59 protein-coding genes and 1 other RNA gene (1 of these 60 running past the window's edge) are annotated in these 56948 nt (G+C 36.2%); 37 read left to right on the top strand and 23 right to left on the bottom strand.

Annotation, left to right across the window (positions count from 1 at the left end; genetic code table 11):
* Positions 1-128: 128 nt before the first annotated feature.
* The gene (trhA, locus tag ACY2RT_RS00005) at positions 129-752 is read left to right on the top strand and encodes a PAQR family membrane homeostasis protein TrhA (protein WP_490153815.1); all 624 of its coding nucleotides are present in this window, start codon (positions 129-131) and stop codon (positions 750-752) included.
* A 19-nt stretch (positions 753-771) separates the two neighbouring features.
* Here trhA and ACY2RT_RS00010 read toward each other — a convergent pair whose 3' ends face one another.
* On the bottom strand, positions 772-1437 hold the full coding sequence (locus ACY2RT_RS00010) for a ZIP family metal transporter (RefSeq protein WP_490153816.1): 666 nt from the start codon (positions 1435-1437) through the stop codon (positions 772-774).
* The gene (locus ACY2RT_RS00015) at positions 1437-2168 is read right to left on the bottom strand and encodes a class I SAM-dependent methyltransferase (RefSeq protein ID WP_490153817.1); all 732 of its coding nucleotides are present in this window, start codon (positions 2166-2168) and stop codon (positions 1437-1439) included. Before ACY2RT_RS00015 ends, ACY2RT_RS00010 begins: the two co-directional genes overlap by 1 nt.
* 58 nt (positions 2169-2226) lie before the next feature.
* Between ACY2RT_RS00015 and ACY2RT_RS00020 the strand changes: the two genes are divergently transcribed.
* Positions 2227-3384: a THUMP domain-containing class I SAM-dependent RNA methyltransferase gene (locus ACY2RT_RS00020; protein WP_490153818.1), complete on the top strand. Its 1158-nt coding sequence runs from the start codon at positions 2227-2229 to the stop codon at positions 3382-3384.
* On the opposite strand, the gene ACY2RT_RS00025 is transcribed toward ACY2RT_RS00020, so the two are convergent.
* From ACY2RT_RS00025 to rlmD, 3 genes are read right to left on the bottom strand one after another with little or no spacing between them, the layout of a single operon-like run.
* Positions 3385-4089: a DUF6048 family protein gene (locus tag ACY2RT_RS00025; RefSeq protein ID WP_490153819.1), complete on the bottom strand. Its 705-nt coding sequence runs from the start codon at positions 4087-4089 to the stop codon at positions 3385-3387. It lies immediately after the preceding gene.
* Positions 4055-4543 carry a DUF6452 family protein gene (locus tag ACY2RT_RS00030; protein ID WP_490153820.1) on the bottom strand — a complete coding sequence of 163 codons (489 nt, stop codon included), beginning with the start codon at positions 4541-4543 and terminating at the stop codon, positions 4055-4057. The genes ACY2RT_RS00025 and ACY2RT_RS00030 overlap by 35 nt, the downstream gene beginning before the upstream one ends.
* Positions 4544-4573: 30 nt before the next feature.
* Positions 4574-5986, bottom strand: coding sequence for a 23S rRNA (uracil(1939)-C(5))-methyltransferase RlmD (gene rlmD, locus ACY2RT_RS00035; RefSeq protein WP_490153821.1), 1413 nt, complete (start codon positions 5984-5986; stop codon positions 4574-4576).
* A gap of 109 nt (positions 5987-6095) precedes the next feature.
* Here rlmD and ACY2RT_RS00040 point away from each other — a divergent pair, with 109 nt between their 5' ends.
* The 4 genes from ACY2RT_RS00040 (at position 6096) to rocD (ending at position 8941) form a co-directional block, all read left to right on the top strand.
* Complete coding sequence (locus tag ACY2RT_RS00040) at positions 6096-6590, top strand: hypothetical protein (RefSeq protein ID WP_490153822.1); 495 nt, start codon at positions 6096-6098, stop codon at positions 6588-6590.
* On the top strand, positions 6587-7120 hold the full coding sequence (locus ACY2RT_RS00045) for an RNA polymerase sigma factor (protein WP_490153823.1): 534 nt from the start codon (positions 6587-6589) through the stop codon (positions 7118-7120). The genes ACY2RT_RS00040 and ACY2RT_RS00045 overlap by 4 nt, the downstream gene beginning before the upstream one ends.
* A gap of 53 nt (positions 7121-7173) precedes the next feature.
* Positions 7174-7554, top strand: a complete 381-nt coding sequence (locus ACY2RT_RS00050; protein WP_490153824.1) for a DUF6768 family protein — start codon at positions 7174-7176, stop codon at positions 7552-7554.
* A gap of 145 nt (positions 7555-7699) precedes the next feature.
* Positions 7700-8941, top strand: coding sequence for an ornithine--oxo-acid transaminase (gene rocD, locus ACY2RT_RS00055; RefSeq protein ID WP_490153825.1), 1242 nt, complete (start codon positions 7700-7702; stop codon positions 8939-8941).
* 75 nt (positions 8942-9016) lie between these two features.
* On the opposite strand, the gene ACY2RT_RS00060 is transcribed toward rocD, so the two are convergent.
* The 3 genes from ACY2RT_RS00060 to ACY2RT_RS00070 all read right to left on the bottom strand — a co-directional run bounded on the left by ACY2RT_RS00060 (position 9017) and on the right by ACY2RT_RS00070 (position 11605).
* On the bottom strand, positions 9017-9340 hold the full coding sequence (locus ACY2RT_RS00060) for a CCC motif membrane protein (protein ID WP_490153826.1): 324 nt from the start codon (positions 9338-9340) through the stop codon (positions 9017-9019).
* Positions 9341-9427: 87 nt separating this feature from the next.
* The gene (locus ACY2RT_RS00065; RefSeq protein WP_490153827.1) at positions 9428-9724 is read right to left on the bottom strand and encodes a DUF2752 domain-containing protein; all 297 of its coding nucleotides are present in this window, start codon (positions 9722-9724) and stop codon (positions 9428-9430) included.
* A 6-nt stretch (positions 9725-9730) separates the two neighbouring features.
* On the bottom strand, positions 9731-11605 hold the full coding sequence (locus ACY2RT_RS00070) for a T9SS type A sorting domain-containing protein (RefSeq protein WP_490153828.1): 1875 nt from the start codon (positions 11603-11605) through the stop codon (positions 9731-9733).
* 189 nt (positions 11606-11794) lie between these two features.
* Between ACY2RT_RS00070 and ACY2RT_RS00075 the strand changes: the two genes are divergently transcribed.
* On the top strand, positions 11795-12349 hold the full coding sequence (locus ACY2RT_RS00075; RefSeq protein ID WP_490153829.1) for a DUF8465 domain-containing protein: 555 nt from the start codon (positions 11795-11797) through the stop codon (positions 12347-12349).
* Here the strand turns inward: ACY2RT_RS00075 and ACY2RT_RS00080 are convergent.
* Entirely contained in the window at positions 12346-13206 is an 861-nt protein-coding gene (locus ACY2RT_RS00080; protein WP_490153830.1) for a hypothetical protein, read from the bottom strand. The genes ACY2RT_RS00075 and ACY2RT_RS00080 overlap by 4 nt on opposite strands.
* Before the next feature lie 94 nt (positions 13207-13300).
* Between ACY2RT_RS00080 and ACY2RT_RS00085 the strand changes: the two genes are divergently transcribed.
* A complete protein-coding gene (locus tag ACY2RT_RS00085; protein WP_490153831.1) occupies positions 13301-14449 on the top strand; it encodes a cysteine desulfurase family protein in 1149 nt (382 codons plus the stop codon).
* On the opposite strand, the gene ACY2RT_RS00090 is transcribed toward ACY2RT_RS00085, so the two are convergent.
* Complete coding sequence (locus tag ACY2RT_RS00090; RefSeq protein ID WP_490153832.1) at positions 14450-16918, bottom strand: TonB-dependent receptor; 2469 nt, start codon at positions 16916-16918, stop codon at positions 14450-14452.
* 15 nt (positions 16919-16933) lie between these two features.
* Complete coding sequence (locus ACY2RT_RS00095) at positions 16934-18625, bottom strand: M23 family metallopeptidase (RefSeq protein ID WP_490153833.1); 1692 nt, start codon at positions 18623-18625, stop codon at positions 16934-16936.
* A 144-nt stretch (positions 18626-18769) separates the two neighbouring features.
* Here ACY2RT_RS00095 and ACY2RT_RS00100 point away from each other — a divergent pair, with 144 nt between their 5' ends.
* From ACY2RT_RS00100 to rny, 4 genes are all read left to right on the top strand, one after another.
* Positions 18770-19060 carry a hypothetical protein gene (locus ACY2RT_RS00100; RefSeq protein WP_490153834.1) on the top strand — a complete coding sequence of 97 codons (291 nt, stop codon included), beginning with the start codon at positions 18770-18772 and terminating at the stop codon, positions 19058-19060.
* Positions 19061-19069: 9 nt separating this feature from the next.
* A complete protein-coding gene (locus tag ACY2RT_RS00105) occupies positions 19070-19360 on the top strand; it encodes a cell division protein ZapA (RefSeq protein ID WP_490153835.1) in 291 nt (96 codons plus the stop codon).
* Positions 19361-19411: 51 nt separating this feature from the next.
* Positions 19412-19518: non-coding RNA, 6S RNA (gene ssrS / locus ACY2RT_RS00110), on the top strand.
* 56 nt (positions 19519-19574) lie between these two features.
* A complete protein-coding gene (rny, locus tag ACY2RT_RS00115) occupies positions 19575-21140 on the top strand; it encodes a ribonuclease Y (protein ID WP_490153836.1) in 1566 nt (521 codons plus the stop codon).
* A 40-nt stretch (positions 21141-21180) separates the two neighbouring features.
* Here rny and xerD read toward each other — a convergent pair whose 3' ends face one another.
* The gene (xerD, locus tag ACY2RT_RS00120) at positions 21181-22083 is read right to left on the bottom strand and encodes a site-specific tyrosine recombinase XerD (protein ID WP_490153837.1); all 903 of its coding nucleotides are present in this window, start codon (positions 22081-22083) and stop codon (positions 21181-21183) included.
* 106 nt (positions 22084-22189) lie between these two features.
* Here xerD and ACY2RT_RS00125 point away from each other — a divergent pair, with 106 nt between their 5' ends.
* From ACY2RT_RS00125 to ACY2RT_RS00155, 7 genes are all read left to right on the top strand, one after another.
* Positions 22190-22774: a porin family protein gene (locus ACY2RT_RS00125; RefSeq protein ID WP_490153838.1), complete on the top strand. Its 585-nt coding sequence runs from the start codon at positions 22190-22192 to the stop codon at positions 22772-22774.
* Between the two features lie 149 nt (positions 22775-22923).
* Entirely contained in the window at positions 22924-23499 is a 576-nt protein-coding gene (locus ACY2RT_RS00130) for a porin family protein (protein WP_490153839.1), read from the top strand.
* Positions 23500-23721: 222 nt separating this feature from the next.
* Positions 23722-24111, top strand: coding sequence for a BlaI/MecI/CopY family transcriptional regulator (locus ACY2RT_RS00135; RefSeq protein WP_490153840.1), 390 nt, complete (start codon positions 23722-23724; stop codon positions 24109-24111).
* Positions 24112-24146: 35 nt separating this feature from the next.
* Positions 24147-25877 (top strand): M56 family metallopeptidase, encoded by a 1731-nt coding sequence (locus ACY2RT_RS00140; protein ID WP_490154913.1) that lies wholly within the window; start codon positions 24147-24149, stop codon positions 25875-25877.
* 79 nt (positions 25878-25956) lie between these two features.
* The gene (locus tag ACY2RT_RS00145; protein WP_490153841.1) at positions 25957-28122 is read left to right on the top strand and encodes a prolyl oligopeptidase family serine peptidase; all 2166 of its coding nucleotides are present in this window, start codon (positions 25957-25959) and stop codon (positions 28120-28122) included.
* A 76-nt stretch (positions 28123-28198) separates the two neighbouring features.
* Positions 28199-28618, top strand: coding sequence for a type II 3-dehydroquinate dehydratase (gene aroQ / locus ACY2RT_RS00150; RefSeq protein ID WP_490153842.1), 420 nt, complete (start codon positions 28199-28201; stop codon positions 28616-28618).
* Position 28619: 1 nt separating this feature from the next.
* The gene (locus ACY2RT_RS00155) at positions 28620-29345 is read left to right on the top strand and encodes a Dph6-related ATP pyrophosphatase (protein ID WP_490153843.1); all 726 of its coding nucleotides are present in this window, start codon (positions 28620-28622) and stop codon (positions 29343-29345) included.
* 54 nt (positions 29346-29399) lie between these two features.
* On the opposite strand, the gene lpdA is transcribed toward ACY2RT_RS00155, so the two are convergent.
* The 5 genes from lpdA to ACY2RT_RS00180 all read right to left on the bottom strand — a co-directional run bounded on the left by lpdA (position 29400) and on the right by ACY2RT_RS00180 (position 32554).
* Positions 29400-30776, bottom strand: coding sequence for a dihydrolipoyl dehydrogenase (gene lpdA, locus ACY2RT_RS00160; RefSeq protein WP_490153844.1), 1377 nt, complete (start codon positions 30774-30776; stop codon positions 29400-29402).
* A 91-nt stretch (positions 30777-30867) separates the two neighbouring features.
* A complete protein-coding gene (locus tag ACY2RT_RS00165) occupies positions 30868-31089 on the bottom strand; it encodes a DUF6515 family protein (protein ID WP_490153845.1) in 222 nt (73 codons plus the stop codon).
* 54 nt (positions 31090-31143) lie between these two features.
* The gene (msrB, locus tag ACY2RT_RS00170) at positions 31144-31545 is read right to left on the bottom strand and encodes a peptide-methionine (R)-S-oxide reductase MsrB (RefSeq protein WP_490153846.1); all 402 of its coding nucleotides are present in this window, start codon (positions 31543-31545) and stop codon (positions 31144-31146) included.
* A complete protein-coding gene (gene msrB / locus ACY2RT_RS00175; RefSeq protein WP_490153847.1) occupies positions 31535-32020 on the bottom strand; it encodes a peptide-methionine (R)-S-oxide reductase MsrB in 486 nt (161 codons plus the stop codon). The genes msrB (ACY2RT_RS00170) and msrB (ACY2RT_RS00175) overlap by 11 nt, the downstream gene beginning before the upstream one ends.
* A 3-nt stretch (positions 32021-32023) precedes the next feature.
* Positions 32024-32554 (bottom strand): collagen-like protein, encoded by a 531-nt coding sequence (locus ACY2RT_RS00180; protein WP_490153848.1) that lies wholly within the window; start codon positions 32552-32554, stop codon positions 32024-32026.
* A 228-nt stretch (positions 32555-32782) separates the two neighbouring features.
* On the opposite strand from ACY2RT_RS00180, the gene ACY2RT_RS00185 reads away from it, so the two are divergent.
* The 4 genes from ACY2RT_RS00185 to ACY2RT_RS00200 all read left to right on the top strand — a co-directional run bounded on the left by ACY2RT_RS00185 (position 32783) and on the right by ACY2RT_RS00200 (position 38191).
* On the top strand, positions 32783-34357 hold the full coding sequence (locus ACY2RT_RS00185; RefSeq protein WP_490153849.1) for a T9SS type A sorting domain-containing protein: 1575 nt from the start codon (positions 32783-32785) through the stop codon (positions 34355-34357).
* A gap of 173 nt (positions 34358-34530) precedes the next feature.
* The gene (locus ACY2RT_RS00190) at positions 34531-35352 is read left to right on the top strand and encodes a M48 family metallopeptidase (protein ID WP_490153850.1); all 822 of its coding nucleotides are present in this window, start codon (positions 34531-34533) and stop codon (positions 35350-35352) included.
* A gap of 74 nt (positions 35353-35426) precedes the next feature.
* On the top strand, positions 35427-36746 hold the full coding sequence (locus ACY2RT_RS00195; RefSeq protein WP_490153851.1) for an MFS transporter: 1320 nt from the start codon (positions 35427-35429) through the stop codon (positions 36744-36746).
* Between the two features lie 50 nt (positions 36747-36796).
* Positions 36797-38191: a DUF6252 domain-containing protein gene (locus ACY2RT_RS00200; protein WP_490153852.1), complete on the top strand. Its 1395-nt coding sequence runs from the start codon at positions 36797-36799 to the stop codon at positions 38189-38191.
* Between the two features lie 70 nt (positions 38192-38261).
* Here ACY2RT_RS00200 and ACY2RT_RS00205 read toward each other — a convergent pair whose 3' ends face one another.
* The 4 genes from ACY2RT_RS00205 to ACY2RT_RS00220 are packed head-to-tail and all read right to left on the bottom strand — an operon-like array spanning position 38262 to position 41190.
* Entirely contained in the window at positions 38262-38996 is a 735-nt protein-coding gene (locus ACY2RT_RS00205; protein WP_490153853.1) for a head GIN domain-containing protein, read from the bottom strand.
* A gap of 20 nt (positions 38997-39016) precedes the next feature.
* Positions 39017-40105 carry a hypothetical protein gene (locus tag ACY2RT_RS00210; protein ID WP_490153854.1) on the bottom strand — a complete coding sequence of 363 codons (1089 nt, stop codon included), beginning with the start codon at positions 40103-40105 and terminating at the stop codon, positions 39017-39019.
* A complete protein-coding gene (locus ACY2RT_RS00215) occupies positions 40089-40637 on the bottom strand; it encodes a hypothetical protein (protein ID WP_490153855.1) in 549 nt (182 codons plus the stop codon). The genes ACY2RT_RS00210 and ACY2RT_RS00215 overlap by 17 nt, the downstream gene beginning before the upstream one ends.
* The gene (locus ACY2RT_RS00220) at positions 40630-41190 is read right to left on the bottom strand and encodes an RNA polymerase sigma factor (RefSeq protein ID WP_490153856.1); all 561 of its coding nucleotides are present in this window, start codon (positions 41188-41190) and stop codon (positions 40630-40632) included. Before ACY2RT_RS00220 ends, ACY2RT_RS00215 begins: the two co-directional genes overlap by 8 nt.
* Positions 41191-41406: 216 nt before the next feature.
* On the opposite strand from ACY2RT_RS00220, the gene lon reads away from it, so the two are divergent.
* The 3 genes from lon (at position 41407) to cmk (ending at position 45650) form a co-directional block, all read left to right on the top strand.
* Positions 41407-43857 carry an endopeptidase La gene (gene lon, locus ACY2RT_RS00225; RefSeq protein WP_490153857.1) on the top strand — a complete coding sequence of 817 codons (2451 nt, stop codon included), beginning with the start codon at positions 41407-41409 and terminating at the stop codon, positions 43855-43857.
* 81 nt (positions 43858-43938) lie between these two features.
* A complete protein-coding gene (gene porQ, locus ACY2RT_RS00230) occupies positions 43939-44958 on the top strand; it encodes a type IX secretion system protein PorQ (protein ID WP_490154914.1) in 1020 nt (339 codons plus the stop codon).
* Positions 44958-45650 (top strand): (d)CMP kinase, encoded by a 693-nt coding sequence (cmk, locus tag ACY2RT_RS00235; protein ID WP_490153858.1) that lies wholly within the window; start codon positions 44958-44960, stop codon positions 45648-45650. Before porQ ends, cmk begins: the two co-directional genes overlap by 1 nt.
* Here the strand turns inward: cmk and ACY2RT_RS00240 are convergent.
* Positions 45647-46015 carry a winged helix-turn-helix transcriptional regulator gene (locus ACY2RT_RS00240; protein WP_490153859.1) on the bottom strand — a complete coding sequence of 123 codons (369 nt, stop codon included), beginning with the start codon at positions 46013-46015 and terminating at the stop codon, positions 45647-45649. The genes cmk and ACY2RT_RS00240 overlap by 4 nt on opposite strands.
* A 118-nt stretch (positions 46016-46133) precedes the next feature.
* Here ACY2RT_RS00240 and ACY2RT_RS00245 point away from each other — a divergent pair, with 118 nt between their 5' ends.
* The 11 genes from ACY2RT_RS00245 to ACY2RT_RS00295 all read left to right on the top strand — a co-directional run bounded on the left by ACY2RT_RS00245 (position 46134) and on the right by ACY2RT_RS00295 (position 56844).
* Positions 46134-46844, top strand: coding sequence for a type 1 glutamine amidotransferase domain-containing protein (locus ACY2RT_RS00245; protein ID WP_490153860.1), 711 nt, complete (start codon positions 46134-46136; stop codon positions 46842-46844).
* A 1-nt stretch (position 46845) separates the two neighbouring features.
* Complete coding sequence (locus tag ACY2RT_RS00250; protein ID WP_490153861.1) at positions 46846-47463, top strand: NADPH-dependent F420 reductase; 618 nt, start codon at positions 46846-46848, stop codon at positions 47461-47463.
* Positions 47464-47653: 190 nt separating this feature from the next.
* Entirely contained in the window at positions 47654-49585 is a 1932-nt protein-coding gene (rpsA, locus tag ACY2RT_RS00255) for a 30S ribosomal protein S1 (protein WP_490153862.1), read from the top strand.
* Positions 49586-49814: 229 nt separating this feature from the next.
* Positions 49815-50354: a bifunctional pyr operon transcriptional regulator/uracil phosphoribosyltransferase PyrR gene (gene pyrR, locus ACY2RT_RS00260; protein ID WP_490153863.1), complete on the top strand. Its 540-nt coding sequence runs from the start codon at positions 49815-49817 to the stop codon at positions 50352-50354.
* A gap of 91 nt (positions 50355-50445) precedes the next feature.
* Positions 50446-51384, top strand: coding sequence for an aspartate carbamoyltransferase catalytic subunit (locus ACY2RT_RS00265; protein WP_490153864.1), 939 nt, complete (start codon positions 50446-50448; stop codon positions 51382-51384).
* Entirely contained in the window at positions 51374-51709 is a 336-nt protein-coding gene (locus ACY2RT_RS00270; protein ID WP_490153865.1) for a ribonuclease Z, read from the top strand. Before ACY2RT_RS00265 ends, ACY2RT_RS00270 begins: the two co-directional genes overlap by 11 nt.
* Positions 51710-51720: 11 nt before the next feature.
* Entirely contained in the window at positions 51721-52626 is a 906-nt protein-coding gene (locus tag ACY2RT_RS00275; RefSeq protein ID WP_490153866.1) for a ribonuclease Z, read from the top strand.
* A gap of 74 nt (positions 52627-52700) precedes the next feature.
* Positions 52701-53345 (top strand): pyridoxamine 5'-phosphate oxidase, encoded by a 645-nt coding sequence (pdxH, locus tag ACY2RT_RS00280; RefSeq protein ID WP_490153867.1) that lies wholly within the window; start codon positions 52701-52703, stop codon positions 53343-53345.
* 3 nt (positions 53346-53348) lie between these two features.
* Positions 53349-53834 carry a SixA phosphatase family protein gene (locus ACY2RT_RS00285; RefSeq protein WP_490153868.1) on the top strand — a complete coding sequence of 162 codons (486 nt, stop codon included), beginning with the start codon at positions 53349-53351 and terminating at the stop codon, positions 53832-53834.
* A complete protein-coding gene (gene ppk1, locus ACY2RT_RS00290) occupies positions 53834-55927 on the top strand; it encodes a polyphosphate kinase 1 (protein WP_490153869.1) in 2094 nt (697 codons plus the stop codon). The genes ACY2RT_RS00285 and ppk1 overlap by 1 nt, the downstream gene beginning before the upstream one ends.
* Before the next feature lie 2 nt (positions 55928-55929).
* Positions 55930-56844: a Ppx/GppA phosphatase family protein gene (locus ACY2RT_RS00295; protein WP_490153870.1), complete on the top strand. Its 915-nt coding sequence runs from the start codon at positions 55930-55932 to the stop codon at positions 56842-56844.
* Between the two features lie 19 nt (positions 56845-56863).
* Here the strand turns inward: ACY2RT_RS00295 and ACY2RT_RS00300 are convergent, their stop codons facing one another.
* Positions 56864-56948, bottom strand: partial view of a MiaE family protein gene (locus ACY2RT_RS00300; protein ID WP_490153871.1) — the 3' portion only. Its footprint extends 497 nt past the window's final position; only the last 85 of its 582 coding nucleotides appear in the window; its start codon lies off the right edge, out of view; its stop codon occupies positions 56864-56866.

Raw genomic sequence — 56948 nt, forward strand, 5'->3', positions numbered from 1 at the left:
CTACACTTGTGGAAGAGTAGGTCGCCGCCTTCTTTTTAAAACCTTCATCTTGTAAGATGAAGGTTTTTTTGGTTATAGACAATTAATACCAATAATTACAGTTTTTTAATTTAGTATAGAATATATTAATGGATCAAAGTAGAATAGAAGAAATTTGGAACGTAGCCTCACACGGGATTGGTATTCTACTGGGCATTGCCGGACTCATATTGTTATTATTATTTGATTCGGCTAAAACAGCCTATAGCACAATGAGTATCTTGTTATATTCCATCTCTGTCATTGTACTTTATTCAGCATCTACCATATATCATGCGATTAATCATGTAAACTGGAAGAATATATTCAGGCGTATAGATCATATTAGTATATATTTTCTGATTGCAGGAACCTATACTCCGGTTGCATTAATTACTTTAGAAGAAACTTCAGGGTGGCTCATTTTTTGGATCGTATGGGGAATAGCTGTTTTTGGAACGATTTTAAAGGTGTTTTTTACGGGAAGATTTGAAGCCCTTTCTTTATTGTTATACCTGGGAATGGGATGGTTAATTGTTATTGATTTCAGCAATTTAGTCTCTTTGCAATCATCTACAGGAATCAATTTGCTATTGCTGGGAGGTGCTTTTTACACACTTGGAATTGTGTTTTATGCTGTAAAAAAGATTCCATATAATCATGTAATTTGGCATTTCTTTGTTTTAGCCGGAAGTATTTCTCACTTCTTCTTTATTTTTCTTGATGTTATTTAGAAATGTGTTTCTTCAGAAATTAAATTATATAGGCGATCACAAACCCCAATATAATAGTAACTAATTTTGCCAAATTGAATTTGTGATCTTTACTGCTCTCATATAATATGGTAGTAGATACATGGAGGAAGATACCAATAACAATGGCTGTAATTTCGGTGTAATATGTTTGCAAAATCTGGAAACCGGATAACCAATTTCCCAAAGGGGTCATAAGAGCAAATAGCAGCATGAAAGTTATGGTTATTGTTTTGCTGTAATTGGCTTTAATAAAAAAGAAAGATAAGATCAATGCCACAGGGATTTTATGTATTATTACTCCAACCAGAATATTATTATTGTCAGAAATAGGGAATCCTTCCAGTAATGCATGGATAGAGAGACTAATAAACAATAACCATGGGAAATTCCTTTTTTCGGAGTGAATGTGAATATGGCCGTGTTCTGCTCCTTTGGAAAAGAACTCGAGACATATTTGAAGTAAAATACCTCCCATAATAAAAATTCCAATACGTTCTGTCGGCATTTCAAAAACCTCCGGAAGCAATTCAAGAATCGTCATGGACAATAAAAAAGCTCCGCTAAATGCAAGATAAATTGACATTTGCTTGACCTCTTTGATCTTAAAACTGGAAGCAATGAAGTATCCAACAGCAACTGCTAGAAAGAGTAGTAGGTATATCATTAGTTAAAGATAAGAATTAATCTTTCTGAAGTTTTTTCATCGAAAGGATTTAAGTGATAATCTCCAAAACAATGCAACAAGTTTGCATTGGCTTTTTCAAAATAAACTTTGAAATCATTTAAAGTAATAGCTTTGACTCGTTCGGTAAAAAAATGATCTTTAGTATTGTGAGTAAATTTAATATCTTTAAAAATATATCCATCTTCAATGTATTTTTCAATATTGAATGTTATCCCATCTATATTCTTAGTTTCAGAAGCAATAATATTCTCTTTTACATAGGCAACGTTCAAAAAATCAATAACACCAAAGCCATTTGCTTTTAATCCTGCCTTTATTGCTTTTATGGTCCGTAAATTATCTTCTTCTTTTTCAAAATAACCGAAGCTGGTAAATAAATTAAATATGGCATCAAATTTTTCAGAAAAAGGAATGGACATATCGTGAACTCTAAAATGAAGCCGCTCATTTTCAAATTGCTTTGCATGAGAAATACTTGAAGGCGAAAGGTCTACTCCAATTACTTTATAACCTAGTTTGTTAAGATAACTTGAATGACGCCCTTTTCCACAGGCAAGATCAAGGATTTCCGAGTCTTTAGATAGCTTCAGGAATGCGGTGAGTTGATTCATAAAAAAACCGGCCTCTTCATAATCCCTATCCTTATAAAGTATGTGATAGTATGGAGTATCAAACCAAGACTTGTACCAATTATCGGTTTCTTTTTGCATGAATAGATTTTTGCAGTGCTAAAATACTGTATTTTTGCAGGACTTTACGAAAGACACTATGGGAAAAAATTTTAATATGGTAGCCAAGACCTTATACGGCTTGGAAGATTTGTTGGTACAGGAGTTGCGGCAATTAGGTGCTTCTAATATTGAAGCAGGGACCAGGAATGTTTCTTTTGAAGGTGATACAGGTTTTATGTATAAAGCAAACTTGTGTTGTCGTACTGCCATTAAAATTTTAAAACCCATTACCGCTTTCAATGTTTTTACGGAAGAAGATCTCTACAAAAAAGTATATGCAATTCCCTGGGAAAATTATATGGATGCAAACGGAAGCATTGCTATAGATTCAACGGTTTTTTCGAAACAATTTACACACTCTCAATATGTTTCTTTTAAAACAAAAGATGCCATTGTAGATAGGTTTCGTGATAAAGAAGGAGAACGTCCGAATGTAGATCTGGATCATCCTACATTACGTGTTAATATACATATTGACAGAAACATTTGTACGGTTTCTTTAGATAGCTCCGGACAATCTTTACACAAACGGGGATATAAGACCGAAAATACTATAGCGCCTATCAATGAGGTATTAGCTGCCGGAATGATTATGCTTTCCGGCTGGAGCGGCCAATGTGACTTAATGGACCCTATGTGTGGTAGCGGGACCTTTTTAGCCGAAGCAGCAATGATAGCATGTAATATCCCTCCAAACCTAAACAGGGATGAATTTGGTTTTGAGACCTGGCCCGATTTCGATGTAGATCTATATGAATTGATCGAAGGTTCTGCTTTAAAGAAAATTAGGGATTTTCATTTTAATATCTATGGTTTTGACACTGATGCTTTTGCAGTTAAAAAAGCGAAGCAGAATATTAAAAATGCTAATCTTCAAGAATTTATTGAAATTAAAGTTCAGGACTTTTTTAATAGTAAAAAAGAAACCGGACGTCAATTGTTTATGATCTTTAATCCTCCCTACGATGAACGAATTTCTGTAAATGATATTGAAAAGTTCTACGGAAATATTGGATCTACATTAAAACATGGATATCCGGGGACACAGGCATGGATGATCACCAGCAATATGGAAGCTTTAAAGCATGTGGGATTGCGCCCTTCCCGAAGAATAAAACTCTACAATGGAAAATTAGAGAGTAAATTTGTGCATTATGAAATGTACGAAGGAAGTAAGAAAGCTAAAAAACAATAATCATTTTTTAAAAATAGGGATCAAATAGGAAATGGAATATCCATAACCTACACCAAACTCACTAAAATCATAAGTTCTGTTAAAGCCCGGAATGTATAAATTGTCAAAGTTTTCAGGTTTGTCTTCGGAAATATTTCGCTTCAATTGAAGATTAATAGATAGATACAGGTTATTAAAGACCTCAGTTTTTACTCCTACAATAAACTCTGCCCAATGGGCTGTTAGCCCTGTAAATTCTTGAGGGTCTGTTCTAAAAGAAGCAGGGAAGGTCTGATTGGTTGTATAAATACCATATGCCAATAGATCCTGTGTAAAAGTAGAAAACCCATAGCGAAGTCCTCCATGTATAGCATTGTTCATGCCCAACCAATTGTTATACGCATTGAAATCGAAACCTATCTTTGCATAACTTCCAGAGGTTTTTGAATTTAAATTAGCTTCAAAGCGGTCTTTTTTCTCGTTCCCTATTTCAGCAGCAACGTAAAATCTTTCAGAAACGCGAAAATCACCGATGATCTCAAAACCGGAATATCCATCTTCCAATAGTGTTCGTAATGGTTTTGAGATATCTGCACCCAATCGCAATCCGTATTTTTCATTTTTTTTGGAAATAGAATCGTTTGTTTCGGTTTCCTGTTGTGCCATCCCTGAAAATGACACGAACATCATACTAATGCAAAATAGTAATATGTGCTTGCGTTTCATTTTCTATGGTTTGGTTTAATATTTCAATGGATACGATCCAGTTAGCAGTCCCCTCATCTTCCAGATTTGCTAAAAGATCACTGTATACTGTTTTAAAAGCACAGGCTCTATTTACATAGATATCTTCATGGTTATAAGTAAAGCCCAGAATATCTGTATTCGGATTAGTCCCCTCATCGTCACTTTTAAAACGGTAGGCGGTTAAATTTGCACCTGGATTTAATGGAATTGCAATAGAATCTGTTGAAGTTTGTGTTATAACTTGTGTGCTGTTACCATCAGCTGTTTCGATAGTAAGGTTAGGTACTTCTTTGGCTTCAAGTGGATTTGCACTATTTTTAAAAGTAATGATAAGTAGGGGAGTTGTTGCTGTTCCTTCTGAACATATATCGTCCCGGGTACAGCCATTTAGGACTGTAAGAAGAGTAATTACTAAAATAATTTTTTTAAGCATAAGCATTTTCTGAAACAACTTCAGAAGAATTTATCGTTTTTCCAAAAGTACAACATTTTCCACGTGGTGTGTTTGCGGAAACATATCTACCGGCTGTATCTTAGTTACTTTATAATGGTAATCCAACAAGGCTAGATCTCTAGCTTGTGTAGCGCTGTTACAACTTACATACACAATTTTAGGAGCTGAAATAGCCACTAGTTGTTGTACGACAGCAGCATGCATTCCATCTCTTGGTGGATCTGTGATCACAACATCTGGCATTCCATGTTGTTGAATAAAATCTTCGTTAAAAACTTTTTTCATGTCACCCACGTAGAATTCAACGTTTGTAACATTATTTAATTGCGCATTTTCCTTGGCAGCTTCAATAGCTTCAGGGACAGCTTCCACACCGATTACTTTTTTTGCTTTTTTTGCAATAAATTGTGCAATGGTACCGGTACCGGTATAGAGGTCAAATACTAGTTCGTTTCCGGTTAACCCCGCAAATTCCCGTGTGATTTTATATAATTCGAAAGCCTGTTCACTGTTGGTTTGATAGAATGACTTTGCATTTATCTTAAATTTCAGACCTTCCATCTCTTCAAAAATGTGGTCTTTCCCGGCATAACAGATGACTTCCTGGTCGTAAATAGTATCGTTTCCTTTTGTATTTACTACATAAAGTAATGAAGTGATCTCCGGAAACTTCATAACAATGGCATCCAGAAGCATTTTTCTATTTGTAACGTCTTCATGAAAGAATTGAAGCAACACCATGACGTCTCCGGTTGTAGAAGTCCGGATCATTAGTGTACGCAAAAAACCTTCTTGCTTTCGGGTATTATAAAAGGACAGTTTTAATTCTTCGGCCTTTGCTTTTACAAAATCCCGAATTGCATTACTGGGATCACGTTGTAGATGACATTTATTCAGGTCCAGGATTTTGTCCCACATTCCGGGAATATGAAAACCCAGGGCATTTTTGTTTTCAATCACCTCTTCACTTTGTATTTGCTCCAATGTAAGCCACTTACTATCACTAAAGGAGAATTCCATCTTATTTCGGTAAAAGTATTGTGCTACAGAGCCTAAAATGGGTTGAATTGGGGGTATTTCAATTTTTCCGAGGCGAATTAAATTGTTTTCAACTTCTTTTTGCTTAAAATAGAGTTGGTGCGCATAACCCATATGTTGCCATTTACACCCTCCACAGGTCCCAAAATGTTCGCATTTTGGTTCAACACGCTTTTCAGAATATTTTGAAAAAGAGACTGCAGTACCTTCATAGTAAGCTTTACGTTGTTTCGTGGTTTGAATAGTAGCAACATCACCAGGAACAGCATTATTTATAAACACTACCTTACCATCCGGAGCTTTGGCAATTGTTTTTCCTTTTGCACCGGCGTCTATAACGACTAAATCTTCAAAAACTTTTCGGACTTTCTTTTTTCTGGACATTGCGCAAAAATAAGAATAGCAAAACATATTCAAATAAAATATTGGGCTTATCTTATAAAAACAAATAAAAAATGAACCTTTCATATTTTTCAACGTCTTTATAATAGAAATGAAAGTGTTAAATCTCCATAGGCGAACTTATAAACAACCAAAAGCTGTTATCGCTCAATTGTTACAAACACTTGCAACAAAAGATGATAGGGTGTGGCCAAAGGAATATTGGCCGGCAATACGGTTTAAAAATGGTTTAAAAGTTGGATCTCATGGAGGACATGGTATAATTCGATATTCGGTAGAAGCTTATACCGAGGGAGAGTTTATTCAATTTGGTTTTACACAGCCCAAAGGATTTATTGGATATCATAAATTTCAGATAAATGAGGTGTCTCATGATCTAACAGAAGTGGTTCATGAAATTAGTATGAAAACAAAAGGGTTAGATTCATTAAAATGGGCTTTTGTTATTCGTTGGCTACATGATGCTCTAGCAGAAAATGCATTAGATAGAATTGAAAATCATTTTTCAGAAAAAAATAAAAGAACACCATGGAGTCTTTGGGTAAAGTTCTGGCGATTTATCTTTAAGCTGAAATTTAAAGCTTGAAAACAAATAATACTACAGACGGCGATTTGGTTAAGCAATTTCAATCTGGAAATGCAAATGCACTTACAGAATTGGTAAGACGCTGGCATAAACAATTTTGTGAAAAGGCCTACTGGATTGTTAAAGATGTAGATCAATCTAAGGATATAGCTCAAGATAGTTGGAGAACGATTATTACTAAAATTGAAGATTTAAAAGAACCAAATAAGTTTGGTGGTTGGGCGTTACGAATTGTGTATTCTAAAGCACTGGATAGTATAAGAGTCTCCAGTAAAAGGCGTTTACAACTAGAAGAATTTGCTAAGGAACAATCCCAAGTAGAAGAAGAGTGCCATGAAAACAAACAATTAAAAAACGAACTTTTAAAAGCCATCAAAGCATTACCGGTAAAACAGCAGCTGGTTATTAAACTATTTTATGTTGAAGAGTATTCTTTACAAGAAATAGGAGCTTTTCTGAATATTTCTGTTGGTACAGCTAAATCTAGGTTGTTTCAAGCAAGAGAAAAATTGAAGAGTATATTAAAGTAAAAGAAAATTAATAACAGATTTCCACTTTCTTGGAAAATCCAAACACATTTATTATGAAAACAAATATGGAAGATATCGATCAACTTATTAAAGAGACATTAACTCAAGAAGAAGCAAAGTTTTATGATCAATTAGACGAACAAAATGCTTTTCAAATGCTTATGGGGCTTTTTAATGGGAAAAACAAATGGCTTCTTGTTGTGATGAATATTATGACCTTTATCTTTTTTGGACTCTTTGTGTATTGTACGGTTCAATTCTTCAATACAGATGACACTAACGAGCTTATAAAATGGGGTATTGGAGGCATCACTTTTTTATTGGGCGTGAGTATGTTAAAAGTATTTGCCTGGATGCAAATGGACAAAAACGCATTGCTACGGGAAATTATACGTTTAGAGCTGCAAGTATCGTCATTGTCCAGAAAATTATAAGAATAAGTTTTTAGCAAATAACTAATATTTGCTAAATTGCGAACCTCTAGGGATGATTTCTCTCCCACGCTGCTTTTTCGTAATTCTTCGAAAGAATAAAGGTACAGAAGGAATGGTTATTTTATTCATTTAAAACAAAATTAAAATGGCTGTTTTAGACCAATTAGCTTCGCAAAAAGCGATCGATTTAGAAAACCGGTATGGTGCTCATAATTACCATCCACTTCCTGTTGTATTAAATAGAGGAGAGGGTGTTTATGTATGGGACGTTGACGGTAAAAAGTATTATGATTTTCTTTCAGCATATTCTGCTGTAAACCAGGGACACTGTCACCCAAAGATTATTGACGCAATGGATAAACAATCCAGAATGCTTACACTCACTTCCCGTGCTTTCCATAATGATATGCTAGGGAAGTATGAAAAATTTGCCTGTGAGTATTTCAATTTTGATAAACTCTTACCCATGAATACAGGCGCAGAAGCTGTTGAAACAGCTGTTAAGCTATGTAGAAAATGGGCATACGAGAAAAAAGGTATTAAAGAGAATGATGCAGAGATCATAGTTTGTAATAATAATTTTCATGGGAGGACAACAACGATCATTTCTTTTTCTAATGATCCGGTAGCAAGAAAGAATTTTGGGCCTTATACTAAAGGTTTTATCAAAATAGCGTATGATAATCTTACCGAATTAGAACAAGTTTTAACTACAAATAAAAACATTGCAGGCTTTTTAGTGGAACCAATACAGGGTGAAGCAGGAGTATATGTCCCTTCCGAAGGGTATTTAGCAGCTGCAGCTGCATTATGTAAAAAACATAATGTACTATTTATTGCAGACGAAGTACAAACCGGGATTGCCCGTACCGGAAAGCTATTGGCCGTAGATCATGAAAATGTAAAGCCGGATGTACTAATTTTAGGAAAAGCTTTAAGCGGGGGGGCCTATCCTGTATCTGCTGTTTTAGCTAATGATGATATCATGGGTGTAATTAAGCCTGGAACACATGGATCTACCTTTGGAGGAAATCCTGTAGCAGCAGCAGTTGCAATTGCTGCCCTGCAAGTTGTAAAAGAGGAATCCCTTGCCGAAAATGCAGAAAGACTGGGAAAATTGTTTAGAAGTGAATTAAACAAGTATATAGAGACTAGCACTATTGCAAAATTGGTTCGTGGAAAAGGGTTGTTGAATGCAATTGTAATTAACGATTCAGAAGAAGGTGACACCGCATGGAATATTTGCCTTAGGTTAAGAGATAACGGATTATTAGCAAAACCAACGCATGGAAATATTATTCGTTTTGCTCCACCTTTGGTTATGAATGAAGAACAACTGATGGATTGTGTTTCCATTATCATAAATACATTAAAGGAGTTTGAATAATACTTTATTTCGTATTTTATATAAAACAAAAAAAGCGGCTATTTAGCCGCTTTTTTATGATTGAAATACAGAAAATTATAATCCATATTGATCCATTAGGTCTTGGTTCATATTCATAATACCATCCATACCAATAGTGGCAAATAAGAATATTACATAACCTAAATATATTACATTTAAGATAATACCTATAATAGCTAAGATCTTACCGGTTTTTACATTTTGGTAACCGCTATACTGCTCAGGATTTTCCATATATAATGCTGTAGCTTTTTTGGCCATCACCATAGCGATGATACCAAAAATCAATCCCAGGACCCCATAACAACAACATGTTACAATGGATATAATCCCAAAAACCAGAATGAGGGTTGAATTAGGTAATTTTTGTTTTTCCATAATTGAAAGTGTATTTAGTTGATTAACAGTTATAAATTTAAATTAAATAATTTAAAATTACTATGTAATGAAACAATTTCTAAGGATTTAGAGTACATTACTCATCTTAATGACATAACTAACTATAATAATAGCAATGTTTATGAAGATGAGTGCTACTTTGATTTGAAAGGCGTATTTAAACTTTACAAAAAAATTGAAAATAATAAATCCAACTAACAGAAGAAGTGTATATATGGCCGGATACATTTTAAAAGCTGCTATAAATTCACCTCTAAAAAGTAAGGCTGTAGCACGTTGGATGCCACAGCCTAAACATTCTACCCCGAAGATTTTTTTATTCATGCAATCAAGCATATGGTCTTCGAGTCCTTCTAGAATCATGAAGGTTTATCTTTTATTGTGAATAGTCATCTTATAATCAATAGCAACATTATCCACAGTTGTTAACTTTACTAAATACACACCATCACTTAAGCTTGCAGTTGAGAAAGAAAAATTCCTAACCGGGCCTATATTGTTTTGTGTAATAACTAGCTTCCCTGCCATGTCATATATATGAGCAGTTTGGATATTATATTCTTCAGGGTTGTTAACTTCCAGTTGAGCTACAGAATTGTTCTGGAAAAAGTCAACAGACGCTCTTACTTGTTCAACAGAAGTAGCTTTTGTTGCTAGGCCGGTACTATTACCGTCATTGATGTCGTTATTGGGGTTATTTCTAAAAACAATATAAAATCTGTCCTTATAGTCTCCTGCCGGTAAAAATAAATTGGCAGAGTCACCTCCGGTTATTTTATAAGCCGTATTATCTGAAGTATCCAATAAATATGCAGCAGTCGTTGGTAAATTAACTTCTTCAACAGCCTTAACGCTTATTGGAAATTCTTTATCCAATTCAAAAGTAATAGCAATTCTTTTTGTAGGATCAAAAGGAACCGTTTGAATAACGAAAGGTTTGATATTTGAATCTTGCCCAACAGGTATAGGGAAATATGCTTCCCCTTTAGACGCATCCATAGGATGTCTTCCGTCAAAACCTCGGTCATAACCATTAGTTGACTCATCAGATAAGGCTAAAACCATATCTCTATAATGTGATTCACCAAAAAAAGTATGTATTCTTAGCTGCGGAATTCTATTATCTGGTCCATCAACATTTCCATCACTTGGATCTATACCTACAGAAAGAGAAGAAAATGCATTATCATCTCCCGGGTTTCTGAATTGAGAATCGTTTGCAGCTCCCTCTACTATATATCTTCTGTGACTGTTTTTAAAAGTAATAGTCCCTGAATTAGTGGCAGTATATATCATAAACCCTTGGCCTATAGGAGCAAAACGCCTGTCGTAACTTGCCCCGGCACCTATACTTCCTCCGGATGGATTACCGGCAGAGTCATAATTTAGGAATAGGGGAAGGGTATATATTCCATTTTCAGTAGTACCGTTTGGATCTGAAGCTCCGGGAACATAAACTCCATAACCACCTTTATTGGCAGTAAACATGTGTGAATCTATAGTTCTGTCTTCATCCCAGTACCAAAATTCTGTTATTTCAGTATTGTCCGGATCCCAGAAAACACGATTTAAGTCTAATGCAGATGGATAAGGGTTACCAGAAAGTACAGCTTCTGTTGCTACAACAGTAACATTTATGTTTCCGTTGTTCGGGCGGCCTCTAAAGTCATACTTTTGGTTGTGGTTTGTTGTACCCACACCTTTCATGGTAAATCCTTGGCCAGCAGCTACATTATTATTTAAATGTATCGCCTGCCATGGGCCTCCTGAAGGATATTTATATAGCCATCTTCTGGATATTGTTAAAGGGGATTCTGTTCCATTAACAGTGGTTGTTGTAGCAGTTACTACCGAATTGGTCACCGAAAGGGAGTCATACACTCTCAAAATCCCAAAATTTTGATTGCCACTTGCTCCTAAAGTTTGATTTCCAATTGGGGAAGACCAGAACGAATAATCCCAGGCATCATCATTTGGCGCATTCTGAATAACAGAAATATAACCAGTTCCGCTATTAGTAGAAGCTGTAGCCCCTTGAATTAGTTGTGACTGGTTTCTAAGATAAATACTTGCTTGCTCTGTTCCAGCATTGTTTTCTACAAGATTTACATCTTGTTCAACAAATAAAATCTGATCATTTACGTAAACATAAGAATCTGTGGCTCCATTTGGAGTAACATAAAGTTGGGCGACAGCCACAGAAGAAGTCAGCAGCATTGCTGTGAATAGTAGTAGGTTTTTCATTTTTACTGGTTTATATGGTTAATTTTGGGGGAAAATCTTACCATTTCCGGGGTAAATTTAAAAATATTTTTCAATAATAATGTAAAATCCATAAAAAATCCTATAATTTTAGCATATAAAATGTTATAAATTTCCTACAAAAAACTTAAAATAAACAGGTATTTTCCTTCAAAATCTACTACTCTTTTTATGAAAATTGGTGATAAAGTTGCTGTGTTAGATGAGGATATTACGGGTGTGATCACAGCAGTGAAAGGGGATAAGGCAACTATCTTAACAATAGATGGCTTTGAGATGCAATATTCTAAAAACGAATTGGTTGCGCAACCTGAGACACTTTCAAATAAGGAGATTTTTACTCAAAATATTTCAGAAATTATTTCCGAAAAAGAAACCAAAAAGAACAAGAATTCGAAGAAAGTTAAGCCGAAAGAACGAATTTTGCCTCCAATGGTGGTAGATCTTCACATACACCAATTGGTAAATAACCAAAAAAGGCTCAGTAACTACGATATGTTGACCATACAAGTAGACACAGCAAAAAGACAGCTTGAATTTGCCATAAAGAAACGAATTCAGAGAATTGTATTCATACATGGCGTCGGGGAAGGCGTATTAAAGACAGAATTGGAATTTTTATTTAAAAGATATGATAATCTGCAGTTTTATGATGCTGATTACCAGAAATATGGCCGTGGGGCTACAGAAGTATATATTTTTCAGAATAAAAAGACCGGGCTTTAAAACTCGGGAGTAACAGTCTCTGTTTTGTCAACAACATTTAGTTTTTCTCCCAGATCCAGTGATTCCTGAATAATTTCTTCCTCGTTATTTGTTAACACTAAATTGGATAAGAACAAGCTAATGTTACTCGACAGATTATAGGTATGTGAGCGGTATTCATCAATTACGACTGAATTGGCCACTGCCGGATTCAAATAATCCGGCCCTATAGTTGCATCTGTGATCATAGATATAGGATTTAAACTTCCTCCTGCTTCGTATCGTGTTAATACACCGTCACCATCATCATCAGGGTCCAGGTAGTCATGTACACCATCCCCGTCAGAATCTCGAGGGTTTTCAGTGTCATCGCCAATTTCCAGTGCCGTAGGGACATTATCTCCGTCATCATCAATATCATAAAAATTCAATAAACCATCATTATCAGTGTCAAGTTCACTGCCAGCATCTTCTTCTAAGGTGTCGTTATCATCAAGAGTAGTTTCTGTAATCAAGGTTGCCACCCCTGAAGCTCCAACATAATCAGCAGTTACGGTAGGGCTGGTAGGAGGAATGTTGTTGCAAAAGTAATCCCCTGTAATCTCTCCGTCATAATTACGATAATTCACAACATTGGAAGTTCCGTCAAGACTTATCTCCAGCGTGCTGCTTTCCAAAAATAGTTCATCTGTGGTACTTATGCTCAATGAAATACTTTCTGCGGAAGCGCTGTTTATTTTATAAAACACATATGCGCCAACATCTCCACAGGTTTCGAGACTGGCATCTTCAAAGTCAAAAGTAGTTACAATAATATCTCCGTCATTACACGAATGAAGAAGGCTAAAAAACGCAATTAGCGCAAGTAGTTTTTTCATAGTTTTTTCTGAAAAATTCTGAACAAATACAAAGTAACACATTTCTTTATAATTCTATCCGTTTAAAAATATTTTAATATGTATTTTTGCGACTATGAAAAAAGTATATTTCGATAGCGCAGCCACTACCCAATTGAGAAGTGAAGTAATTACATGTATTTCTGAAGTTTTAAAAACTGAATACGGAAATCCTTCATCTACACATTCTTATGGAAGATCATCTAAATCTTTACTTGAAAATGCAAGAAAAGAAATTGCAGGCTATTTAAATGTTTCAGCTGCCGAAATAATTTTTACTTCAGGAGGTACCGAAGCCGATAATTTAATACTAAATAGTTGTGTAAAGGATTTGGGAGTTAACAGAATCATCACAAGTAAAATAGAACATCATGCAGTATTACATACGGTTAGTAATCTGGAGGAAGATCACGGAATTAGAGTTGACTATGTCAAACTAGATGATTGCGGCGCTGTGGATTACAATTCTCTGGAAGCATTGTTGGAAAATAGCTCGGACAAGACACTGGTAAGCTTGATGCACGTAAATAATGAAATAGGGAATATCCTGAATATAAAAAAGGTAGCAGATCTGTGTAAGAAGCACAATGCACTATTTCATAGTGATACTGTGCAGTCTGTTGGTCATTACGAGCTGGATCTTTCTGAAATTCCTGTAGACTTTGCAACAGTAGCTGCTCATAAATTCCATGGCCCAAAAGGTGCAGGCTTTGCATTTGTACGTAAAAACTCCGGATTAAAGCCAATTATACATGGGGGAGCTCAGGAAAGAGGCCTCCGTGCAGGGACTGAAGCAGTTTATGCTATTGCCGGAATGGCTGAAGCTTTAAAGTTATCGTATCTAAACCTGGAAAAAGAACGGAAATACATTACTGAAATTAAAGACTATTTTAAAGAGAGAATAATCTCAGAGATTCCTGGTGTAAAGTTCAATGGTGGCTGTGATGATAATGAAAACAGCACCTATACTTTATTGAATGTATGCCTTCCTATTTCAGCCGAAAAGTCCTTATTACTCTTATTTCAATTGGACCTAAACGGAATTGCCTGTTCTAAGGGGAGTGCCTGCCAGAGTGGAAGTGATAAAGGTTCGCATGTATTGCGTGAAATTCTTTCCGAAGAAGACCTGGAAAAGCCTTCCATCCGTTTTTCTTTCTCAAGTTTTAATACAAAAGAAGAAGTAGACTACGTAATTGGCGTCCTGAAGACATTCATTGAAAGTTAATTAAAACTTCATAGTAGCCCTTACGTTAAAGACCCTTGGCGTTAAAAAGTTAGGGACAGAATACTGAACTTTTGTATATACATCTCTTACAAAAGTATTTGTTATCGAGTTTCTCACATCAAAGATGTTGAAAATTTCTGCTCCTATGGTTAATTCTTTAAATGGTTTTAACCAACCACTATCACGCAGCTTGTCCTTACTTACAATTACATAAGAAACTCCAACATCAGCACGTTTGTAATCCGGCAACCTTGTTTGAAAGTCATATGGATCGGCATAGCTGGGTGAACCTCCCGGAAGTCCGGTATTATAGACCATATTCAAATACATTTTAAGATCGGGAATTATTTTCACGTAATCCTGAAATAATACTCCAAACTTCAACCTTTGGTCTGTAGGACGGAAGATATAACCTCTATCTTCAATGTTTTCCTCTGTTTTTAGATATCCAAAACTTACCCAGCTTTCCGTTCCGGGTACAAACTCACCAGCCAAGCGCAAATCAATACCATACGCATAAGCTACTGCATTGTTTCTGGCACGGTATCTAATTCTAACGTTTTCCAGAGTATATGGGTTTACGTCGGTTAGGTTTTTATAATATGCTTCGGAACTGAGTGTAAAGGGTCTTTCCCATAGGTCAAAACTATAATCATTCCCCAATACTATATGCACGGATTGCTGTGCTTTCACTCCCGGGCGTACCGTACCTGTAGAATCACGTAATTCTCTGTAAAAAGGTGGCTGGTGGTACAATCCCCCGGAAAGCCTGAAGAGCATATCCATTTCCCAATCTGGTTTTAACGCTATTTGACCCCTTGGGCTAAAAACCGTTTGCGTTGTACTTGTGATCCCTTCACCATTTACGGTCCAGTTATGTGCCCGAACACCAGCATTTAGCCATAGTTCTGTATTGTTGCCAAGCGTATCTCTTCGACTCCACTGTGCATAACCGGAAATTCTGTCAATTTGCACATCATTTTGCGCTCTGATGTCGGTAAAAGGTACTATAGGTGCATCAAAAGGAGTATAAGGCTGTTCATTTATGAAATCAATAATAGGAGGGCGTATAGAGAATCCTGCAGAGTCAATGATCTCGTATTCCTGAACCCGGTCCCGGATATCTTCACGTGTATATTTTATACCGTATTCAATTTTATTCTCTTTCAGAGAAATATTACCCTTGTGTTCAACATTGATAATGAGGGCATCCAGATCATTACGCGCATGAGTTAATTGCCCTCCAATTCCTTCGGTAAATTCTACTTCACCAAGGTTTTCACCCCCAATATCTGTATTTACTTCCCCAAGGCGGTATTCGGCTAAAATATCAAAATACTCCTGCTCTGTGGTTTGGTATGCTGAAGCAATGAATTTTGCAGTATAGTTATCTGAAGCCACATAGGTTCCTTTAAAAGCGCCAAAATATGTGTTGTAACGATCTTCTTCCTGGCCTTCATAAAAAACCAATAAGGCAACTGGGTCTGCCAGTGTTCCAAAATTAGTTTGTCGTGTTAATGGTTTATAGCTGTAATCGTTTATAGAAACGTTACCAAGAAACCCTAGTTCAAACTTGTTGGTGAATTTATAGGTAAGGTAGGTTTGTGCATCTGCAAATTTTGGTTTGAAATTAGTTTCGGTCTGTTTCGCCTCTACAAACAGGCTATTATCCCTATAGCGTAAGCCAACAATCCCGCGTAAGCGTTCACTTTTAGAAATTCCTTCTACAGAAACACTTGCTCCTAAAAGGCTAATATCTGCTGATGCTCCAAAACCAACCGGCTGGCGATATTCTATATCCAGTACCGAAGATAATTTATCGCCATATTTAGCTTGAAACCCTCCTGCCGAAAAATCAACAGAGCGTGTAAGCTCACTATTTACAAAACTGAGCCCTTCCTGCTGTCCGCTTCTAATTAAAAAAGGGCGATATACTTCAATATCATTTACATATACCAGATTTTCATCATAATTACCTCCCCTAACATTGTATTGTGTACTTAATTCATCATTTCCACTTACCCCCGGTAAGGATTTCAATAAGTTTTCCACCCCTGCATTGGCACCTACCATTTTCCTGATCACATCCGGGCTTATGGTTTGAATACCTTCAATTTGTTTTTGTTTTTTTCTAGAAATTACAACCTCACCTATCTGGGCGATATCGGTTTTCATAACAGGATTAACTTCATAATTGGCATTAGGCTCTAATGTAATTGTTAATTGTACATTCTTAAAGCCTACATATGAAAAAGTAAGAGTTATGCTCTCATTAGCCGGAATTTCAATTAAATAATACCCGTTTATATCGGACTGAGTTCCTCCGCCTGTACTTTTTAGAATATTAACACCTGGTAATGGTTTATTATTTTCATCTAAAAGGACCCCTTTTACAGTCGCATTTTGAGCAACAATTGTTGCTGTTACAAATAAAAATAGAAGTAGTGGTAGTACGTTTTTTGTTTTCAAAAGTAAATAGTATGATTATTTTCTGAAAAAAGTTGCCTCAAATGTAGCACTATTTCCCACATTATCTACAACAATTAGCTTCAAATTATTTTCTGTTTCGTTAATTACATTATCGTCAAAATTATAGGTTAAAACGTCTTTTTTGTAATTATATTCCATTAAGATGAATTTTCCGTTTACAGTCGCACGATAGTTACTAATGCCACTTAAATCATCTTCAATCTTTATTTTCAGGGTTTTGTTCTTGCTAACCCATTTTTCATCACTGAAATTTACAGGTTTTATGGAAGGCGGTATAGTGTCCATAGCCAAGATATAGGATCCAAGAGTTCTTGTTCGGGCAGAAAGCTTTTCTCCTTTTCGGAAAGTTGTATTGTAATAAGGTTCCCCTTTATAATTGATCCTTCCCAAATACAGTTTGCCTATGTCTGAAGCATTATAATTAGAAGCATCTACAGTAATGGTTATGTTTTTATGAACAGGTACTACATCTTCATGAAACTTAAGTGTATCTCCTTTAACCTCTATGTCCAAATAAGTATCTTCATACAGGCTATTAGGAGGAATATAGATATTGAACTTCCCTTTCGAAATAGACGTAGCCTGATCAGCATAAATGTAGTCCTCGGTCTCTTTAAAGGTTTTTGCTTTTAAAATAGTATCTTTTTTACCCTCAATGGGGATTGAAATTGTCAACTTATTATTCTTATAATCGGTTATCTGAATTGTATAATTTGATGTAAGGCTGTCTTCAACAGATATATAACCGTTATCAACCTCATTTTTTATAACACTCAAAGGGTTATTAGCCTGTCTAAATAATTTTTGAACACGACTTTTATTGTTCCTCCAGTAGCCATAATCAATAAACCTGTTGAGATAACGGGTTTCATCAAAAGAAAACTTTTCAAATAGCACATTAAACCGATCACTTCCATTATAGGTTGTCTTTATTTCATAAACTCCGTTTTTGTTAGAAGCTCCGTTTTGTTGGTCGTAGGTAGAAACTCCAAAACCAATTTTTCCAAAAGCAGTAATCTTTTCCGACCTATAAGAGCCATCTTTTTGTAAAACAAGCCGCAATTTTTGTGAGTCTTGTGATTGATTCACATGTGCATCATTTCCAATTGGGTATGCAAAGACTGAGCTGACAATAGGTTTTTTAGTATCGGCAATCTCAATTCCGAAAAGCAAAGGATTCATGGGGCGGGAAGCAGCATCACGAATTTCAAAATGTAAATGTGGACCACCACTACTGCCACTATTTCCGGTATAACCAATGACGTCTCCTTTACTTACCTGAAGCAATGTTTCATCAGGAAAAAGCTCGATCTCGTATGTTTCCTTTTTATACTGATTGTCCTTTACATAGTTTCGGATAGGTCCGGCATAGTTTTGAAGGTGTGCATATACAGTGCTAAATCCGTTAGGGTGCTGTATATATAGTGCTTTACCATAACCATAATGGGCTACTTTAATACGTTTTACATAGCCATCTGCCGGTGCGTAAATAGGAAAACCTTCTTTTTGTTGGGTTTTAATATCTAAACCACTGTGAAAGTGATTGCTTCGCAATTCACCAAAACTTCCCGAAAGAATAAGAGGGATATCTAATGGATTTGAAAAGTAATCTTTTGGTATTGCTTTTTGACTGTAGACTGTAACTCCCAAAAAAAACAGTATTAAGATCAATTTTGTAGCCTTCATAAAAATTATAATGCGTTATAGATTAATGGGGAGTAACTATTTTTATTGTGAATGAAATTCAATAATACAAAAAATTATAGAAAAGAGTTGCCATATTTACTCGCGTGTGTTAACTTTGTGTTAGCAGTATTGAAATAAATTTTAATGAGCGACTTATCAGAAATTGTTGATTCTCTTGAAAATAGGATTAGTAAATTGCTTCATAGATATGAAAAGTTAAAGCAAGCTAATCAAAGATTAGAGGAAGAATTAAGAATTTCGAAGTCTGCACAGGATCAATATCAAATTGATATTGAAGAATGGCGTGACAAATACAGCTCGCTAAAATTAGCAAATTCAATGCTTGGCAGCGACCAATACAAACGAGAAACAAAACTCAAAATAAATGCATTAGTTCGGGAAATTGATCAATGTATCACTCAGCTTTCCGAATAAATTGAAACAATGTCAGACCAACTAAAAATAAAGCTATCTATTGCAGACAGGGTTTATCCTTTAACTATTAACCCAAAGCAGGAAGAAGGGCTGAGAAAAGCTACTAAAAAGATAGAAGAAATGATTAAGAGGTTTGAAAAAAGCTATGCCGTAAGGGACAAGCAGGATGTGCTCGCAATGTGTGCATTACAATTTGCTGCCCAGGTGGAGCAAAAAGGAATTGATAAAGAAACAGATACGCAACATATTGAAGAAAAGCTGGAAGCATTAAATCAATTGTTGCACGAACATTTATCATAACGTTCTTTTAAATAAAAGGTTACTGCCTACATTAATATTATTTTTTGGTAAACTCAACACGATTCTTTAAAAAGGGTGAGTTAAAGTTGTAAAAGCGAGCCGTCTTTGAGCGGATACTTGATCAGCTTGTTAGCCCTAAACTTGTTTTTAAGGAGTTTATTCAAAATGCCATTATTAATGTAGGCTTTTTTTTTACACAAAAACAGATCTTAAAATGGACAATATAATAACACTCATTATAGCATCAGTAGTAGGAGTAGTAATTGGCTTTCTAATTGCAAAATTCTTTGAAAGAAATAATGCATCGCAGCTTACAAAGTCTGCAAAAAAGAATGCGGCTTCTATACTTAAAGAGGCAAAGGCTGAAGCAGAGACACTAAGAAAAGATAAGATATTACAGGCAAAAGAAAAGTTTATAGAGTTAAAATCTGAACACGAAAAAGTTATTTTAAGCCGTGAAAAGAAAATTTCAGAGGTAGAAAAACGAGTTAGGGATAAAGAGTCCCAGGTTTCTAATGAACTTTCAAAAAATAAAAAACTGAATGCCGAGGTAGAAACAAAACAAAAAGATTATACAGAAAGGTTGGCTTTTCTGGAAAAGAAGAAAAATGAAGTTGAAAAGTTACACCGAAGCCAGATAGAGCAATTAGAAGTGATCTCCAGCCTTTCGGCAGAAGATGCAAAAGATCAGCTCGTTGAGAACCTGAGGGAAGAAGCGAAGACCAGTGCAATGGCTTATATTCAATCTTCGGTTGAAGAGGCTAAAATGACAGCACAGCAGGAGGCTAAGAAAATTATCATCAACACCATACAGCGTATTGGAACTGAAGAAGCTGTAGAGAATTGTGTTTCGGTATTTAATCTTGAAAGCGATGATGTAAAAGGAAGGATCATTGGTCGTGAAGGGCGAAATATTCGCGCCATTGAAGCTGCGACCGGTGTAGAGATCATCGTAGATGATACTCCGGAAGCTATTATCCTCTCTTGTTTTGACTCGGTAAGACGTGAAGTAGCACGCTTATCATTGCATAAGTTGGTTACAGACGGGCGTATCCATCCTGCCCGAATTGAAGAGATCGTAAAGAAAACCACTAAACAGATCGAAGAAGAAATTATTGAAGTGGGAAAACGAACCGTGATCGACCTTGGAATCCATGGTCTGCAGCCGGAATTGATCAAGGCAGTAGGACGCATGAAATATCGTTCTTCTTACGGACAAAACCTGCTTCAGCACTCCAGGGAAGTTGCAAAGCTTTGCGGAGTGATGGCCAGCGAACTAGGATTAAACCCAAAATTGGCCAAGCGTGCCGGGTTATTACACGATATAGGTAAGGTACCGGAAACTGAAACTGAAGTGCCTCACGCGATTTTAGGAATGCAATGGGCCGAAAAATACGAAGAAAAACCGGAAGTGTGTAATGCCATTGGAGCCCACCACGATGAAATAGAAATGACGAACCTGTTATCACCAATTGTACAGGTTTGTGATGCTATTAGTGGTGCCAGACCCGGTGCCAGAAGACAAGTACTGGATTCTTATATTCAGCGATTAAAAGATCTTGAAGATATTGCTTTTGGGTTTGGAGGCGTAAATAAAGCTTATGCTATTCAAGCCGGACGTGAATTACGGGTAATGGTAGAGAGTGAAAAAGTGAGCGATGAAAAAGCCGCGCAACTCTCATTTGAAATTTCACAAAAAATTCAAACGGATATGACATATCCGGGGCAGGTAAAAGTCACCGTAATACGAGAAACACGGGCAGTGAATATAGCAAAATAAAAAAAGCCTCCTGATGGAGGCTTTTTTATTAAGATGAGCGTCATATTTCTTTCCTGGGATGAAATTTATTGATAACCTTAGCGAGATGCGATTTATCGATATGAGTGTATACTTCAGTTGTAGTAATACTCTCGTGACCTAGCATTTGTTGGATAGCACGAAGATCGGCTCCTCTTTCCAATAGATGTGTAGCAAAGGAATGCCGGAATGTGTGTGGGCTAATATTTTTCCGGATAGCAGCTTTTTCCGCCAGTTGTTTTACAATAGTGAAGATCATGGCACGAGTTAGCGATTTTCCTCTTCGGTTTAAGAAAAGTGTATCATTTGCCATTGAGTGAATGTCTTGATGTTTTCGGATTTCATTTCGGTAGAGATCAATATACCTTACCGTAATATCTCCAATGGGTACAAAACGTTGTTTATCACCTTTTCCAGTTACTTTAATGAACCCTTCTTCAAAAAAGAGGTCAGATATTTTTAGATTTATTAATTCTGAAACCCTTAATCCACAGCCATATAAGGTTTCTAAAATGGCACGATTGCGTTCTCCTTGTGGTTTGCTTAGGTCTATGGCAGCAATTAGCGTATCAACTTCTGAAGGAGACAGTGTGTCCGGTAATTTACGTGCAATTTTTGGGCTTTCTATTAATTCTAAGGGATTCGTATTTCGGTACTCTTCGAAGATCAAATAATTAAAGAATCCTCGCAACCCTGAAATAATACGACTTTGTGATTTTGGATTTACTTCTTTGGCTATAGCATATATAAATTGTTGTACAGTTTCTTCATTAATGGTCTCGGGAGAGACAGAAACAGTATTTTCATCTAACCAATTTATTAGTTTATTGATATCTAAAGAGTAGTTGGATATCGAATTTTCAGAGAGTCCTCTTTCTATCTTCAGGTAGTTTTTGTAATCGGTTACAGCTTGTTGCCATTTCATAAAGAGGAACTTATTTATTCAAGTATAACAAAAATACAGTTAAAAATAATTAATGGTATTATACGTTTTACAGTATATTTGTAACCTAATTTTAAACTTATTATTCATGAGAAAACTAATTTTCTTTTTTATCGCAACATTTGTAGTTACTTCAGTATCTGCACAAGGACTTGACTTAGGTATTAAAGCAGGAGCCAATTTTGCTAATATTACTGACGCTTCAGGCCTTTCAAATAAAACAGGGTTTGTTTTTGGAGCATTTGCAGGAGCGAAACTTAATGATAAGCTGGGGATACAGGGTGATTTGCTGTACTCGCAACAAGGAGCTGAGTTTAACGGTGGAGAAATAGACCTTACTTATGTAAATGTACCTGTTGTATTGAAGTATTTCGTAACTGAAAACTTGAATATCCAAGCCGGCCCTCAATTTGGATTTGTTGTAGATGATAATGTCAAAGAAGTTTTTAACAACCTGGCTGAAGCCGAATCATTTGATCTTACAGGGGTTATAGGTGCCGGTTATGAGTTTCCTTTTGGTATTCGTGTAAGTGGGCGTTATCATTTTGGTTTGACGGACATCACTAAGTCTACTGCGGCAACAGATACAGAAACTGCCGGAACAAGAGCTTTAGAATCTTCCTCAGGAAAGAATACAGTGATTACTTTAGCGATTGGATATTCCTTCTTATAATTTTATATAAACTTAAATTTTTAAAAGGCAGAAGTTTTACTTCTGCCTTTTTTATTTGTGGTTTCATTGTAAATGATCCATAATTAATTAATATACAGTATTTTAAAATATTTTTGTAATTTTACTAGACAACTAATTAAATTTAAATTATGAGAAAACTATTCTTTTTTGCTGTTTTAGCCATATTTGGTATGACAGAATCCAGTGCACAGGGAGAAGCATCTACCGGGGGCTTTCACTGGGGAGTTAAGGCCGGTGCAAATTTTTCATCTGTTAGTGGGGATGATGTCAACGATGTTGATAGCCGGACAGGTATACAAATTGGAGGTGTTGCCAGTTTTGAAGTTACTGAACTCTTCTCTGTCCAACCAGAAGTTGTCTACTCCATGAGAGGATGGAAAGATGGTGAATTCACGATCAAAGTAGACTATGTAGATGTTCCTATTATGGCTGATTTTGAAATTATCGAAGGCTTAAGCCTTCAGGGAGGGCCACTTTTAGGTTTTAATCTTTCTGCTAAAGTTGAAAATGGAGATGGAGATGAAAACGATATTGAGGATATTTCGACACTTAATATTGGAGCTGCTATTGGAGCACAATATGAGCTACCTCTGGGAGTATTCTTTAACATTCGCTACGATATGGGCTTTAATGATGTTATAGATAATGAATTTGATGCAAAGAATTGTAACCTTGCAGCCTCTGTTGGCTTTATGATCCAGTAATTACCTTAACAGATCTGGATACTTTACATAAAAGGAAATAGCTGAGTTGTACAACTCAGCTATTTTTATTTGAGAATATGTGTGCAAGATATATTGAGTATCTACGTCCCGCATGATCACATAATCATATCTGCGAAAAAAATCGCATTTATCTTGAAGATTAAACAAAATTTATATATTTTTGAAAGTGCGAAAATAATTGCACTTATCATTTAAATAATAATGACAAAGACAAATTACTTAAACTTAAGCAAACGAGAGAGGCAGATCATGGATATCCTTCATCAACTTGGAGAAGGAAGTGTCAATGAAGTTTTGGAGAAATTAATGGACCCCTCGGGATATAATTCTATCCGGATGTTGATGAATATTCTTGAAAAGAAGGGATATCTAAAACATAAATCGATCAAAAATAAATACATCTATTTCCCTACTTTAAAAAAAGAAGTAGCTAAAAAATCTGCTTTAAATCATCTTATGGAAACTTACTTTGATAAATCAGCACCAAATATAGTTTCTACTTTATTAACGGATAAAAAAATTACCGAAGAGGATTTGAATGAAATTAGCAAAATGATAGAAGAGGTTAGAAACAATCAAAAAGAGCAATGAATACTTATATAATTTCCTCATCAGAAATTTTCTTTATGGATTGGTGGTTAAACATCGCCATCAAGACTACCTGTATTCTTTTTTTTGTTTTATATCTGTCTCGATTATTAGTAAATATAACTGCCAAATTACGATATCAATTATGGAAAGGAACCTTTCTACTATTGATTCTTATCCCTTTTATTGGATTATTACCAACCGTTAGTACAGTTTTTTTAAATCCAACAGAAAACAATTTTCAAATTAATTCGGAGTTGCCAATCCCTTATGCCAACATTTTGAAGAATAATGAACTAGAGTTAGGTAATTCTATCAATATAAAGGCATCAACCCCAGAAAAAGCAACCACATCTTCTCTTGGAAACCTAAGTATGATAAATTATTTATGTCTTTTTTGGATTATAGGTACTATTTGTTTTTTAGTACTAATTGTATTTGAATTCTATTTTCTTTCTAAAATAGTAAAACAGAAACGATACATAATACCTGAGAGCTGGTCTTTACAAATACAAAATGCCCAACACCAAATTGGAGTTTCCAAAACACCATCTATTGTTGTTTCAAAATACGTAGGCACTCCTTTGGCTTTCTGCCTGTTTAGAAAAAGCTATATTCTTATGCCTATAAAATCATTGGATTGGAAAGAAGAGCAAATCAAAATAGCATTTTTACATGAGCTTGGACACCTTATTCAAAAGGATTTACTTATCAACCCTTTTGTTCAGATTGTTAAAGCTATTTATTGGTGGCATCCTCTAGTCTGGTTAGCGGTCAATAAAATTCAGTTAGAATGTGAAGCTAGTTGTGATGAGTTAGTCTTGAAAAGCGGTGTGAACAAAGTAGATTACGCTCAAAGATTGACAGAAATAGCGAGAAATATCTATAACTCAACATTTAGTTTATCAAAAGTAGCAGTTCCTATGGCAAAAAGCACACAACTAAAAGTTCGGATTTATCGTATTCTAAAAGAAGTGAACCCATCTTTACACAAAAAGTCTTGGCGAAATGCTAAAATATTACTCTATATAGCATTACCAATACTTTTCTTAAATTTTACCTATACACCGAGTTCCATTGAGAAAAAAACAGAAGTTAGGCTCATTAAGCAATTATCAAGTTCAAATGATATTATAAAAGCAAAAGCGGCAAAAGCATTAGGTGAACTAAGGTCTCCTGCATCATACAATCAATTGGTAAAGGCATTAAAGAACAAAAACCCGAAGGTTCGAGCTACAGTAGCTTGGGCACTGGGACAAATTCAAAATCAAGAGGCTGTTTCCGTATTATTACCACTAATAAATGACCAGAATGACTGTGTTAAAGAGTGGGCTTTGTTGTCGCTTGGAGAATACGGCACCAGTGAGTCTTTTAATTCTGTTCTTCGAATTCAAGGACACCTTAATCCAGAAGTCCGTAAGGCCACATTATGGTCGCTTCATCAAATAGGCTGTCTACCTTCTTTTTATTATATCAGCCAACATCTCCAGGATGAAAATATGGAAGTACGTTTACTTGCCGAAAAATTATTAAACGATTTTCCAAGGGAAAAATTACGAAAATGGTTACTCTCTCCCAGAAATGAAAAACAAAATAGATGGGTTTATGAACATTTTTTAGGATTGAAAAACCTTGGAACTACTAATTTATTTGTAGAAAGCTTGACTTCAAATGAAAAAGAACAAGATGCACTATTTAACATTATTCTGGAAAATTCTGATATTGAAGTATTAGATGAAATATATCAAAAGATAGATAATTTACGATGATCAATGCAAAGCATATTTTTTAAAAAATAAAAAATTTTTAATTACTAATGCGAAATTTTTCGCACAATAACATACAAAAATGAAAAGATTCCAACACATTAAGTCCATTCTTTTATTAATGAGCCTAATTTCTTGTGTTACTAGTGTGACACTTGCTCAAAGTATATCATACCCAAAAGCCCAACAAATATTTGCGAAAGAGGATTATCATGGAATAAAAATTACAGATCCTTATCAATGGATGGAAACCGTTAACACTGAGCCTGTGCAATCATGGATGAGAGCACAGGATGAAACGATCAATAATTTTTTAGATAATGAAACCACAAATAGATTAATTAAAAGTAGGATGAATCGGTTTGGTGAAACAGGTAAGGGATATTCTGTACCTATTAAAGGTGGGGAATATTATTTCTACGGGGTTCAGAATCCAGGACTAAATCATCCTATTCTTTATACTAAAAAAGGACTGGACAATCAAGCTGAACTATTATTGGATATGAACAAAGAATTGGTTGGTGAAGAGACTTTTGGTGGTTTTTCGGTTTGTCCAAATGGGAATTTTATAGTTCTTTTAATAAGGGAAGGCCAGGCCAGTTATGGTAAGCTTAGAATACTTAATATTAATAAAAAGGAATGGTACAAAGAAGAATTGACAGGTGCTGCTTCTCCTAATATTGGTTGGACTTATAACAACGGCTTCTATTATATTCATTATGGCGAGTCAGAAACTCTAAATAAAAAGGAAGCTTCTCCACATTCTATTATTAAATATCACAAAATAAATTCTTCTCAAAACGAAGATATCTTAGTCATGGAGGCTACAAAAAAGAAAGAAGAAGCTCTTATGCTATTTTCTATAAGCAGCTCTCATGATTTTAAGCATTTAGTGGTAAATACTCAACAAGGAAGAAGCGATAAAAATTTGCTTCATCTAATCGACACCAAAAATCATTCAAAAATTGCATTGGTTGAGGTAATGGAAGACATGTTCAATTATGTTGGGAGTAAGGGTAATCACTTCTATTTTTATACCAATAAAAATGCACCGAATGGAAAAATAATTGCAATTGATAAAGAAAATCCAAATACCTCTAACTGGAAAACTGTTATCCAAGAACGGAAAGAAGTACTTGCCGGAGGTAGTACTGCAGGGGGTAATGCAATGAATTTTATTGGCGAGAAGTTTACATTACTTTATAGAGAAGGTACTCACACTCAAATTCTTGTTTTTGATTTGAAAGGTAAATTGGAGCATATCATTCCACTTGAAACCGGATGGGTTGGTTCAGGATTAGTGGGCAGATCTGATGGCAATGAGGCTTGGTTTTCTTTAAATACGTTTTTGTCGCCCAATAGTGTTTATCGCTTGGATTTAGAAACTGGCCAAGCGGAAATATTCTTTGATAGGGGATTGGCTATTAGCCGTGATGATTATAAAGTAGAAAACACGTATTATGAGAGTAAAGATGGCACCAAAGTACCAATATATATATGTTATAAAAAAGATATTAAACTGGACGGTAAAAATCCGGTATTTATTTATGGTTACGGATTTGGCGGTTGGGTGGCTACTCCATGGTATCAACCACAAATGCTTACGTTTTTAGAAATGGGAGGCGTTTATGTGCTCCCTGGCATTAGAGGAGGAGGTGAATATGGTGATGCCTGGAGAGATGCCGGAATAAAGTTTCATCGCCAAAATGCAATTGACGATTATATAAGTGCCGCAGAATTTTTAATAAAGAAAAAAATTACTTCTCAAGGCTTGCTTATTGCTAACGGTTGGAGTGCTAGTGGTTCACTAGCTGCTGCGGTAACTATGCAGCGCCCCGATTTGTTTGGAGCAGCCCTTATTGGAATTCCGTCATTGGATATGCTTCGATACGAAAAATATACTGCTTTTAAAGGTTGGACAAGCGGGTATGGATCAGTAGAAAATAAAGAAGAGTTTTTAAACCTATATAAATGGTCTCCATATCATAATATAAAAACAAATACCTGTTATCCTCCAATGCTAGTTACTGTAGGTGAAAAGGATCCAACTACACCTCCACAGCACGGGTATAAATTTATAGCAGCTTTACAAGCTCACCAGCGTTGTGATAATCCCACTTTATTAAAAATAGTTTGGGGTGGAGGTCATGGTTTTGGGATTACTAATGAACAAACCATAGAAACAAAGTCCCAAGAGATCGCTTTTTTAGTAAAGGTATTTGATTTGGATGTAGAAAAGTTAAAATAATAACAGAACATCTTGTAGAGATATAGCCTTGGAATCATTTATTTTCTGAGGCTATTTTTATTCATATATTTGAAAAATGAAAATCATCATTATTAACGGCCCTAACTTAAACCTTCTTGGTAAACGCGAAAACGATATCTATGGGGATGAGTCTTTTAATGATTTCTTTAACCGAATTCAGGAAAAATATAGTGATGTGCAATTATCCTGTTATCAGTCCAATATAGAAGGGGAGTTGATCAATAAACTGCAGGAGGTTGGCTATTCGTATGATGGAATCATTTTAAATGCGGCTGCGTATACACATACGTCCGTTGGAATAGGTGATGCTGTAAAAGCAATTGAAACGCCAGTGGTGGAAGTACATATTTCCAATACTTTTTCAAGAGAAGAATTTAGACATACTTCCTTTATTTCTCCAAATGCCAAAGGCATAATCCTTGGTTTCGGTTTACAGAGCTATGAGCTGGCTTTGCAAAGTTTCCTAAAGAAATAATATGAAAAAAACTTACTTCAACTGGAGTACAGGAAAAGATGCCGCTCTGGCTCTTTATTATTTAATCTCTAATTCTGAATACCAGGTTACTAAACTAATAACAACAGTTAATAGTGATTTTAAAAGAGTTTCCATGCACGGGCTTAGAGAATCCTTGTTGGATGCTCAGGCAGAAAGCATAGGTATTCCTTTGCAGAAATTATATTTATCTGGAGCTATTTCAATGGACGATTATGATCTAGCCATGAAAGAGTTCACAGAAGCATTAGTAGCTCAAGAGTACGAGTATAGTGCTTTTGGAGATATTTTTTTACAAGACCTGAAAGAGTATCGTGAAGACAGGCTGGGAAGAGTAGGTTTAAAAACAATTTTTCCTCTGTGGATGAAGGACACACGTCTATTGTTGACAGAACTTCTTTCATTGGGTTTTAAAGCGATTACTGTATGTGTAAATGCAAAATTACTGGATGGATCTTTTGTTGGCAGGATAATAGATGAGTCCTTCATACAAGATCTTCCGGAAAATGTTGACCCTTGTGGAGAGAATGGAGAGTTTCACACTTTTGTTTTTGATGGCCCTATATTTAAAAAGCCAGTAGATTTTGTAGTAGGAGAGAAGGTGCTTCGTTCTTATGACCTTTCAGAAAATGATGATGATACTTGTTTTGCAGATAATACCAAAAGTTGGGATACTCAATTCTGGTATTGTGACCTGCTTCCCAAATAGCAAAAAAGCGATTCGGTATAGAATCGCCTTTTTATAATTAAGAATACTATTTTATTATAAGTGGATCACCTCACCGTAAGCGTCTGCTACAGCTTCCATAACAGCTTCACTCATGGTTGGGTGTGGATGAATTGCCTTTAGAACTTCATGACCTGTTGTTTCTAATTTACGCCCTAAGACTGCCTCAGCAATCATATCGGTTACTCCTGCACCAATCATATGACAGCCTAGCCATTCTCCGTATTTTGCATCAAAGATCACTTTAACGAATCCATCTTTGGTTCCGGCAGCACTTGCTTTTCCACTTGCTGAAAAAGGAAACTTCCCAACTTTTAACTCATATCCGGCTTCTTTTGCCTGTTTTTCGGTCATTCCGACACTGGCAATTTCTGGTGTAGCATACGTACAACCAGGGATGTTTCCATAATCAATTGCTTCTACATGCATTCCGGCAATTTTTTCAACACAGGTGATCCCTTCAGCAGAGGCAACATGTGCCAATGCAGGGCCGGGAACTACATCTCCAATTGCATAATATCCGGGAATATTAGTCTGGTACCAATCATTTACCATAATTTTATCACGGTCGGTTACAATTCCAACATCTTCAAGACCAATATTTTCAAGATTGGAGGTGATACCTACTGCAGAAAGTACCACTTCTGCCTCTAAGATCTCTTCTCCTTTTTTAGTCTTTACTGTAGCTTTTACTGTTTTCCCTGAAGTATCCAGTTTTTCAACCGAAGAAGATGTCATTACTTTGATCCCTGCTTTTTTGAAAGACCTTTCAAATTGCTTTGAAACATCTTCATCTTCTAATGGTACCAAGTGGGGTAAATACTCAACGATTGTTACATCTGTACCCATCGCATTATAAAAATGAGCAAACTCAACACCTATGGCACCACTACCCACCACAATCATACTTTTAGGTTGCTTTTTAAGCGTCATTGCTTCACGATAGCCAATCACTTTTTTTCCGTCTTGTTTCAGATTAGGTAATTCTCTGGAACGGGCCCCTGTTGCTATGATGATATGGTCTGCAGTGTACTCATTGCCATCTACTTCTACTTTTTTTCCTGGTTTTATTTTTCCGAAGCCATTAATCACATCAATCTTATTTTTCTTCATTAAAAACTGAACACCTTTGCTCATACCATCTGCAACATCTCTGCTACGCGCAACAACTTTGGTAAAATCTTTATCGGCATCCTTTACAGTTAGGCCGTAATCCTCGGCATGTTTTAAATAATCAAAAACCTGCGCACTTTTAAGAAGTGCTTTTGTAGGAATACACCCCCAATTAAGGCAAACGCCACCCAAGCTTTCTTTTTCAATGATCGCAGTTTTAAACCCCAATTGTGAAGCTCTAATTGCAGTTACATATCCTCCCGGGCCACTTCCTAAAACTATAATATCGTATTTACTCATCTTCTAAATTTAAGTGCATAATTTGAAGACACGAAATTACAAAATGAAAGTGGAACGAAGAAGAGTAGTTTGATTTTTTCCGATCAAAAACCTACAAATTAGCTACAATGTAACCTCTTGCAGTTTTACGGTGGTATTTTCCGTTCCAGCGATAATACCTCTTTCCTTTTATAACGACCACTTTATGATTTCGAGGCGCTTTTTTAACAACTACTACATTGGTTTCGGGAACTGTTTTCGTTGTAACAACCCGGGTTGCACATGAAGAAAATGTGAAAATACTAACGGCAAAAAGAAAATAAAACTTTTTCATAACTACATTGTTCAGTGTTTGCAGTTTGACTGAAAAAGTAGCTAAAAGGTTTAATTATTTTTTTTGAAAATCTACCGAAAGGGAATTTACACAGTAGCGTTGCCCGGTTTGAGTAGGGCCATCGTTAAATACATGCCCCAGGTGACTGCCACAGTTAGAACAAAGAATCTCAGTACGGATCATCCCGTGACTGGTATCTCTAATGTATTCCACAGCACCTTCTATTGCCTCATCAAAAGAAGGCCAGCCACAGCCACTGTCAAATTTAGTATTACTTTGAAACAGGGGTGTTTTGCAAGCACCACACCGATAGCTTCCTTTATCAAAATTCAGGTTGAATTCACCTGTAAAAGGACGTTCGGTTCCTTTTTCACGTAAAATACGATAGCGTTCGGGCCCTAGTTCTTTGAGCCATTCAGCTTCTGTTTTGCGAACAGGATATGTTTTATTTGTCATTTTTTTTCGGAATAAAATTTAAAGCTGCCCCATTAATACAATGCCTTTTACCGGTTGTATCTCTTGGACCGTCATCAAATACGTGCCCCAGATGTCCACCACAAGTAGCACAATGCTCTTCGGTACGGGCATATCCTAAATTGTAATCTGTTGAAAAAGCTACATTTCCTTTGATCTCACGGTCAAAACTCGGCCAACCGGTACCACTGTCAAACTTGTGGTCACTTTTAAACAAGGGAGTGTTACAAGCCGCGCAAACATAAGTGCCCGGTTTATAATTTTTGTTGAGGTCACTGGAAAACGGACGCTCGGTCCCGGCTTTTCGTAAAACATAATATTGCTTTTCGGTAAGCTCCGCTTTCCACTCAGCTTCTGTTTTGGTAACGGGGAAAATTTTAGTTTCCTTTTTATCTTGTGCTGAAGTATTACAGCTAAATAGTACAAAGGCTACTATCAATAAACAGATTTGTTTCATTTTTTAATTAATTTTTTCAATTTGATGCGTTTCAATTTGCAGGTTTCGTAACAAGGTATCCATCGTTAAGTTAGCCGAAGCAAATTCTGAAGGAACTACTGCAATACGGAAAATTTGGTCGTTGGTGAATTCACTTCCTAACGACGAGAGGTTGAAATTTCCTTCAATAAATAGCCCAACATCTACAAATGTATGATTAAACACGTATTGAATAATGTCTCCATTACCATTCTGAAAAAATATGTTCTGAGGCAAGGGACTCCAAACATCAACAAATTCCCCACCTATATTTTCTTGCCCTTCAAATCGATATACTAAAATTGCATCACTTTCAAATACTTCTATTCCATTTGGTATAATGATAAATGGTGTAGAAAATGTATTGGAGGCAGCATTATATTGAAAATTTACATTTGTTTCAAAAACCTGTCCTAGAATATTGATGCCCGGCTCTCCCTGGGGCCCGGGATCTCCTTCGCAAGATGTAAATAATAATGCGGTAGTTAAGGCAAAAAATAAAAGTATGTTTTTCATGATAAGGTGTTTTTTTGAAGTTGTTACAAAAGCCGTTCCATTTATACTTGTAAAGCGTTTTTGTTTGAATTTCTTTCAGTATAATACCTTTTTTGGCTTTATTTTTCGACTCTTTGTCGAAAAGGAAAATTTAAAATCTATTTTGTATAGCTTTTAAATATACTAAACGGATTATGTCCTTATTTTCGCGTAGAACTTCCCTTAATCTTTAACTTAACAATTTTTCTTATGAAAAGTACATTGAAATTATTACTATTATTTTTTGGTTTATTTGTTCAAGCTTCGATTTCCCAAACATTAAGTATTTCAAATATGCAATACATAAATGGGACTCCTATTTCCTCCGGAGAGCCTATAGAAATAGATGCTGGTGGAAGTTCAAGAATTCAATTTAGTATAAACCTTAACAACTCTGGAGGTGTAGAAGGAACATTAACGGTTTATACTAAAAAGCATTCTTCTGGCTCAACATCACAACAAGGTGGTTCTGAAACTGTTTTCAGTGGGAATACATCGTTTTTATCATCTAGAGACATAACTCTTTATGGTGATTTCTTTTACGAAACTGGGGGAGTCTTATATGCAGAATTTATGACTGTAGGAGGAATTTCCTACACAAGTAGCAACTATAGCATTGAAGTAATTGGTAGTAGTACAAATAGCACCCCTCCAATTACTTATAATCAAATTTCATCTGGACAATTTCTCTATCTAGGAGATACTCCAGAATTAATTTATGGGACTACTCCTACTGGAGGAAATGGTTCATATACCTACAGGTGGTTTAAAAGAGTTTCAAACAACTCCTCTTGGATTCAAGTTCCTAATGCCTTTAATAAAGATTATTTGCCACCAAATAATATCACTCAAAAAACCTACTATATTAGGAGTGTAACTTCTGGAGGTATAGCCATGGGAAGTAACTTACATACTATTTCGTATGTAAGTAATGATGAAAATATAATAACTGGTAATCAGACCATAGATTCTGGAGATACTGCGGATAATATTGCCGGTTCTGATATTCTTGCTAGAAGACAAACTTGGTATAAATATACTACATATTGGTCAGTTTATAGACATCAATCTTCTACAGTTTGTAATCCAAATCCATTAAGCCAAACAACATCTTTTAAAAGAGTTACAACATATTTTGACGGTACGACAAGTACAAGTAATGTTTTAAAGATTAACTTAACAAACAATGCTATTTTGTACAATAGCAATTCTTGTATCATTGAAGGATCTATTCCTTTAGGAGCATATGGTCCAGGATCTTATACATATCAATGGTATCAACGCTCTGTTGGAGGTAATTGGAGTAAAATTAATGGAGCAGTAAGTAAAAATTTTAATCCACCCACGTGTAGTCCTAACAGTACAGTTCAATATAAAAGAATTGTTAAATCAGTTAGCCCAGGAGGTAGCCCATCTATAGAGAGTGACGATTTTTCTGAAAATACTAGATTAGCAGCAGATTTGGGATATAGCAGCAATTTTGTTGAAATTTTAGGCTCGTCTCCTTCAGAAGAGGTTAATGATTATGTTTTTTTTCAGACATACCCTAATCCTTCAAAAGATGGTAAAATAAGTATAAATCTTAGATCTATAGAAAATATAGCAAATTTTGCAGAAATAACACTTTATAGTCTTTCTGGGATAAAACTCTTTGAAAAGAAATTAAAAATTGATAGTGAATCATTTATAAAAAGTATTGATTTATCGAATTTTGAGAGCGGAGTTTATTTGTTAAAAATTACTTCTAACGGTAATACCTTTACAGAACGATTAATTCTTGAATAATAAATCCCAGATAATAAAAGCCGTTTATAACAAGTTTGTATAAGCGGTTTTTTTGACTTTATTTTTGAACTTTTTGTCGAAAAAAGAAAATTTAAAATCTGTTTTGTACAATTTTTGAATAGACTAAACAGATTATATCCTTATTTTTAAAGTGTAATTAAAAAACAACTAAGATGAAACTTAAGAAAATACTTTCTGTTATAGCTGTCATATTTTTTGCGGTAGCTTGCACTACTAATCCTTTTACGGGCAAAAAAACTATGGCGCTTGTACCCAATTCGCAGATCTTTCCAATGGCATTTCAGGAATACAATAATTTTTTAACTGAAAATGATGTTATCAAAGGAACTGCAGATGCACAAATGATAAAAAATGTCGGGCAGAAAATTGCCGCAGCATCAGAGCGATGGTTGACAGCAAATGGTTATGCAGGATATTTAAAAGATTATCAATGGGAATATAATTTGGTGAAAGACCCTGCTGTAAATGCATGGTGTATGCCAGGAGGGAAAATCGTTTTTTATACGGGAATTTTACCTATTACTAAAAACGAAGCCGGAGTAGCAGCAGTTATGGGACATGAAGTTGCCCACGCACTTGCAAATCACGGACAACAGCGTATGAGTGCTGCACAGTACCAGGCATTAGGTGCGGTAGCCGGAAACATTGCTTTGAGCAAGGATCCAAAGAATCAGGAAGCCTTTAATAGGTATTATGGTTTAGGAAGCACTGTTGGAGTTATGTTGCCTTTTAGCAGAAACCATGAAAGTGAAGCAGATAGAATAGGCTTAACGCTAATGGCAATAGCCGGTTACGATCCAATTGTCGCTGCAGAATTGTGGCAACGCATGAAGGCTAACGCAGGTGGAAATGCGCCTCCAGAATTTTTAAGTACACACCCTTCAAGTGATACCCGAATCAATAATATTACAAGTTGGGCACCCGAAGCAAAGGCGGAAGCCAGAAAATTTGGAGTTACCACTTTTAGAAAGTAACCACTTTTAAAAAAAATTATTTACTACTTTAGATGCTGTCAATTTTGGCAGCATCTTTTTTACATATATATTCTATGGCTAACCTACCAAAGGGAAGTAAAAAACTATTAAATGCATGGGCATTTTATGATTGGGCTAACTCGGTTTATAGTTTGGTAATTGCTTCAGCGATATTTCCTATTTATTATCAAGCACTATTTAATACCGCTAATATTGAAACAGTAACTGTTTTTGGAGGTGCTATTCGCAGTACACCATTGATCAGTTATACGACTGCGGCTGCTTTTCTATTAGTTTCAATAATATCACCCATACTTTCAGGAATTGCAGATTATGTTGGTAATAAGAAAATATTCATGAAATTTTTCTGCTACCTGGGGGCTTTATCGTGTATTGGGTTATACTTCTTTGACCTTGACCGTATTTATATAAGCTTACTTTTTTACTTTTTTGGACTGGTAGGTTTTTGGGGAAGTTTGGTATTTTATAATTCCTATTTACCAGATGTTGCCTTTGTCAAAGAACAGGATAGAATTAGTGCCAAAGGGTACTCCATGGGTTATATAGGTAGTGTTCTGTTACTTATTTTCAATTTGATAATGGTAATGAAACCAGGTCTTTTTGGCTTAGGCGAAGGAGATGCCGCAAGTATGAAAGCAATGCAAATTTCATTTATTACTGTAGGTGTTTGGTGGATTGCGTTTAGTCAATATTCTTTTTATCACTTACCAAAAGGAGTTTCCTCCGGACATAAGGTTACGAGTAAAGTACTGTTTAATGGCTTTAAAGAATTAAAAGGGGTTTACAATTCCCTTTCGGAAAATAAAAAATTAAAGCGTTACCTGGCTGCATTTTTCGTATATAGTATGGCAGTGCAAACCGTGATGCTGGTTGCTACTTATTTTGGTGAACAGGAAATTTCTTGGGGAGGATCAGATGAGAAAACCCTGGGGCTTATTTCGAGTATTTTAATAATTCAATTGGTGGCAGTAATAGGGGCTACAGTGACTTCCAGGTCTTCGGAAAGGTTCGGAAATATACCAACACTTATTGTTATCAATGGTATTTGGGTGGCTATTTGTATAGTTGCCTATTTTATTGAAACACCGCTTCAGTTTTATATTACGGCAGGAGTAGTAGGCCTGGTTATGGGAGGCATACAAGCATTATCTCGCTCCACATATTCAAAATTTTTACCGGAAACTACAGATACAACCTCATACTTTAGTTTTTATGATGTCGCTGAAAAAATAGGAATTGTTATTGGAATGCTGATTTATGGAGTTATAGATCAAATTACCGGAAGTATGCGAAACTCAGTATTATTTTTGGTCGTATTCTTTGTAATTGGTGTAATTTTACTGGCCAGAGTCCCAAGAAAATATAGTAAATAGACAATTTTTACTTATGTTTGCGGTTATTACCAAAGAAAACTTACTTACTTATGAAAAAATTTCAACTTTTAGGTTGGTTGCTTGTTGCCTTTCTTGCATTCCAATTTACTTCTTGTGATAATGAGCCTTTGGAGGGAACTTTTGTTCAAGGGGAAGATCCTGTGGCCGCAGAGGGAGAATTTATAGCTAAGGTCAATGGATTAGATTATTTGGCAGAATCTGCCAGTGGAGTTCTTACAGAAACCACTTTGGTGATTACCGGTATAAAAAGTACTTCGGGGGAGACTATTACTCTTTCGGTTGAAGAAGCTGCCCTAGGAACTTTCAATTTAACTGCCGGACTTACAACACAAACCTTTGGTTCATATATAGATTCTGAAACTCAAAGCAATCCGTATATTACCCTGGCCGTCTTGGGAGGGAATGGGCAACTTGTCATTACTGAAATGGATGTTGACGCCCAAACGGTGTCCGGAACCTTTAGCTTTGTTGGTGCTCGTGCGGCATTAGACGGGGACGGAAACCCCATTCTAGATGGCAACGGAAACCCTGTAATTGAAACAGTTGAAATAACTGACGGATCATTTAATACAATCCCATATACAATTGATGGGGGTAATGGAGGGGAAAACCCTGAGAATTCGTTCTTTGCTAATGTTGACGGGGAAGAATTTGTTGAAACCACATTGGAAGTCACACAAACGACCGTAGGCGGTATTCCTATGCTAAATATTGTTGCTACCAATGAAACCGGAGGGCTCATTAGAATAGACCTTCCTGAAGATCTTGGAATAGGAACTTTTAGCTTTGAGTCTATTTCTAATGGAACCGAGCTTATTGCGATGTATAATGCGAATACCGGAGGAGAAAACTTAACATCGTCACCCGGAACAATAACCATTACAGAATATGGAGCTACTACCGGTAGAATAGTTGCTACCTTCTCTTTCACAGCAAAAGACCCTCTTGGAATAGATCCTACGATTGTCGAAATCACAGATGGAGAATTCTTTATTGACTTTATAGATAATACAAGTGAAATCACCGATACATTTGAAGCTGAAGTAGACGGGGAGATGTATACTCCGAATACCGTTGAGGTAGTACAGACCACTGTTGATGGTGTGCCAATTGTTTTTATTACCACTGAAGACCAAACCAATAAACAATTTATTAGATTAAACTTTCCGCAGGATGTTGAAGTAGGGAATTATAGCATGGTCACTGCAAATGTTACCGGAGAAGAAGTTGTAGGTCTGTTTATTCCGGATACCGAAAACCCCAGAAACTTTAATTCTACTTCGGGGACTTTATCGATCATAAGCTATGATGTTATCAGTGGAATTATTGAAGCTACATTCAATTTTATAGCAATTGATACCACTGGTATAGACCCAACAATCTATGAAGTATCAAATGGAGCATTTATTATTCAATTAGATTGATATTAAAATATAGCATTGAAAAAGCCGCTGTGAAAGCGGCTTTTTTTATGATCTGAGATAGGTGTTGGAATTACATAGATTTGATAGTTCCCGAACCGGAAACTTTCGTATCGCTTCTTTCAGGATTACCCGAATAGCGAATGTCACCTGATCCATTTACACGACCTTTTATACTGTTCTTGACAGCTATTCTTATATCCCCGGAACCCGATACGTAAGCTTGAGCATTTTGTGAGGTCAATGAAGATCCTTTAAAATCTCCGCTGCCACTTACTTTAACTTCGACATCTTTTGTGTTTCCTGAAAGTTCCATATCACCCGAACCTGTTATTTTAGCATCTATTAGGTTCGCTTCCACAGCCAAAACAATATCTCCGGAACCGGTAACAGATATTTCAAGTTCATCACTATCAATTGTATCTTTAGAATCAATATCCCCGGATCCTACTAAAGCTAGTTCAGAAATATCTTTGAATGGAACGGTAACATGAATTCCTTTTTTAGTCCTTAGATTGGTATTCCTTTCGGTTCTAATTACAAGTGTATTGTTGTCTTTTACCTCAATTACAATATATTCATGTAAGTTTTCATCTGTTTTTACGGTAATAGTTCCTTCTGTACCTTTTTCCAGATGTACATCCATGGAACCTACTACTTTTATAGCATCGTAATCTGAAGTGTTTACTGTTTTGGTAACAACATTTCCGTTACCTTGCACTTTTTTATTTCCCCATTGGGCAGTCATTTCAGAAAAACCTAATAGAGATAAGGTAATTGCAAATGTGAATTTAATTAGTGTGTTCATTTTGTTGATACTTTTTTAAGTTAGTTTTTTATAAAGGTTACTCCTCCATAGTCGGATTCAATATCTATTGTATTTCCAGAATCTTTAGAACCGTGATATCCGGAGATCAATTTTTGGCTGCCATCTTTATGGCTTTTAGTTACAGTGACATTATCTTCACCTTTAAAAGAGGCATACGAAAGCTCAAGCTTGAAATTGAAATTGTAAGCATTGTCGAATCCTAATTTAATACCTGTGTAATCTGCCCTGATAGTAACATCTTTTGAAGAGCCGGTCAGTCTTTCCACAGAAATAGAGCCATAATCGGTATTGAGGTTCAAAGACCCATTTACGGTACCAAAACGATTGCTTACATAGTCTCCTCTTCCGGTTATGCTGGCAGCTTTTTTGATGACCACTTTTCCGTAGTCACAATTGTAATTAACATCTTTGGCTTCATTAACTTCCGAGCGGGTATAATCTGCAGTGAGTTCTAGATTGCCTACTTTATCGAGTGTGAACCCGGAATAATCTGCATTGATCTTTCCATTCTTCATATAATCGATAGTTGATTTATCGGTATAATCAAAAGAAAGGTAATTATCATCCCCCATTAGCTCACCTATTAATAGTTGTCCATAATCGCAGCTTATTTTTGCATTTCCTTCTAATCTGTTGATGTTTATGGCACCATAATCATTGTTAAGGTCTACAGAGTTTGTAACAGGAAGTTTGATTTTATAGTTAACTTCCATAGCAACGTTGCTATGCTTGTTTCCCCACCAGCTCCAGGAATTTCCTTTTTTTCCTCCAAAATCGGTTTTGGCAGTTACCAGGGAAGCAGTACCGGAGAAGTCTATTGTAATTTCGTCCAGTTTCTTTTGTACTTTTTCTTCATTATTGCCATTGGTTTTAATATGAACTTCAATGACTGTCCTGTTTTCATTCCAAGTTACAATGTCTACATTGCCATAACTGTTGTTTACGCGTAATTCTGCATTAGCATTGACAGTAAATTCTTTTTTTATGGTCTTTTCTTTTGTATACTTTCCTTTAAACTTTCCGTGATATGCAAATACAACAGCCGGAACTAGTAAAAGAAATAATAATGATTTAAATTGTGGTTTCATCTTTAGTGTTATTTAGATTTTTAACTTCTTCTATGGTTGAAATTACTTGTTCTAGTAAATCGATTCTATTTTGAAAGTTGGAGATCATCGCATAAATTACACGTTTGTCATTACCACTTTCCACAAGATCAATTTTCAATTTTTGGTATTGTTTTTCAAGAATTTCTAATTGTACTAGAGCATCGTCGACAAGTGCTTTAGTTTCAGGAGCATCAAAACTTTTCAGGGTTTCTAACTCCTTATTGATGGTTGAGGTAAAGAATGTTTGGGTTTGCTCCATTTCGGGTGAAATACTTGCCAGTTCTGCTTCCGTTGCATCGCTCTTGGTTAGGAACGTAAGCCCCAATCCAATTACAATCATAATAGATGCAGCAATAGAAAGTGGTTTCCACCATTGGTTCTCTTTTTTGACCTCTTGCTTTTCAGCATTTAATCTGTCCAAAAACCTTTTTTGATGCCCGGTTGGCGTTTCATGTACATCAAATGTACCTTCCAAACTTTCAAATAGTGTATTTAGGTTATCTTTATTCATAATTTTCAACTAATTTCTTTCGTAAACTTTCTTTGGCTCTGGAAATAAGTGTTCTGCAATTAGCATAACTTATTTGTAAAATTTCACATAGCTCTTGATAATCATAACCTTCAATAAAATGAAGTGTCAAGATATTTTGATAACTATCGTGTAGGTCGTCTATACAGGAAAGCACTTGTTTTGCTTTTAATTGACTGTGATCTTCTTCTGTAAAGCCATTCGGTGCAGATTCAACTTCTGTTTCCGGGATGCCTTTTTCTGAAATTTCCACAAATTGTTGTGACCTTCGGTATTGCGAAATACTGTTGTTCACGACAATTTTTTTTAGCCAAGATCCAAAAGAAGCTTCGCCTTTAAAAGTGTGTAGCTTATCAAACGCTGTTATAAACGATTCCTGCATTACATCTTCCGCTTCAGCAGTATTTTTTACAATACGCAGTGAAGTGTTATACATAGCATGCTGGTAGCGGTTGTAAACTTCAACTTGTGCTAACTGATTTCCTTTCTGACAAAGAACGAGTAACGTATCTATATTTTTATTGGCTAGTGGCAAAAAAACAATTGTTTAAACTAAAGATGATACAAGTTAAGAATTGTTACACTTGACTTAAAAAAAATTGTACTAATGGCACAACTCTTGACTTATAGTGTTGAAGATACTACTGAAAACAATAGGTTTTAGCAGTATTCCATAAAAATTATTAAAAAATTAATATACATGAAACATTGTAAGCATTACTTTTAATGACACAATGTCGTAAACTATTATATGGCTAAAACAAAATTAACAACGATAGACAGTTTGTCATTTCAAGAATTGAAAGGAGATGCAGAGTTAATTCCATTGATGACACCCGAAGATGAAGATGCGATGAACAGGGAAGAACTACCGGACATCCTTCCTATTCTACCACTTCGTAATACAGTATTGTTTCCGGGAGTTGTTATTCCTATTACTGCAGGGCGCGATAAATCCATTAAACTAATTAACGAGACCAATAAGGGCAATAAAGTGATAGGGGTTGTTTCTCAAAAAGATGAGAGCAAAGAAGACCCTGAGTTGGCAGATATCAATACAATTGGTACCGTTGCTCAAATTTTACGTGTCCTTAAAATGCCAGATGGTAACACCACGGTTATTATCCAGGGGAAAAAGCGGTTTGAGGTTGCTGAAGTGATTACGTCGAACCCATATATGACGGCAACGATCCGGGAAGTAGCAGAAGCGAGCCCTGCCAAAGAAAATGAAGAATTCAATGCTATTATTGACTCTATCAAGGAAATGGCATTAGAAATTATAAAGGATAGCCCAAATATTCCTTCGGAAGCGGCTTTTGCCATTAAGAATATAGAAAGCAATTCGTTTTTAATCAACTTTGTTTCTTCCAATCTTAATATTTCAGTAGAAGAAAAGCAAAAGTTATTAGAGATTAACGATTTGAAGGATCGTGCTCTTGAAACACTTCGATATATGAATATCGAAATTCAAAAACTTTCACTCCGTCAGGATATTCAGTCTAAGGTAGAAAGTGATATCAATCAGCAACAGCGTGAATACTTCTTGCATCAGCAAATGAAGACTATTCAGGAAGAACTGGGAGGTAATTCTTCCGAAGCTGAAATTGAAGAAATGCGCGCCCGTGCAAAGACCAAAAAATGGAAGGAAGATGTTTCAAAACATTTTGACAAGGAGTTAGCCAAACTGGAACGTATGAATCCGCAGGTGGCCGAATTCAGTATACAGCGTAATTATTTGGATTTGTTACTGGAATTACCATGGAATGAGTTCAGTAAAGATAAATTCGACCTTAAACGTGCCAGAAAGATTCTTGACCGCGATCATCATGGTTTGGATGATGTAAAACAACGTATCGTGGAATACCTGGCTGTTTTAAAACTACGAAACGATATGAAGTCGCCTATTCTTTGTTTATACGGACCTCCGGGAGTGGGTAAAACCTCTTTGGGTAAATCTATTGCCGAAGCATTGGGTAGGGAATACGTGAGAATGTCCTTGGGCGGACTACGTGACGAGGCTGAGATTAGAGGGCACCGTAAAACCTATATTGGTGCGATGCCGGGTCGTATCATTCAAAGTCTAAAGAAAGCCGGAACCAGCAACCCTGTGTTTGTACTGGATGAGATCGATAAGTTATCTGTTGGAAATCAAGGAGATCCTTCCTCTGCAATGCTTGAAGTTTTGGATCCCGAACAAAATCATGCGTTTTACGATAATTTTTTAGAGTTAGGTTTTGACCTTTCAAAAATATTATTCATCGCAACAGCAAATAGTTTGAGTACGATTCAGCCTGCATTACGGGATCGTATGGAGATTATAAATGTTTCCGGCTATACTATTGAAGAAAAAGTAGAAATAGCGAAACGACATTTACTTCCAAAGCAATTAAAAGAGCACGGATTGGCCAAAGAACATCTGGCTATTGGGAAACCACAGTTAGAGAGAATCGTGGAAGGATATACCCGTGAAAGTGGTGTTCGTGGACTGGAAAAGCAAATTGCCAAAATGGTACGTTATGCTGCTATGAAAATTGCCATGGAAGAAGCATACGATACTAAAATCACCAACGAACTCATTGTAGAAGTATTGGGAGCTCCTAAGATGCTTCGTGATAAGTATGAGAACAATGATGTGGCCGGTGTAGTTACTGGATTGGCGTGGACACGGGTAGGAGGGGATATCCTATTTGTTGAATCTGCACTATCGAAAGGAAAAGGACAGTTGACCATGACCGGAAACCTGGGAAAAGTAATGAAAGAGTCTGCTACTATTGCGTTGGAGTACATAAAATCGAATGCAGATTTATTGGATGTTACCCCTGAGGTTTTCGAAAAGTACGATGTACACGTTCACGTTCCGGAAGGTGCTACTCCAAAGGATGGGCCCAGCGCAGGGATCACAATGTTAACATCGCTGGTGTCACTCTTTACACAGCGTAAAGTAAAGAAAAGCATTGCTATGACAGGAGAGATTACATTGCGTGGTAAGGTTCTTCCTGTAGGAGGAATAAAAGAAAAGATATTGGCTGCTAAACGAGCCCATATAAAAGAAATCCTGCTATGTGAAGATAACAGGAGAGATATAGAAGAAATCAAACCCGAATATTTGAAAGGTTTAAAATTTCACTACGTAAAAGAAATGAGTGATGTTTTAAATTTGGCCTTGACCAAAGAGAAAGTAAAGAATGCTAAGAAATTATAGGTAGGAATCATTTCTTTCCCTCCCGAAAATAAATTATACTTGCATTCGTTTAAAACTTCAGGTAAAGGTATCTCACATTCAATGAACCAAAAGGTTTTTTTCTTATTAGCCTCATTAATAGCTACTTCCGTTTTTGGACAAGTAGGTGGGAGGTCGACCTATCAATTTTTAAATCTTTCAAATTCGCCACGTCAGGCCGCTTTGGGCGGAAAAACAATTACAAATTACGATTACGATCCTACCCAAGCCTTGTTCAATCCGGCTTCCATTAATCCGGAAATGGACAATCAGTTGTCATTAAATTACTTCAATTATATTGGCGATATCAATTATGGGAGTGTTGCCTATGCTTATTTGTGGGATAGACGAACACAGGTGTTGCATGCTGGAGTCACCTACATCAATTATGGAAAATTTGATGGCTACGATGAATTAGGAAACCCCACAAATACCTTTAGTGGGGGAGAAGTAGCACTATCTTTTGGACATGCGCGTAACATAGCTTTTACAAATTTCCATGTTGGAGCTAATGTAAAACTGATCTCTTCCACACTGGAGCAATATTCCTCTTTTGGAGGAGCGATAGATATTGGGTTAATGTATGTGTATGAAGACTGGGATCTCCAAATTACCGGAGTGGCGCGTAACATCGGGACACAATTTTCTCCTTACGACACTGAATATGAACCTTTGCCATTTGAATTGATCTTTGGGATATCGCAAACTTTGGAAAATATACCTATTCGCTGGCACTTTACTCTGGAAAATATGCAGCAATGGAAGGTAGCCTTTGCAAATCCAAATGAAGCTGTCGTAGACCTTGAAGGTAATTCACAAGAAGAAAAAATCAATTTTATCGACCATGCTTTTCGGCATATGATAGTAGGAATAGAAATATTTCCCGAAGGAGGCTTCAACATTCGTTTGGGATATAACCTACGCAGAGGAGAAGAATTACGTATTATTGAAAAAAGAGCCTTTGCCGGCTTGAGCGCAGGATTCTCTTTGCGGTTAAACAAACTTCGCTTTAGCTATTCGTATGTAAAATATAGTACGGCGGCATCTACCAGTAATTTCGGATTAAATATTAACTTGCAGTAATGCGAAAAATTACTATCGCCATTGACGGCTATTCATCTACCGGAAAAAGTACAGTTGCCAAACAATTAGCAGACTGGCTGGAATATGTATATGTAGATAGTGGAGCGATGTACCGCGCCGTAACCTTATTTGCGATGCGTAATGGATGTATTTCTGAAACCTTTTTTAATAAGAAAAAACTAGTCGAGGCATTGGCGGATATATCACTGGAATTTAAAAAAAATGATACCGGAAAAGCTGAAATATATCTAAATGGTGAGAATATTGAGAAACAGATTCGTACCATGGAAGTTTCAGAATTGGTAAGCCCGGTTGCTGCTGTTCCTGAGGTTCGAAGAAAATTGGTGAAACTACAGCACACAATGGGAGAGGGAAAAGGAGTAGTCATGGATGGCCGTGATATAGGGACCGTTGTTTTCCCAAATGCCGAACTTAAAATATTTATGAATGCCACAGCTGGTGAACGTGCACAGCGTCGTTACAAGGAACTTGTGGAAAGGGGTGCTATCGTAACCTATGAAGAAGTATTGGAAAATGTCACCGAACGGGATCATATCGATACCACACGTGAAGATTCGCCTTTAGTAAAAGCCAAGGACGCTATTGAAATTGATAATTCTGAAATGAATCTTGAAGATCAGTTTCACATTATTCTGCAATTAGCCAAAGACAGGATTGCGGGGAGGGTTTAATTTTTTTTCTTCCCGGAAATTCCTTCTCCAATTCCGGCCTCTTCCATCAATTTTAAACCATAATCCCTTATAACGGTAATTACTTCGATGGATTCTAACCCTTTCTCTGTAATACTATATTCAGTTTTGGGAGGTACAACAGCATATACCTTTCGATGAATTAGCCCGTATTTTTCCAGAGCTCTTAGCTGGGTTGTGAGCATTTTGTCCGATATATGTGGAATATTTCGTCGTAACTCACTATATCTAAGCGTCTTATCTTTTAATCTCCACAGTATTGGAATTTTCCATGTACCGCCAATACGGTCCATGGCAAATTCTACCGGGTTGTAATAATTCTTTCCATCGTAAATAAAATCTGGCATGCGCTAATATATTATATACACTATTACTTTCCAAAAAGTATGTACCATACCTTTTGGTATATATAGCCAACTATATAAATTAATTTTGGAGATTTGTTACTAATAAAAAATATAAAAGATGAAAAAGAAAGTATTAATTGTAGTTGCAAACCCTTCTATACATCCTAAATTACATTATCCGGTTGGTTTTTGGGCTTCGGAGCTATTTCATCCTATGGATGCTTTTTCTTCAAATGGGATAGATTATGAAATTGTAAGCCCCAATGGAGGAGAAGTGTTATTGGATCCTATGAGTGACCCTAATGATAAAAGTGAATATTCAGCCTGGGATACTTTAAGTAAAAAATACATTGACGACGGGTTTATGCAGAAACTTACCGAGACATTGCCTATTGCTGAAATTGATGTGGAGGACTATGATGCCATTATGGTTGCCGGAGGGCAGTCACCTATGTTCACTTTTGAGGAAGCAACTGACTTGCATCGTATATTTGAAAAATTTTATAATACGGGTAGGATTGCAGCAGCTTTATGCCATGGTGTTGCTTTATTGAACTATGTAAAAGACGTTGAAGGGAATTATTTGGTTTCAGAAAAAAAAGTGACAGGATTTACGAACGAAGAAGAAGATGCCTCAAATTTAGCTGTTGGTACTGAAGTAATGCCCTGGCGTATTGAAGAATCACTGCTTAAAAAAGGAGCAGACTTTAAGAAAACGGACCCCTGGCAACCTTACGTTATTGCAGATGGTAATTTAGTAACAGGGCAACAGAATATGAGTGGTGAAGTTACGGCAAAGAAGATTATTGAATTGTTAAATAAGAAATAATATGAGAATAGCCATTGTAGGTACCGGAAATGTTGGAGGAACGTTGGCAAAGAAATTAGCTGTGGCCGGTCATTCAATTTGTTTAGGAGTTAGGGATATTGAAAATTTTAAAGGAAAAAGCCTGCTTAATAAAAACATTTCTGTGCAACCGGTTAAGGAAGCTGTAGCAGTTTCTGAAGTAATAATATTGGCAACACCTGCTAAATTTACTATTGAAGTAACCAAATCTTTAGGAGATACCGGTAACAAAATAATTATAGATGCCATGAATATTGTAAGAGGGCAAGGACCTGAAGGATTTAACAATACAAGCAGTGCTATTTTAGCACATACTTCGACCAAAAATGTTGTAAAATGCTTCAATACCACAGGCTATAATAATATGGAAAACCCAGTTTATGAAGATAGTGTTATAGACAATTTTGTTGCTGGCGATAGTAAGAAGGGTATAGAGATGGCTAAGAAGCTTTCCAAAGATATAGGCTTTGCAAATTGCTATGAAGTAGGTGGAAATGACACATTTTACTTAATAGAACAATATGCACTGTTCTGGATAAATTTAGCTCTGTTTCAGGGCTATGGAAGAGAAATTGGCTTTAAGCTGCTAAAACGGGGGTAAACCCTTTGGAAATCAAAAGAAAAACACTATTTTTGCAGCCCTTTTAGCGACAAGACCGGAATAAAAGGAAACTAAAAAAACAAATTATAACCCTTCTGTGGGATAGTCGCACTAAGTTCCGGTAAAAACACAGGATACAAACTGTTTTTTGGTTGGTTAGTTATTAACTCCAAAAAACGCCAAAAATTAAATGGCTGATAAAGCAAAAGAAACTGCAGTAGAAGAAAAGAAAGCTGCAAAACCAAAAAGAGCAACAGTAAAAAAACCTGCTAAAGCAAAAGAAGAAAAGACAGCAGTAGCTGTAGAAGAAACTGCAGAAGTACAAGTTGAGGAAACTGCAAAACCTCAAAAAGAAGTTTCTCTTAAAGAGAGTAATCCCGAAAAATTCCTAAAAGATTTTAACTGGCACAACTACGAAGAAGGTATTGATCCTATTGATGATGGTAAGCTGGAAGAATTCGAAAAATTAGTAGCTGAAAACTTCGTAGACACTTTAGATGATGAAGTGGTGGAAGGTGAAGTGGTACATATTTCGGACCGTGATGCGATTATCGACATCAACGCTAAGTCAGAAGGTGTAGTATCTCTTAACGAGTTTCGTTACAATCCGGATCTTAAGGTTGGGGACAAGGTAGAAGTATTGATCGATGTACGTGAAGACAGTACCGGACAACTAATTCTTTCTCACCGTAAAGCAAGAACAATTAAAGCGTGGGATCGTGTAAATGCTGCACATGACGAAGGTACTATCGTAAACGGTTATGTGAAATGCCGTACTAAAGGAGGTATGATCGTAGATGTGTTTGGTATTGAAGCGTTCTTACCAGGATCACAAATTGATGTGAAACCTATCCGTGATTACGATATATATGTAGGCAAAACAATGGAATTTAAAGTTGTGAAGATCAATCACGAGTTTAAAAATGTTGTAGTTTCTCATAAAGCGTTGATCGAAGCAGATATTGAAGAACAGAAAAAAGAGATCATTGGCCAGTTAGAAAAAGGCCAGGTACTGGAAGGTGTTGTAAAGAACATTACTTCTTATGGAGTATTTGTAGACCTAGGAGGTGTGGACGGATTAGTTCACATTACAGACCTTTCCTGGTCACGTATCAATCACCCTAACGAAATTGTGGAATTAGACCAGAAATTGAATGTTGTGATCCTTGACTTCGATGAAGACAAGACACGTATCCAATTAGGTTTAAAACAATTGAATGCACATCCTTGGGATGCTTTAGGCGAAGAGCTTAAAGTAGGTGATAAGGTTAAGGGTAAAGTTGTGGTAATTGCAGATTACGGAGCATTTATTGAAGTAGCCGAAGGTGTTGAAGGTCTTATTCATGTAAGTGAAATGTCGTGGTCTACACACTTGAGAAGTGCACAGGATTTTGTAAATGTTGGAGACGAAGTAGAAGCACAGGTATTGACCTTGGATCGCGAAGAGCGTAAAATGTCTTTAGGTATTAAGCAATTAAGCGCGGATCCATGGACAGATATTACTAAAAAATACCCTGTTGGTTCTACTCATAGCGGAATTGTACGCAACTTCACAAATTTTGGAGTATTCGTAGAATTGGAAGAAGGAATCGATGGCCTTATTTACATTAGTGACCTTTCATGGACTAAGAAGATCAAGCACCCAAGTGAATTTACTAACATAGGTGATACACTGGAAGTGATCGTACTTGAACTGGATGTTGAAGGCCGTAAATTAAGTTTAGGACATAAGCAAACTACAGAAAATCCTTGGGATAAGTACGAAAAAGAATTTGCTATAGGTACTAAGCATACCGCTGCCATAACTGAAATGGTGGACAAAGGAGCAGTTATCAATTTCAATGACGATATCACAGCCTTTGTTCCAACACGTCATCTGGAAAAAGAAGATGGTGTTAATTTGAAGAAAGGAGAAGAAGCAGAATTCCAGATTATTGAGTTCAATAAAGAATTCAAGAAAGTGGTAGCTTCTCATATGGCAATTCACAAAGAAGAAGAAGCTAAGATCGTGAAAGCAGCAGTTAAAAAACAAGCTGCAGCAGCAGATGAAGCAAAACCAACACTAGGTGATGCTAATTCAAAGCTTCAGGAATTGAAAGATAAAATGGACGGAAAGAAATAATAAGTTCATTTGCATAATAGTAAGAACCCTTCCTTTTTCATAATCGGAAGGGTTTTTTGTTGGGCGTTTACGGGCATTCGCTATATCTTTTTAACAGTAGAAAGAGTTCAGTTATGTGCATAGTGATTATTAAAAAGGATGTCGCTGCTATCCCTAACGCAAAAAAGTAAACGTCTTCTTAAAAAAAGTACTATTTTTGTACCCTGAATATATTTCAGAACTTACCCCTATGAGCCAAAAAGTGTTATTAAACGCAAAAGAAGTACAAATTGCACTTCATCGTTTGGCTTGTCAATTAATAGAAAATCACGATACTTTTAGCAATACGGCACTTATTGGTATTCAGCCAAGAGGTATCTATTTGGCAGAACGCCTTAAAACCTTGTTAGAGACCGATTATAAGATTAAAAAAGTATCATTGGGGTATTTAGACATTACCTTTTACCGAGACGATTTCCGTCGTAGCGACAAACCCCTGGAGGCCAATACCACCAACATTGATTTTATTGTTGAAGATAAGAAGGTTGTTTTTATTGACGACGTATTATATACAGGGCGTAGTATCCGCTCAGCATTAACTGCAATACAATCGTTTGGCAGGCCTTTAGAGATTGAACTATTGACGTTAATCGACAGGCGTTTTAGCAGGCATTTACCTATTCAGCCGGACTATAGAGGCAGACAGGTTGATGCTATAAATAATGAAAAGGTAAAAGTATGCTGGAAAGAAAATGAGGGAGAGGATGCTGTATATTTGGTTAAAAACTAGAAGCGTGAAGTTGTGAAGTAAGAAAAAATGGAGAGAATTATAAATACATATAGATCCGGTAGGAGAACAACTGCCAACTGAATACTAAAATATGAGTGAATTAAGTGTAAATCACTTACTGGGAATTAAATACATCACCGAAGATGATATTCAATTGATTTTCGAAACAGCAGATCATTTTAAAGAAGTGATCAATCGTTCCATTAAAAAAGTTCCATCATTACGTGATATTACCATTGCCAATTTATTTTTTGAAAATAGTACCAGAACCCGCCTTTCTTTTGAACTGGCGGAAAAACGCCTCTCCGCAGATGTAGTTAATTTTTCAGCTTCTTCGTCTTCCGTAAAGAAAGGGGAAACATTAATAGATACAGTAAACAACATCCTTTCCATGAAAGTGGATATGGTCGTTATGCGTCACCCTAACCCCGGAGCAGGAATATTTCTTTCAAAACATGTAAATGCCAGTATTGTTAATGCCGGTGATGGTGCTCATGAGCACCCTACACAAGCACTATTAGACTGTTATTCTATTAGGGAGAAGTTAGGAGATGTGGCCGGAAAAAATGTAGTTATTGTAGGAGACATATTACATTCTAGAGTGGCACTATCAAATATTTTTGCACTCCAAAAGCTTGGAGCATCAGTTAAGGTGTGTGGCCCTAAAACTCTTATTCCTAAATTTATAGATAAATTAGGAGTGGAGGTAGAAGGGAATCTTCGTAATGCATTGGACTGGTGTGATGTGGCAAATATGTTACGGGTTCAGAATGAACGAATGGAAATTAGTTACTTTCCTACTACGCGCGAATACACTCAGCAATTTGGCGTTAACAAGAAGCTGCTAGATTCACTTGATAAAGAGATTGTAGTAATGCACCCAGGACCTATTAATCGAGGTGTGGAGATTACCAGTGATGTTGCTGACAGTAAACAAGCGATCATTCTGGATCAGGTTGAGAACGGTGTAGCGATAAGAATGGCAGTATTGTACTTATTAGCATCAAAAATTCAACATAATGAAGACTGACAAAAGAGAAAATTTCATTGTTTTAGAAGACGATAAGGACGATCTGCAGGATTTTGTTTCATTTCTGGAACATATCATTCCAAAGAAGTTCGAAAAAGACAATGTTGTTATCAATATTTTAAAATACGATCAATTAGATTTAACTCAATTATTACTTTTTTTAAAACTATCTACATACCATCGTTCCACAAAGCACTCCTTTGTAATAGTTAATGATGCTATTAACCCGGATGATATCCCCTTTGAAATGATTGTAGTGCCAACACTTCAGGAAGCTGGTGATATTGTTGAAATGGAAGAGATAGAACGAGACCTGGGCTTTTAATACAGATAATTATGGACCTTACTATTTTGGGCTGCCATTCTGCAACACCAAGAACAACAGCACATCCTACAGCTCAGGTATTGGAAATTCGAGGCCACTTGTTTTTAATAGATTGTGGAGAAGGGACGCAGGTTCAGTTAAGGCGTTATAAAGTAAAATTTTCCCGTATCAGGCACATATTCATTTCTCATTTACATGGAGACCATTTTTTTGGATTGGTTGGGCTTATTTCAACATTCAGATTATTGGGCCGTGAAGCAGAACTTAACATTTATGGCCCTAAGGGAATCAAAGAAGCAATCACCCTTCAGCTGAAATTAGGAAAATCGTGGACAAATTATCCTTTGTATTTTCATGAGTTGGATAGTAATGAGCCACAAGTATTGTTTGAAGACGAGAAAGTTTCAGTAACAACAATTCCTTTGGACCATCGCGTATATACAAACGGTTTTCTTTTTCAGGAGAAACCCGGAGAGCGTAAGTTGAATATTGATGCTGCCAGAAAAGCAAATGTTGACCTAAGCTACTATAGTAAGTTAAAACAGGGCTACGATGTGGTGAATAACGATGGAAAAGCGGTTGCCAACAGAGACGTCACTTTAGACCCCGACCCTCCACGATCCTATGCTTTTTGTAGTGATACCGCTTATTTCCCCGAAATAGTTCCGCAGTTAAAAGATGTAACGGCTTTATATCACGAGTCTACTTTTTTAGAAGAACACCATCATCTTTGCGAACCTACTAAGCATTGTACTGCTAAAGAAGCTGCTGTAATCGCTAAGAAGGCAAATGCAGGAACTCTTATTTTAGGACATTATTCAGGGCGTTACGGAGACCTGAATCTATTTAAGGAAGAAGCACAGGAAATATTTAAGAATGTAGAACTTGCAGAGGACGGAAAGGCATTTTCTTTTTAATAAATTAATACATATTTTATAAATAGCTTTTTAATACGTTCTGTAAAACTCGTAACTTGCATTAAAATTGCAATATGAGGGACAATCTTCACAAATATCGAAAATCGTACGAAAAAGGAGAACTTTCTGAGCATTCTGTTAATCCAAATCCGTTACAGCAATTCAGAACATGGTATTATGAGACAGAATTAACGGGAGGTGTAGATGAGGTAAATGCAATGATGTTAACAACTATTGGTACGGATGGTTTTCCAAGGGGAAGAGTTGTTTTGTTAAAAAAATACGATGAAAACGGATTCTATTTTTACACTAATTATGCCAGTGAAAAAGGACTGTCGATTGCTGCAAACAATAAAGTGTCCTTATCTTTTTTCTGGCCAGTTATGGAACGTCAAATTATTATAAAGGGTACTGCAAAGAAAACTTCCGAAGAAGATTCTTCCAACTATTTTCATTCGCGCCCAAAAGGTAGCCAGTTAGGAGCTTTAGTATCCGATCAAAGCAGTGAGATAGAGAGTAGAGTAGCAATGGAGGCAAAGTTACAGGCATTAGAAAAAAAATATGAAAATACAGAAGTTCCTAAGCCAAAAGAGTGGGGGGGCTATGTAGTTACCCCGGTTAGTATTGAATTTTGGCAGGGCAGGCCCAACAGGCTACACGACAGAATCCTCTATACTTTAGATGGATTAGATTGGAACATTAAAAGACTTCAACCTTAATATATGAAAACACTTTATATGGTTCGGCATGCAAAGTCGTCGTGGAAACACGATGTGGAAGACCACAAACGGCCTTTAAAAGGAAGAGGAAGACGGGATGGTAAGTTGGTATCTGGCACATTAAAAGACCAGATAAAACCACCAGAACAAATCGTAACAAGTGATGCGACTCGTGCGCTTTCCACTGCAAATTTTTTTAAGGAAGTTTTTAATATCAAAGAAACAGACTTTATAAAAAATCACGATTTATATGATTTTAGCGGACAGGGAGTCATGAATATCATCAAAGGTTTGGATAATTCTTTGGACAGAGTGATGATAGTAGGCCATAATCATGCGTTTACCTCGATTGCAAATATGTTAGGAAACAAGTATATTGAAAATGTTCCTACCTGTGGTTTTGTAATGCTTCAATTTGAAATAGATACGTGGGATAGTATTACGACAGGAACCACAGTTAAAACATTATTTCCCAAAGATTTAAAATAATGAACCTACCTACAGAAAAAATAATTAAAACTGAAAATCACTACTTCAATCGTGAGTTAAGCTGGCTAAAATTTAATGCCCGGGTGTTACAGGAAGCTGAAGACGAAACAGTTCCTTTGATTGAAAGGCTCCGGTTTTTGGGAATCTTTTCAAATAATCTGGATGAATTCTTTAAGGTCCGTTATGCTACTATCAAACGTATTGTAGAGGCCGGTAAAGGAGGAAGAAGAGTTTTAGGGGGTATTTCAGCTAAAGAATTACTTGATGAGATTACCTATACAGTTATCGGGCAGCAGACAACCAGCCTTCAGATATTAAGTACTATTGAAAATGAACTTCAGAAGGAAAATATTTTTATTATTGACGAAACAGAAGTTACACCAGAACAAAGCAAATTTATTTCAGATTATTTCATTCAAAAAGTAAGCCCGGCATTAGTAACTATTATGATAGGTGAATTGGAACAATTTCCGGCATTAAAAGATAGTGCTGCTTACCTTGCCATAAAAATGGTAATGTCTGATGAAGACGAAACTTTTGAATCAAAATACAATTATGCTCTTATAGAAATACCAAGAGTTATAGAGCGTTTTGTAGTATTGCCGCCGGATGGTGACAAGCAGTTTATTATTATTCTTGATGATTTGATCAGGCATTGTCTGCAAAATATTTTTAGCATTTTCAATTACAAAAGTATTTCCGCACATATGATCAAGATCACCAGAGATGCTGAGTTGGATATAGATAGTGATTTAAGTAAAAGTTTTATCGATAAAATTTCAAAGAGTGTTAAAAATCGTAGTTCCGGGGACCCGGTTCGTTTTGTATACGATAAGAGTATTGATAAGCATACACTACAGTTTTTAATGGATAAAATGGGAATTGATACTACAGATAGCATTATTCCCGGGGGACGTTACCATAACCGCCGTGACTATATGGGCTTTCCAAGTCTGGGAAGAAAAGATCTTTTGTACAGTAAAATTGAGCCATTGCCTATTCCGGGACTTAGCTTGCAGGGAAGTTTGTTCGCTAAGTTTGCTGAAAAGGACTACCTGTTATACGCACCGTACCAAAGTTTTTCATACGTTGTAAAATTCCTTAGAGAAGCTGCTCTGGACCCAAAAGTACAATCTATAAAGATCACTATTTATCGACTGGCACAAGTATCGCACATCGCAAGCTCTTTAATAAATGCAGCTAAGAATGGAAAAGATGTAACTGTTCAAATAGAACTTCAGGCCCGTTTTGACGAAGCAGCCAATATTAAATATGCCGAGCAAATGCAGAGTGAAGGAGTACATCTTATTTTTGGTGTATCCGGATTGAAAGTACATTGCAAGTCCTGTGTAATTGAGCGTTTGGAAAAAGATAAAATGAAGCGTTATGGTTTTATAAGTACCGGGAATTTTAATGAATCTACTGCCCGTATTTATACAGATTACACGCTCTTCACCTCCAATCAAAAAATATGTAAAGAGATCAATAAGGTGTTTGATTTCTTTGAAGTGAATTATAAAATCAAAAAATACCAGCATCTTATCGTTTCTCCGCATTACACCCGAAATGCTTTATACGCATTGATCGACACAGAAATTGAAAACAGGAAAAATGGCTTGCCAAGTGGCATTAAACTAAAACTGAACAGCCTTTCTGATTTTAAAATGATCGATAAATTATATGAGGCCAGCAGGGAAGGGGTTGATATTAAATTAATTGTTAGAGGGATTTGTTGTTTAATTCCCGGGGTGAAGGGAATGAGTGAGAATATAGAAGTAATTAGTATTGTGGATAAATTTTTGGAACATCCCAGACTGTTTATTTTTTACAATGGAGGAGACCCAAAAGTGTACATATCTTCTGCAGATCTAATGAGTAGAAATCTGGACAACCGGGTAGAAATCTCTTGTCCAATTTATGATGTGGATATCAAAAAAGAGATCATAGAAACTTTTGAGATTAGTTGGAGTGATACGGTAAAAGCCCGCGTCATTTCAGACATGCAGGACAATGCCTATCGTAGGCTCAATAATGAAAAAGTACGCTCGCAATTTAAAATGTACGAATACTATCAGGAAAAACTTAAAAATTAGACTTGTTAAATATTCATAAATACGCTGCTGTAGATATTGGTTCAAATGCCATTCGTTTATTAATTGCATCCATAATTGAACCACCGGAACGTGAACCTATTTTCAAGAAGATTTCACTGGTGCGGGTACCTATTCGCTTGGGAGCTGATGTTTTTATAAAAGGAGAGATCTCCGAGGAGAATTACCTGCGTATGCTGGATGCGATGGAGGCTTTCAGCTTATTGATGAAAACCCACAATATTGTTAGTTTCAGGGCGTGTGCAACTTCGGCTATGCGTGAAGCATCCAACGGCAGGGATATCGCTGAAAAGATTAGGAAAAGAACCGGAATTCATATTAATATTATTGACGGGGAAGAAGAAGCCGGAATAATTGCTTCAACAGACCTAAGATCATTAATACAAGACAATAAGGTTTTTTTATATGTGGATGTAGGAGGAGGTAGTACAGAATTTACCATTTTTGCAAATGGCCACACCGTTACTTCTCGTTCATTTAAATTAGGTACAGTGCGTCTTATTAATAAAATGGTAGATGAATCTATGTGGGAAGAGGTGCAACAATGGGTTCAGAAAAATACCGAACAGTATGACAGCATTTCTGTAATTGGCTCCGGAGGAAATATAAATAGCATCTACAAAGCCAGCGGAATTAAAATAGGAAAACCCCTTAGTTATTTTTACTTAACTTCTTACTATAAAAAGATACAAAGGCTCTCCTATGAAGAAAGGATCGTGGAACTCAACATGAATCCGGACCGTGCTGATGTTGTAATTCCTGCTACCCGAATCTATCTTTCTGCCATGAAATGGAGTAAGGCAAAGGATATACACGTTCCAAAAATTGGTCTTTCCGATGGAATTATTAAGAGTTTGTATAATGAGAAATTAGCTGAGGAGCTGGAAGTTAGACAGTAGATGTTTTTCGATCAGCTAATTAACCATGTATTGTTTCACTTTTTCCCAGGTCTTTCATTACTTCTGCCTCAAAAGCAAGTAGTTCATTCCATTTTTTATCTACT

Source organism: Ulvibacter sp. 2210JD10-4, assembly GCF_058148525.1.

What these genes read in the sequence shown, in the direction of transcription:
- trhA (WP_490153815.1), top strand. Translation starts at nt 129, where the DNA reads ATGGATCAAAGTAGAATAGAAGAAATTTGGAACGTAGCCTCACACGGG.
- ACY2RT_RS00010 (WP_490153816.1), bottom strand. Translation starts at nt 1,437, where the DNA reads ATGATATACCTACTACTCTTTCTAGCAGTTGCTGTTGGATACTTCATT.
- ACY2RT_RS00015 (WP_490153817.1), bottom strand. Translation starts at nt 2,168, where the DNA reads ATGCAAAAAGAAACCGATAATTGGTACAAGTCTTGGTTTGATACTCCA.
- ACY2RT_RS00020 (WP_490153818.1), top strand. Translation starts at nt 2,227, where the DNA reads ATGGGAAAAAATTTTAATATGGTAGCCAAGACCTTATACGGCTTGGAA.
- ACY2RT_RS00025 (WP_490153819.1), bottom strand. Translation starts at nt 4,089, where the DNA reads ATGAAACGCAAGCACATATTACTATTTTGCATTAGTATGATGTTCGTG.
- ACY2RT_RS00030 (WP_490153820.1), bottom strand. Translation starts at nt 4,543, where the DNA reads ATGCTTAAAAAAATTATTTTAGTAATTACTCTTCTTACAGTCCTAAAT.
- rlmD (WP_490153821.1), bottom strand. Translation starts at nt 5,986, where the DNA reads ATGTCCAGAAAAAAGAAAGTCCGAAAAGTTTTTGAAGATTTAGTCGTT.
- ACY2RT_RS00040 (WP_490153822.1), top strand. Translation starts at nt 6,096, where the DNA reads ATGAAAGTGTTAAATCTCCATAGGCGAACTTATAAACAACCAAAAGCT.
- ACY2RT_RS00050 (WP_490153824.1), top strand. Translation starts at nt 7,174, where the DNA reads ATGAAAACAAATATGGAAGATATCGATCAACTTATTAAAGAGACATTA.
- rocD (WP_490153825.1), top strand. Translation starts at nt 7,700, where the DNA reads ATGGCTGTTTTAGACCAATTAGCTTCGCAAAAAGCGATCGATTTAGAA.
- ACY2RT_RS00060 (WP_490153826.1), bottom strand. Translation starts at nt 9,340, where the DNA reads ATGGAAAAACAAAAATTACCTAATTCAACCCTCATTCTGGTTTTTGGG.
- ACY2RT_RS00065 (WP_490153827.1), bottom strand. Translation starts at nt 9,724, where the DNA reads ATGATTCTAGAAGGACTCGAAGACCATATGCTTGATTGCATGAATAAA.
- ACY2RT_RS00070 (WP_490153828.1), bottom strand. Translation starts at nt 11,605, where the DNA reads ATGAAAAACCTACTACTATTCACAGCAATGCTGCTGACTTCTTCTGTG.
- ACY2RT_RS00075 (WP_490153829.1), top strand. Translation starts at nt 11,795, where the DNA reads ATGAAAATTGGTGATAAAGTTGCTGTGTTAGATGAGGATATTACGGGT.
- ACY2RT_RS00080 (WP_490153830.1), bottom strand. Translation starts at nt 13,206, where the DNA reads ATGAAAAAACTACTTGCGCTAATTGCGTTTTTTAGCCTTCTTCATTCG.
- ACY2RT_RS00085 (WP_490153831.1), top strand. Translation starts at nt 13,301, where the DNA reads ATGAAAAAAGTATATTTCGATAGCGCAGCCACTACCCAATTGAGAAGT.
- ACY2RT_RS00095 (WP_490153833.1), bottom strand. Translation starts at nt 18,625, where the DNA reads ATGAAGGCTACAAAATTGATCTTAATACTGTTTTTTTTGGGAGTTACA.
- ACY2RT_RS00100 (WP_490153834.1), top strand. Translation starts at nt 18,770, where the DNA reads ATGAGCGACTTATCAGAAATTGTTGATTCTCTTGAAAATAGGATTAGT.
- ACY2RT_RS00105 (WP_490153835.1), top strand. Translation starts at nt 19,070, where the DNA reads ATGTCAGACCAACTAAAAATAAAGCTATCTATTGCAGACAGGGTTTAT.
- rny (WP_490153836.1), top strand. Translation starts at nt 19,575, where the DNA reads ATGGACAATATAATAACACTCATTATAGCATCAGTAGTAGGAGTAGTA.
- xerD (WP_490153837.1), bottom strand. Translation starts at nt 22,083, where the DNA reads ATGAAATGGCAACAAGCTGTAACCGATTACAAAAACTACCTGAAGATA.
- ACY2RT_RS00125 (WP_490153838.1), top strand. Translation starts at nt 22,190, where the DNA reads ATGAGAAAACTAATTTTCTTTTTTATCGCAACATTTGTAGTTACTTCA.
- ACY2RT_RS00130 (WP_490153839.1), top strand. Translation starts at nt 22,924, where the DNA reads ATGAGAAAACTATTCTTTTTTGCTGTTTTAGCCATATTTGGTATGACA.
- ACY2RT_RS00135 (WP_490153840.1), top strand. Translation starts at nt 23,722, where the DNA reads ATGACAAAGACAAATTACTTAAACTTAAGCAAACGAGAGAGGCAGATC.
- ACY2RT_RS00140 (WP_490154913.1), top strand. Translation starts at nt 24,147, where the DNA reads ATGGATTGGTGGTTAAACATCGCCATCAAGACTACCTGTATTCTTTTT.
- ACY2RT_RS00145 (WP_490153841.1), top strand. Translation starts at nt 25,957, where the DNA reads ATGAAAAGATTCCAACACATTAAGTCCATTCTTTTATTAATGAGCCTA.
- aroQ (WP_490153842.1), top strand. Translation starts at nt 28,199, where the DNA reads ATGAAAATCATCATTATTAACGGCCCTAACTTAAACCTTCTTGGTAAA.
- ACY2RT_RS00155 (WP_490153843.1), top strand. Translation starts at nt 28,620, where the DNA reads ATGAAAAAAACTTACTTCAACTGGAGTACAGGAAAAGATGCCGCTCTG.
- lpdA (WP_490153844.1), bottom strand. Translation starts at nt 30,776, where the DNA reads ATGAGTAAATACGATATTATAGTTTTAGGAAGTGGCCCGGGAGGATAT.
- ACY2RT_RS00165 (WP_490153845.1), bottom strand. Translation starts at nt 31,089, where the DNA reads ATGAAAAAGTTTTATTTTCTTTTTGCCGTTAGTATTTTCACATTTTCT.
- msrB (WP_490153846.1), bottom strand. Translation starts at nt 31,545, where the DNA reads ATGACAAATAAAACATATCCTGTTCGCAAAACAGAAGCTGAATGGCTC.
- msrB (WP_490153847.1), bottom strand. Translation starts at nt 32,020, where the DNA reads ATGAAACAAATCTGTTTATTGATAGTAGCCTTTGTACTATTTAGCTGT.
- ACY2RT_RS00180 (WP_490153848.1), bottom strand. Translation starts at nt 32,554, where the DNA reads ATGAAAAACATACTTTTATTTTTTGCCTTAACTACCGCATTATTATTT.
- ACY2RT_RS00185 (WP_490153849.1), top strand. Translation starts at nt 32,783, where the DNA reads ATGAAAAGTACATTGAAATTATTACTATTATTTTTTGGTTTATTTGTT.
- ACY2RT_RS00190 (WP_490153850.1), top strand. Translation starts at nt 34,531, where the DNA reads ATGAAACTTAAGAAAATACTTTCTGTTATAGCTGTCATATTTTTTGCG.
- ACY2RT_RS00195 (WP_490153851.1), top strand. Translation starts at nt 35,427, where the DNA reads ATGGCTAACCTACCAAAGGGAAGTAAAAAACTATTAAATGCATGGGCA.
- ACY2RT_RS00200 (WP_490153852.1), top strand. Translation starts at nt 36,797, where the DNA reads ATGAAAAAATTTCAACTTTTAGGTTGGTTGCTTGTTGCCTTTCTTGCA.
- ACY2RT_RS00205 (WP_490153853.1), bottom strand. Translation starts at nt 38,996, where the DNA reads ATGAACACACTAATTAAATTCACATTTGCAATTACCTTATCTCTATTA.
- ACY2RT_RS00210 (WP_490153854.1), bottom strand. Translation starts at nt 40,105, where the DNA reads ATGAAACCACAATTTAAATCATTATTATTTCTTTTACTAGTTCCGGCT.
- ACY2RT_RS00215 (WP_490153855.1), bottom strand. Translation starts at nt 40,637, where the DNA reads ATGAATAAAGATAACCTAAATACACTATTTGAAAGTTTGGAAGGTACA.
- lon (WP_490153857.1), top strand. Translation starts at nt 41,407, where the DNA reads ATGGCTAAAACAAAATTAACAACGATAGACAGTTTGTCATTTCAAGAA.
- porQ (WP_490154914.1), top strand. Translation starts at nt 43,939, where the DNA reads ATGAACCAAAAGGTTTTTTTCTTATTAGCCTCATTAATAGCTACTTCC.
- cmk (WP_490153858.1), top strand. Translation starts at nt 44,958, where the DNA reads ATGCGAAAAATTACTATCGCCATTGACGGCTATTCATCTACCGGAAAA.
- ACY2RT_RS00240 (WP_490153859.1), bottom strand. Translation starts at nt 46,015, where the DNA reads ATGCCAGATTTTATTTACGATGGAAAGAATTATTACAACCCGGTAGAA.
- ACY2RT_RS00245 (WP_490153860.1), top strand. Translation starts at nt 46,134, where the DNA reads ATGAAAAAGAAAGTATTAATTGTAGTTGCAAACCCTTCTATACATCCT.
- ACY2RT_RS00250 (WP_490153861.1), top strand. Translation starts at nt 46,846, where the DNA reads ATGAGAATAGCCATTGTAGGTACCGGAAATGTTGGAGGAACGTTGGCA.
- rpsA (WP_490153862.1), top strand. Translation starts at nt 47,654, where the DNA reads ATGGCTGATAAAGCAAAAGAAACTGCAGTAGAAGAAAAGAAAGCTGCA.
- pyrR (WP_490153863.1), top strand. Translation starts at nt 49,815, where the DNA reads ATGAGCCAAAAAGTGTTATTAAACGCAAAAGAAGTACAAATTGCACTT.
- ACY2RT_RS00265 (WP_490153864.1), top strand. Translation starts at nt 50,446, where the DNA reads ATGAGTGAATTAAGTGTAAATCACTTACTGGGAATTAAATACATCACC.
- ACY2RT_RS00270 (WP_490153865.1), top strand. Translation starts at nt 51,374, where the DNA reads ATGAAGACTGACAAAAGAGAAAATTTCATTGTTTTAGAAGACGATAAG.
- ACY2RT_RS00275 (WP_490153866.1), top strand. Translation starts at nt 51,721, where the DNA reads ATGGACCTTACTATTTTGGGCTGCCATTCTGCAACACCAAGAACAACA.
- pdxH (WP_490153867.1), top strand. Translation starts at nt 52,701, where the DNA reads ATGAGGGACAATCTTCACAAATATCGAAAATCGTACGAAAAAGGAGAA.
- ACY2RT_RS00285 (WP_490153868.1), top strand. Translation starts at nt 53,349, where the DNA reads ATGAAAACACTTTATATGGTTCGGCATGCAAAGTCGTCGTGGAAACAC.
- ppk1 (WP_490153869.1), top strand. Translation starts at nt 53,834, where the DNA reads ATGAACCTACCTACAGAAAAAATAATTAAAACTGAAAATCACTACTTC.